The organism is Gilliamella sp. B3801, from assembly GCF_026536645.1.
Lineage (GTDB): Bacteria > Pseudomonadota > Gammaproteobacteria > Enterobacterales > Orbaceae > Gilliamella > Gilliamella apicola_I.
Genome location: NZ_JAFNNR010000001.1, coordinates 288,358 through 335,607, shown reverse-complemented (window position 1 = coordinate 335,607; position 47,250 = coordinate 288,358). Strand labels below are relative to the sequence as shown.

At 35.5% G+C, this 47,250-nt stretch carries 42 protein-coding genes, 1 CRISPR repeat array and 1 riboswitch (1 of these 44 only partly in view); of the genes, 12 read left to right on the top strand and 30 right to left on the bottom strand.

The annotated features are described in order from the left end of the window. Positions 1 to 106 precede the first annotated feature (106 nt). From J3U14_RS01385 to coaA, 11 genes are all read right to left on the bottom strand, one after another. A complete protein-coding gene (locus tag J3U14_RS01385) occupies positions 107 to 355 on the bottom strand; it encodes a hypothetical protein (protein WP_267369545.1) in 249 nt (82 codons plus the stop codon). Positions 356 to 1,225: 870 nt separating this feature from the next. After that, positions 1,226 to 1,930 (bottom strand): OB-fold protein, encoded by a 705-nt coding sequence (locus tag J3U14_RS01380; RefSeq protein ID WP_267351439.1) that lies wholly within the window; start codon positions 1,928 to 1,930, stop codon positions 1,226 to 1,228. 214 nt (positions 1,931 to 2,144) lie between these two features. Further along, positions 2,145 to 2,723: direct repeats of the CRISPR family, unit length 29 nt; unit sequence CGGTTTATCCCTGTGTATACAGGGAACAC. Between the two features lie 588 nt (positions 2,724 to 3,311). Then, positions 3,312 to 3,956 (bottom strand): hypothetical protein, encoded by a 645-nt coding sequence (locus J3U14_RS01375; RefSeq protein ID WP_267351437.1) that lies wholly within the window; start codon positions 3,954 to 3,956, stop codon positions 3,312 to 3,314. 40 nt (positions 3,957 to 3,996) lie between these two features. Next, positions 3,997 to 4,449 carry a nucleoside-diphosphate kinase gene (gene ndk, locus J3U14_RS01370; RefSeq protein ID WP_267351435.1) on the bottom strand — a complete coding sequence of 151 codons (453 nt, stop codon included), beginning with the start codon at positions 4,447 to 4,449 and terminating at the stop codon, positions 3,997 to 3,999. A 15-nt stretch (positions 4,450 to 4,464) separates the two neighbouring features. Beyond that, a complete protein-coding gene (gene pbpC / locus J3U14_RS01365; RefSeq protein ID WP_416380423.1) occupies positions 4,465 to 6,765 on the bottom strand; it encodes a penicillin-binding protein 1C in 2,301 nt (766 codons plus the stop codon). 105 nt (positions 6,766 to 6,870) lie between these two features. After that, entirely contained in the window at positions 6,871 to 11,970 is a 5,100-nt protein-coding gene (locus J3U14_RS01360; protein ID WP_267351432.1) for an alpha-2-macroglobulin family protein, read from the bottom strand. Positions 11,971 to 12,239: 269 nt separating this feature from the next. After that, positions 12,240 to 12,923 (bottom strand): 7-cyano-7-deazaguanine/7-aminomethyl-7-deazaguanine transporter, encoded by a 684-nt coding sequence (locus tag J3U14_RS01355; RefSeq protein WP_267351431.1) that lies wholly within the window; start codon positions 12,921 to 12,923, stop codon positions 12,240 to 12,242. Between the two features lie 197 nt (positions 12,924 to 13,120). Then, a complete protein-coding gene (gene queC, locus J3U14_RS01350) occupies positions 13,121 to 13,780 on the bottom strand; it encodes a 7-cyano-7-deazaguanine synthase QueC (protein WP_267351430.1) in 660 nt (219 codons plus the stop codon). 27 nt (positions 13,781 to 13,807) lie between these two features. Further along, positions 13,808 to 14,281 carry a preQ(1) synthase gene (gene queF, locus J3U14_RS01345; protein ID WP_267351428.1) on the bottom strand — a complete coding sequence of 158 codons (474 nt, stop codon included), beginning with the start codon at positions 14,279 to 14,281 and terminating at the stop codon, positions 13,808 to 13,810. 2 nt (positions 14,282 to 14,283) lie between these two features. Continuing rightward, positions 14,284 to 14,328, bottom strand: a riboswitch (PreQ1 riboswitch). A 239-nt stretch (positions 14,329 to 14,567) separates the two neighbouring features. Beyond that, positions 14,568 to 15,005: a DUF1090 domain-containing protein gene (locus tag J3U14_RS01340; RefSeq protein WP_267351426.1), complete on the bottom strand. Its 438-nt coding sequence runs from the start codon at positions 15,003 to 15,005 to the stop codon at positions 14,568 to 14,570. 17 nt (positions 15,006 to 15,022) lie between these two features. Next, positions 15,023 to 15,961, bottom strand: coding sequence for a type I pantothenate kinase (coaA, locus tag J3U14_RS01335; protein ID WP_267351425.1), 939 nt, complete (start codon positions 15,959 to 15,961; stop codon positions 15,023 to 15,025). A 167-nt stretch (positions 15,962 to 16,128) separates the two neighbouring features. On the opposite strand from coaA, the gene yihI reads away from it, so the two are divergent. Next, complete coding sequence (gene yihI, locus J3U14_RS01330; RefSeq protein WP_267351423.1) at positions 16,129 to 16,617, top strand: Der GTPase-activating protein YihI; 489 nt, start codon at positions 16,129 to 16,131, stop codon at positions 16,615 to 16,617. Positions 16,618 to 16,897: 280 nt separating this feature from the next. Continuing rightward, positions 16,898 to 18,301 carry an oxygen-independent coproporphyrinogen III oxidase gene (gene hemN / locus J3U14_RS01325; RefSeq protein ID WP_267351422.1) on the top strand — a complete coding sequence of 468 codons (1,404 nt, stop codon included), beginning with the start codon at positions 16,898 to 16,900 and terminating at the stop codon, positions 18,299 to 18,301. 89 nt (positions 18,302 to 18,390) lie between these two features. On the opposite strand, the gene rsmC is transcribed toward hemN, so the two are convergent. Then, on the bottom strand, positions 18,391 to 19,431 hold the full coding sequence (rsmC, locus tag J3U14_RS01320; RefSeq protein ID WP_267351420.1) for a 16S rRNA (guanine(1207)-N(2))-methyltransferase RsmC: 1,041 nt from the start codon (positions 19,429 to 19,431) through the stop codon (positions 18,391 to 18,393). 78 nt (positions 19,432 to 19,509) lie between these two features. On the opposite strand from rsmC, the gene J3U14_RS01315 reads away from it, so the two are divergent. The 6 genes from J3U14_RS01315 (at position 19,510) to cyaY (ending at position 22,804) form a co-directional block, all read left to right on the top strand. Beyond that, entirely contained in the window at positions 19,510 to 19,926 is a 417-nt protein-coding gene (locus J3U14_RS01315; RefSeq protein WP_267351418.1) for a DNA polymerase III subunit psi, read from the top strand. Next, positions 19,895 to 20,359 carry a ribosomal protein S18-alanine N-acetyltransferase gene (gene rimI, locus J3U14_RS01310; protein WP_267351416.1) on the top strand — a complete coding sequence of 155 codons (465 nt, stop codon included), beginning with the start codon at positions 19,895 to 19,897 and terminating at the stop codon, positions 20,357 to 20,359. The genes J3U14_RS01315 and rimI overlap by 32 nt, the downstream gene beginning before the upstream one ends. A gap of 25 nt (positions 20,360 to 20,384) precedes the next feature. Next, positions 20,385 to 21,020 carry a thiamine diphosphokinase gene (locus tag J3U14_RS01305; RefSeq protein ID WP_267351415.1) on the top strand — a complete coding sequence of 212 codons (636 nt, stop codon included), beginning with the start codon at positions 20,385 to 20,387 and terminating at the stop codon, positions 21,018 to 21,020. 71 nt (positions 21,021 to 21,091) lie between these two features. Continuing rightward, positions 21,092 to 21,862 carry a hypothetical protein gene (locus tag J3U14_RS01300; protein ID WP_267351413.1) on the top strand — a complete coding sequence of 257 codons (771 nt, stop codon included), beginning with the start codon at positions 21,092 to 21,094 and terminating at the stop codon, positions 21,860 to 21,862. Between the two features lie 19 nt (positions 21,863 to 21,881). Continuing rightward, positions 21,882 to 22,397, top strand: a complete 516-nt coding sequence (locus J3U14_RS01295) for a surface-adhesin E family protein (protein ID WP_267351411.1) — start codon at positions 21,882 to 21,884, stop codon at positions 22,395 to 22,397. 98 nt (positions 22,398 to 22,495) lie between these two features. After that, positions 22,496 to 22,804: an iron donor protein CyaY gene (cyaY, locus tag J3U14_RS01290; protein WP_267351409.1), complete on the top strand. Its 309-nt coding sequence runs from the start codon at positions 22,496 to 22,498 to the stop codon at positions 22,802 to 22,804. Positions 22,805 to 22,893: 89 nt separating this feature from the next. Here the strand turns inward: cyaY and uvrD are convergent, their stop codons facing one another. The 7 genes from uvrD to lptM all read right to left on the bottom strand — a co-directional run bounded on the left by uvrD (position 22,894) and on the right by lptM (position 30,215). Beyond that, positions 22,894 to 25,122 (bottom strand): DNA helicase II, encoded by a 2,229-nt coding sequence (gene uvrD, locus J3U14_RS01285; protein ID WP_267351407.1) that lies wholly within the window; start codon positions 25,120 to 25,122, stop codon positions 22,894 to 22,896. A gap of 190 nt (positions 25,123 to 25,312) precedes the next feature. Then, positions 25,313 to 26,026, bottom strand: coding sequence for a 5-amino-6-(5-phospho-D-ribitylamino)uracil phosphatase YigB (yigB, locus tag J3U14_RS01280; protein ID WP_267351405.1), 714 nt, complete (start codon positions 26,024 to 26,026; stop codon positions 25,313 to 25,315). Further along, positions 26,026 to 26,949, bottom strand: a complete 924-nt coding sequence (gene xerC, locus J3U14_RS01275) for a tyrosine recombinase XerC (RefSeq protein ID WP_065559259.1) — start codon at positions 26,947 to 26,949, stop codon at positions 26,026 to 26,028. Before xerC ends, yigB begins: the two co-directional genes overlap by 1 nt. Positions 26,950 to 26,958: 9 nt before the next feature. Continuing rightward, positions 26,959 to 27,693, bottom strand: a complete 735-nt coding sequence (locus tag J3U14_RS01270) for a DUF484 domain-containing protein (protein ID WP_267351403.1) — start codon at positions 27,691 to 27,693, stop codon at positions 26,959 to 26,961. A 118-nt stretch (positions 27,694 to 27,811) separates the two neighbouring features. Then, a complete protein-coding gene (gene dapF / locus J3U14_RS01265; protein WP_267351401.1) occupies positions 27,812 to 28,636 on the bottom strand; it encodes a diaminopimelate epimerase in 825 nt (274 codons plus the stop codon). A gap of 142 nt (positions 28,637 to 28,778) precedes the next feature. Then, positions 28,779 to 30,032 carry a diaminopimelate decarboxylase gene (gene lysA, locus J3U14_RS01260; protein WP_267351399.1) on the bottom strand — a complete coding sequence of 418 codons (1,254 nt, stop codon included), beginning with the start codon at positions 30,030 to 30,032 and terminating at the stop codon, positions 28,779 to 28,781. A 15-nt stretch (positions 30,033 to 30,047) separates the two neighbouring features. After that, complete coding sequence (gene lptM, locus J3U14_RS01255) at positions 30,048 to 30,215, bottom strand: LPS translocon maturation chaperone LptM (protein WP_267351398.1); 168 nt, start codon at positions 30,213 to 30,215, stop codon at positions 30,048 to 30,050. 170 nt (positions 30,216 to 30,385) lie between these two features. On the opposite strand from lptM, the gene J3U14_RS01250 reads away from it, so the two are divergent. After that, a complete protein-coding gene (locus J3U14_RS01250) occupies positions 30,386 to 30,721 on the top strand; it encodes a zinc ribbon domain-containing protein YjdM (RefSeq protein ID WP_220216805.1) in 336 nt (111 codons plus the stop codon). A 66-nt stretch (positions 30,722 to 30,787) separates the two neighbouring features. Here J3U14_RS01250 and J3U14_RS01245 read toward each other — a convergent pair whose 3' ends face one another. The 5 genes from J3U14_RS01245 to J3U14_RS01225 form a co-directional block, all read right to left on the bottom strand. Continuing rightward, the gene (locus tag J3U14_RS01245; protein WP_267351395.1) at positions 30,788 to 31,684 is read right to left on the bottom strand and encodes an L-ribulose-5-phosphate 3-epimerase; all 897 of its coding nucleotides are present in this window, start codon (positions 31,682 to 31,684) and stop codon (positions 30,788 to 30,790) included. A gap of 67 nt (positions 31,685 to 31,751) precedes the next feature. Beyond that, the gene (locus J3U14_RS01240) at positions 31,752 to 32,396 is read right to left on the bottom strand and encodes a 3-keto-L-gulonate-6-phosphate decarboxylase UlaD (RefSeq protein WP_267351393.1); all 645 of its coding nucleotides are present in this window, start codon (positions 32,394 to 32,396) and stop codon (positions 31,752 to 31,754) included. Between the two features lie 19 nt (positions 32,397 to 32,415). Next, positions 32,416 to 33,108 carry an L-ribulose-5-phosphate 4-epimerase gene (locus J3U14_RS01235; protein WP_220216802.1) on the bottom strand — a complete coding sequence of 231 codons (693 nt, stop codon included), beginning with the start codon at positions 33,106 to 33,108 and terminating at the stop codon, positions 32,416 to 32,418. Positions 33,109 to 33,111: 3 nt separating this feature from the next. Next, positions 33,112 to 33,585: a PTS sugar transporter subunit IIA gene (locus tag J3U14_RS01230; protein ID WP_267351391.1), complete on the bottom strand. Its 474-nt coding sequence runs from the start codon at positions 33,583 to 33,585 to the stop codon at positions 33,112 to 33,114. 25 nt (positions 33,586 to 33,610) lie between these two features. After that, on the bottom strand, positions 33,611 to 35,380 hold the full coding sequence (locus tag J3U14_RS01225; RefSeq protein WP_267351390.1) for a PTS ascorbate-specific subunit IIBC: 1,770 nt from the start codon (positions 35,378 to 35,380) through the stop codon (positions 33,611 to 33,613). Between the two features lie 426 nt (positions 35,381 to 35,806). Here J3U14_RS01225 and ulaR point away from each other — a divergent pair, with 426 nt between their 5' ends. Beyond that, positions 35,807 to 36,568 carry an HTH-type transcriptional regulator UlaR gene (ulaR, locus tag J3U14_RS01220; RefSeq protein ID WP_267351388.1) on the top strand — a complete coding sequence of 254 codons (762 nt, stop codon included), beginning with the start codon at positions 35,807 to 35,809 and terminating at the stop codon, positions 36,566 to 36,568. 26 nt (positions 36,569 to 36,594) lie between these two features. Then, on the top strand, positions 36,595 to 37,662 hold the full coding sequence (ulaG, locus tag J3U14_RS01215) for an L-ascorbate 6-phosphate lactonase (protein WP_267351386.1): 1,068 nt from the start codon (positions 36,595 to 36,597) through the stop codon (positions 37,660 to 37,662). Between the two features lie 151 nt (positions 37,663 to 37,813). Here ulaG and recG read toward each other — a convergent pair whose 3' ends face one another. From recG to pmbA, 6 genes are all read right to left on the bottom strand, one after another. Then, complete coding sequence (gene recG, locus J3U14_RS01210) at positions 37,814 to 39,907, bottom strand: ATP-dependent DNA helicase RecG (RefSeq protein WP_267351384.1); 2,094 nt, start codon at positions 39,905 to 39,907, stop codon at positions 37,814 to 37,816. Further along, positions 39,907 to 42,021: a bifunctional GTP diphosphokinase/guanosine-3',5'-bis pyrophosphate 3'-pyrophosphohydrolase gene (spoT, locus tag J3U14_RS01205; protein WP_267351382.1), complete on the bottom strand. Its 2,115-nt coding sequence runs from the start codon at positions 42,019 to 42,021 to the stop codon at positions 39,907 to 39,909. Before spoT ends, recG begins: the two co-directional genes overlap by 1 nt. 18 nt (positions 42,022 to 42,039) lie before the next feature. After that, positions 42,040 to 42,330 carry a DNA-directed RNA polymerase subunit omega gene (gene rpoZ / locus J3U14_RS01200; protein WP_220216796.1) on the bottom strand — a complete coding sequence of 97 codons (291 nt, stop codon included), beginning with the start codon at positions 42,328 to 42,330 and terminating at the stop codon, positions 42,040 to 42,042. Positions 42,331 to 42,484: 154 nt separating this feature from the next. Continuing rightward, positions 42,485 to 43,708 (bottom strand): CinA family nicotinamide mononucleotide deamidase-related protein, encoded by a 1,224-nt coding sequence (locus tag J3U14_RS01195; RefSeq protein ID WP_267351379.1) that lies wholly within the window; start codon positions 43,706 to 43,708, stop codon positions 42,485 to 42,487. A 49-nt stretch (positions 43,709 to 43,757) separates the two neighbouring features. Next, positions 43,758 to 45,494: a SulP family inorganic anion transporter gene (locus tag J3U14_RS01190; protein ID WP_267351377.1), complete on the bottom strand. Its 1,737-nt coding sequence runs from the start codon at positions 45,492 to 45,494 to the stop codon at positions 43,758 to 43,760. A gap of 8 nt (positions 45,495 to 45,502) precedes the next feature. Then, positions 45,503 to 46,855, bottom strand: coding sequence for a metalloprotease PmbA (gene pmbA, locus J3U14_RS01185; protein WP_267351375.1), 1,353 nt, complete (start codon positions 46,853 to 46,855; stop codon positions 45,503 to 45,505). An 84-nt stretch (positions 46,856 to 46,939) separates the two neighbouring features. On the opposite strand from pmbA, the gene yjgA reads away from it, so the two are divergent. Beyond that, positions 46,940 to 47,250 carry the 5' portion of a ribosome biogenesis factor YjgA gene (gene yjgA, locus J3U14_RS01180; RefSeq protein ID WP_267351374.1) on the top strand. It continues 223 nt past the right edge of the window, so only the first 311 of its 534 coding nucleotides appear in the window; its start codon is at positions 46,940 to 46,942; its stop codon lies off the right edge, out of view.

Below are 47,250 nucleotides of genomic sequence, written 5' to 3'. Positions count from 1 at the left end.
TATCAACCGTTAAGGTGTAGCGGTTGTGGCTGACCTCGCCCGTTAATTCATTCAGTAAACCTTCACCGACTTGATTGATAAGGGTGGTTATTTTGTTCGCCATGGGTTACTCCTTTCCTGATGTATCAAACTGATTAATCAGCTTTCCAACGTTATTTGGGTAATAATGATTTTGGTTGATTAAGTTGGAATAATTGGGGGCATCGATAATCAGAAGAGAATCAAGAAATTGATGAGATAATGATTGTAAATTAAGATACCAATCATCATGAAAATGACAAAAATTACCGTAAATGGGTAATCGGTTATTTGATTGCACGTTGAAACAATCCGAAAACAGCTGCCTTATATCCATATCATTCCTAGAAATTATAGTTTTGTTTTTAGTTATTTTTGAATTTTAATTTTGATAAAAATTTTAAAGTTCTAAATTACATTGTTTTACAATTAAATGCAATTTTTTTTAGCATAATTTAGAATTAAATTAAATGTATAGCTGTGTTAAGTGTTTAAGATTAAGCTTGGCATTCACCACTATTTATTAATATAAAATAGTGTAAATTTTAGGTAGATCAATTATTGAAGCTTTAGAAGAAACCTGAAAAATGATTTGTCGTTAATGTGGTTTATCCCTATGTGTATAGGGAACACCCCGTGATTGGCTTTCAATGTTACGATTGCCTCGGTTTATCCCTATGTGTATAGGGAACACAATTTTTACGCAAATTCGCTACGCATGGAGTGCGGTTTATCCCTATGTGTATAGGGAACACTTATTATAACTTATTGTTTATTAATTAAAATAGGGAGGTGTAAAATTCTACCGATTTTTTTGATTCTTTTTTGAGCAATTAAGAATTGAGCAATAACAGCTTAAATTTATAATTTAATCAAACTGTTAAATATGATTTATAAGGGGCTTTTTACAATACACGTTCTTGTAATTTTTTTGTCTACCAACCAATTTGCAATCATCATATGTCTGTTATCGATTGGTTAAAAGTTAATGACAAATTACCGTGCATTATACCTCTTTGTATTATTTAATCTTATTGCTCTTTCCATACATATTTGATACCAATTCATTTGTTTATATCATTTAAGTGAAAATATCGTTTAGTTTTGTTTAATATTTTATTATTCTACATAATATTGGTGTAACGTTTATTATTGAATTGCGTAAAACATGTAACTAGCATAGAAAAAAAGCCCTAAAAGGGCTTTTTTATGGTTTTGGTAATGTAAATTTTTTGACCCCATCTTTCGCTTTAGTCTGTGCTAATGTCATAATTTCGATGAAATCTGCTTGATTTTTTTCAAAATCCTCAGCTGTTTTAAATTTCTCTAATGTATTTGGTTTTTGCTTATCGAATTCCCACATTGCTAAATAAACAGCCTCAAGTTTATTTGATGGTTTATCATTTATATTTAATTTATTTAGATCGCTCATTACTGAGTTGAGGAATTTATCGAAATAACTATCAGCGGTTACGCAACTTTTCAACGAAGGAAAAATGACATTATTTTTAGAGCCAAGACAAATCATATCAAGCTTAGTTCCTTTATTGATATTCATGGCATCATCTTTATTTTTTAATTCAAGCGAAACATATTCAAATTGATTTTTTCCATTTGCTACTACATAGGGATCGCCTGTCAAACTGGTTTTTACTCCTGATGCAACTGTTTTAATATTAACCAAATTTTTATCATATTTTTTTTCATAAACATATTGATTATCACCATATTCTTTAATTAGCTGTCCGGCATTAACCGTTGGGATTGCATCCATAAAACCTGATTTTCCATTCGCTCTGAACACAGCTATATCATCTTCTATTAAAAATTCAATGATCCTTTTTGCATTTTCATTTGCTGAGACATTAAAACCAATACAAGCAAGGATGGCGCTAAAAACTACTTTTTTCATGTGATATTTCCTGTAACTTAAAATTTATAAAAAGCATAACTTAACAAATTAAATACAACTTTTCAAATTTTTTCAATAATATAATTTGTATTTACCATGTCAGTTAACATCACACAAGTCATCGTAATGGTCTGTTGATCCAATTGTTTGGTCACCGTTTTATTGGTTTGGTTTGGTTTGGTTTGGGTTAGGTTGGATAGATAACTATATTAGGCGGTTTATCCCTGTTTGTACAGGGAACACGGGCAGGTGAACACTGATAGTATTGTAAATAACGGTTTATCCCTGTGTATACAGGGAACACGAACGGCGCGGGCTCGATGTGAACCTCGGTATCGGTTTATCCCTGTGTATACAGGGAACACGACGATTTTGTTTTCAACGAGCCCGTCAATAACGGTTTATCCCTGTGTATACAGGGAACACCCTGTTATTAGCCCAAATGCGTCGGAAACCACCGGTTTATCCCTGTGTATACAGGGAACACCTCTTGATGTTGGTTTTACGAATTTTAGTTTGCGGTTTATCCCTGTGTATACAGGGAACACGATATAGCTTTGGTTAAACATCTCATCGTCGCCTGGTTTATCCCTGTGTATACAGGGAACACAAACCGATTCCAGTGATTGAGATAAAATCCTCCGGTTTATCCCTGTGTATACAGGGAACACATTAATTCATCACCACTAAAAAAACGAGTGCCCGGTTTATCCCTGTGTATACAGGGAACACTCTTGGGGGAGCAATGTATAATAAATCCCCAGCGGTTTATCCCTGTGTATACAGGGAACACCCTTATTATAACCCATTGTTTATTAATTAAAATAGCAAGGTGAAAAAATCCACCAAATTTTTTGATGATTTTTTGAGCAATTAATAGTTAAGCATTATCGGCTTAAATTTATAATATTATCATCATGTTAAGCTTAATTTGTAAGGAATTTTGTACGACATTCTTTTCTGTAATTTTTGTTTGCACCACGCAATTGTGAGTTGATCTAGCTTTTGTGATGCAAAAACTTTTTTTATAATTGGCATGACCTGAACCAAAATTTTCTTGAGGTACAAAAAAATCAAACTTTCCAAGATGATTTTCAAAAGACAAAAATCCTTTATTTTTTAAATGAAATGTAGTTATGTCCCACTTAAAATATGCGTTTTCTCATCTAGATTATTATTATTTATAGAAGGATATTCCTTGTGGTAACAGTTACACTATTGTAACGAGTTTTTTTGATTACGATACTCTATGACCCTTTTGTATATTTAGTCACATGCCCTAAATTTTAAGGTCAATCTATATTATTCTTTGACCTTTAATAGAAGGTGTTATGCTTTTAGAAGTAACAATAAGATAGCTTTTACTGTTTTCATTGGGGTGTTAATTAAGTTTCTCAATAATTAATTTTTTATATTTATAATCAGTACTAAAAGAACCTTTTTCGTTCCATATAGTATCTGTGACTTTTATGTATAGAATATTGTCATTCCAAACCAAATCCCAAATAATCCATTTTTCTGTTTCGAAACAAAAATTATGCTCTATATGATCATGTTTAATCTTATATAAGTCTATAATTGATTTTGATCCTTCATAATCTAAATAAAAGGTAGTAAAATGCGTTTTTGCCTTATTTATATAGGGTATTCCTTGTAAAGTAATGGTATTATTTTTGTTATCCTGAATTTTAACCTCGCTATCTTCGTAAGATGAAACTGTAATAATATCCTTATTCAAGGGCTTCCAATAACCATAATAGTCATGAATTTTCATGGATTCGTTATCGTTCAAATTATTTATATAGGTTTTATTGTTCACATTTAGGTATGATTCTGTTTTTATGAATCTTTTATCATTTTTTTCAATCATTGGGTCATAAATTTTTTTCATATGACGGAATTCTTCTGCGCTGCTTTTTTCTTCTATAAAGTTTATTGAAAACTTTTTTAGATTATTAGCTTCACTATTTGTTGTATAACTACCTACCAGAAATAAAAAAATAGATAAGAAAAGGTGTTTTATCATTTTTGTTTTAACGCTATGTAATTTGGGTTATATCGGTGATTTATCTTTGTGTATGCGGGGAAACATGGTCGCTGCCGACGATTTCACTGTCCACAAAAAAATAGGCAATTTCTTTTTCAGCTGATGATAATGAGTCAGAACCATGAACGGCATTTTCAGTTACGTTGTCAGCAAAATCTGCACGTAATGTGCCTTTAGGGGCTTTTGATAAATCCGTTGGGCCCATAAGATCACGATAACGTTTGATAGCATTTTCACCCTCTAATACTTGTACTATAATCGGACCAGAAATCATAAATTTAATTAAGTTATTGAAAAACGGTTTTCCTTGATGTTCGGCATAGAAACCTTCTGCTTGTGTTTGGGTCAATTTAAGCATTTTTATTGCAATGATATTAAGATTTGCTTGAGTTATTCGAGTTTCTATTTCGCCCATTAAATGTTTTTTTATGGCATTGGGTTTAATAATTGATAAAGTACGTTCAATAGCCATTGTGCGTTATCCTTGTTAATCTGAAGTAAATTGGATTCGTGTTATTTGTCCACTTTCATCGAGTAATAATAATCGATGTTGTCCTTTTTTCACGATTGTTAATGCGATTTTATCATTATCATTTGATTGGGCAACAAGTTCTCCATCTAGAAACCACCATTTTTCGCCCACTCCACCTTCGGCAAACAGTTCGATATTTATTTGATTTTGTCCCGGTAGCGATTTAACAAATTGCTGGTTTTTCAATCCGATAATCGTTAATGTAGAAAAAATATTTTTTTCCATTATAGGACAATCTTTATCGATTGGTGGAATAAGTGAATTTCTTCGCTCTTTCGGTAATAACCAGTTTTCCAGTGCTATAGGCCAAAGTGCTATTGTTTTTTTCTGAGCACCAGCACAATCAGGCGCAACACGTTTTCCTTGATCATTAATCCATACATTTATCCAACCAGTACGATAAATAGTTTTAAGTTCATTTAATGAATTTTGCGTTGGTGGAATCATGTTATTTAATACCCAAGCCGTTTTTTGACGGTGACAATTATCATCTGTTACAGGTAATATTTGTCCAGTAGGCCAACATATTTTTTCTGATGTGACCGAGTCCGGTTTAACCGAAATTGGTAACGGTCGATTAATTCGATTTTCTTTATTTAATAATATTGAGTTTACTTGTTGCAAAATTGGGGTAGCGGAAATTGAACCATATTGACCTATTACTGGTGTTCCGTCAGGACGACCAACCCATACTCCAATTAAGTAACGAGGATTGATGCCGACAGCCCATGCGTCTCGATATCCATAGCTGGTTCCTGTTTTATAATAAACGCGATTATTATTAATAAGCATTTGTTTTGTGATCCATGCACTACCCTCAGAAATTAACGGTTGATTAATGATAGGTTCATTTTGAGTAAATCTTAAAGGGCTAACTTCACCTTGTCGAGCAAAGGCACTGTAAGCACTCACTAAATTATCCATTCTTAACGAAGCCCCACCTAAAATATAAGCGATATTAGGATTGTTGCCTTGTGAAATCAATGGCAACCCCACGCTAAAAAGTTTAGCTGCAAATCGTTTTGGACCATAGAGTTCAATAAGTTGTACTGCCGGAAGATTAAGGGATTTTCGCAGTGCATTTGAGGCGCTGACGGGTCCGTTAAAATCTTCGTCAAAATTAGTGGGTCGATAATCAGTACTTATACGCGGCACATCTTGCAGTAAAGATTCAGAATGAATCATTCCATCATCAATCGCAAAAGCATAGATAAAGGGTTTTAATGTTGAGCCTGGTGATCGTAGTGCTTTAATCATATCAATCTGTCCAAAGCGTTCTTTATCATTAAAATCCGCTGATCCTAAATATGCTTTCACCGTCATATCAGTATGATCGACAACTAATATCGCAAGCGATGTTTTAGGGGGTAACTGTTTTTTGCGGTTTAATACCATATCTTCAAGATGATATTGAAGTGAAGGATCAATAGTTGAATGAATAATTTCATCATTAGGATATTGCTGCTTTAAACGATAAGATAGCAATGGGGCAAGTTGTGGGGATTTGCGAGGATGTACCCACACTTCATCTTGCTTAACTTGCTCAATAATTGCTGGTGTCCAGACTTGATATGTTGCTAGGCGATCCAAGACTTTGTCGCGTGCTTGTTTGGCTCGCTCTGGGTATTTATCCGGTCTTAATCGGCTTGGCGCTTGGGGTAAAACCGCTAATAAAGCAGCTTCGCTACGAGTTAACGCACTGGGTTTTTTACCAAAATATGACCAGCTCGCAGCACCAATACCTTCTATTGTTCCCCCATAAGGAGCATGGTTAATATATAGCGTGAGTATTTCTTTTTTACTGTAATGCAGTTCAAGTTGTAAAGTTCGAAATATTTGCTTTAATTTACCTGAAAGCGTTCGTTCATGAGGATAGAGTAATCTGGCAACTTGCATTGATATTGTACTACCACCAGATATAATTCTATCATTATTGATATTTTGCCAAGCAGCACGAAGCAAAGAAAAAGGGTTTATCCCAACATGTTCATAAAAATAGCGATCTTCGTAATTTAATAAAACATCCAGATAATAATCAGGGACTTCATCGAGTTTTACGGAATAACGCCAAATACCATTTTCATCAGCAAATCGCCACAAAGGTGTTCCGTCTTGTGCAACTATTGTTTGAGTAGGTTTATTTTTTGAAATTGATATGGGAAAAAGGTAATCAGCGATGAGAAACATAATTAACCCAAAAAATCCGAAAATGAATAGCCAAATAAGAAGTTTAAAAAGGCGTTTTATTATCTTCATTGTCATTATCTAATTTCAGGAGTTAACAGAGATTTTTACACAAAAACACCGCCAATTTTATTTGGCGGATGTTTTGATGATAATTAATTTAATGAGTTTATACTGCTAATCATTTTTAATTTTAGGTTGAAATATTGTCATCATATCTAGTGTTTGACCAATCGCAAATCTTTCCGGACGATACATTGATTCAACAAATGGAGAAGGCACCATATAGCTACCTGGCGTCACTGCTCTAACTAAATAAGCCATACGTTCACCGTACAAATTTCTGCCGATATAATTTTGGATATCAACAGCCGCTACGTATCTATCATCACGATATTGCTGATAACGAATATGACTACTATCTTGATTATTGAGTAAATTGGCTAACCCAGGAATAGAATCTAAACTGACATTACTGCCTATAAGATTTTGATTTTCCAATTCTAATCCAGCAGGTAAGAAATCAACAATTAACGCATCTTGAATTCTTTCTCGCGATTTTACATCTAAGATGACAAGCATCATTGTACCCACTTTTACATCTGTAGGAATAATAGGGTTGCCTTTCATATCATAATAACTTCGACTGATTCTTAAGATGTTCCCATTTGATGTTGGTGCAGGCGCTGTTTTAGCATAACCTGATACGGTTAATTTAATATATAGCGGTTTATCATTTTGTGGGTTACTGATAGTTAATCCATGATTTATATCGTTAAAATTAAAATTACGTTTAAATGACCCACTAGCCAAAGTGACTTCATTATTCACTGCTACTTTAAACTTCTGTGTGCTTTTGCGTTGTTCTAACGACCAACCCGCAATAAACAGTGAATTTAATTCTTGCGTTGATAGATAACGTTTATCACTTAATAAATCAGATAATTTAAATAGATATTCAGTTTGTAAATTCGTACCAATTTTATTTTCAACAAGAATCGCTAATACTAAAGCGTCATCACGAAGTTCACTACCGTAATCACCATAATAATTAATGTCGTTTTCGTAATTTGTATTTTTCACTTCTTCCATCAAAGCTCGATATAATTCTTCATAACCGGTAAGTTTTGCCGTTAATGCTAACTGCATTATAGGTAGTGGAGATAACGCTATGTTGTTGTCTATAATTTTTCGAGATAGATTTTTAATTTCATTACGCATTATCGAAGTAATTTTATCTTGTTTTGCCATTAACATTAACGCATAAGCTTTTATCGAAAGCTCTGTATGATCATATCTATCTGAATTTTGATAATAATATCTCATGTTATCAAGAACTGAAGCGGAATAGATATACTCTCCAATTCGTGTCATCGCTGAATTGAGTGCTTTATCATTCACTTGATAACCTCGTTCTTTAGCTTGAAGTAGAAAATCAGTGGCATAGACAGTAAGCCAATATTCCTCATTACTTTCACTACTCCAAAGACCAAAACTACCATTGCTTCTTTGCATTGATAAAATACGAGAAATTCCTAATTGAACATTTTGACGACGTTCTTCATCCGAGTCGGTTTTGATGCCTAATGCAGCTAGCTGTTCACTATTAGCATATAAAGATGGAAATAAGCCACTTGTAGTTTGTTCCAGACATCCATAAGGATACGCAAACAATTCTTTGATATATTGGGCAACATTTAACGGTGGCTGATTAGAAACAATTAATTGAGCGCTAACAGTATTATCAATTAAATTATCTAAATTAGACGGAGATAGCATCCAACTTTCACCTGCATCAATTGCTTCAACATAACTTTTGTAGGTTGCAGAATAGGCAGGCCTGACTCCTAATTTCCATGAACGGTTGATTTTATAATCCGATCCATCATTCAATTTAATTCCTGTTACGGTGACTGTTATGGTTCCTTGACCATAGCCGTAATCAGCAACAATAGGGATTTGAATAATATTTTTCTGCTTTGTATCAAGCTTAAGATTGATAGATTTCGATTCCGTTTGATAAACCAGTCCTGAGGTTGCGACATCAATTTTCATGGTTTGAGTTGTATCAGTCAAATTATGGATATCTAATGCTAATTCAGCACGATCTCCACCTGATATGAATCGAGGAATAGACAATTCAGCAATCACAGGAGAAGCAACAATCATCGCTTGCTCAGCTTTACCAAAGCGGTTGTCATCCCATGCTTGCGCCATTAAACGTAATTCTCCATTAAAATTTGGTAATGCTAACTCAACAATTCCTTCACCATTTTCATTTAATTGGATCGTTTTGAGTTGTTGAGCAACGATGTTTACTTCAGTTAATGGTCTTTTACCGCCTGCGGCTACCGCATCACCACCAAAACTCATTTTAATGTTTCGTCCTTTTGCCTCAATTAACTTGCCGTATACGTCATACTGATCAACATCATATCGTTTACGTCCTAAAAATGAGGTATAAGGATCGGGCGTTGCGAAATTAGTTATATTCAACACGCCTGCATCTACCGCAGAAACTAAAACTGTTACGGTCTGATCTTTATTAATTGCTTGTTTATCCATTCTTATTTTAATTGGAATGGTTTTTTCTGGCTCGGTTTTATTCGGTGCGTCAATCGTGATATTTAATTGACGATTTGACGTGTCTAACGGTAAATAAAGTAGACCAACCGCCCGTTTAACCGTTTGTACTTCAGCATTCGTCGATGGTCGGATAATCATTGCATTTATATAAATATCGTGACGTTTCCAATCATTAATTGGGATTTCAACTTCAAGACCTTCATCACCAACGGTAATTTCTTTTTTCCATAATGTTCCATCGTTGGTTTCAAGTGATATGTAACCTGAACCGGCAGCTGGCGCTTGTACGTGTACTTTTGCTGTATCACCAACTGAATAAAATGCTTTGTCTATACTCAATTTTACCTGATCTGGACGCAAATTATTTGTACCTTGAGTATTATCTTCCCAGTCATAGCCAGCCCAAAAACGAATGTTACTTACTACATTGGTATTTGGATCCACAATTTCCATTCGATATGCCCCATAATCATCAGGTTGATAGCTGACTTTAGCTGTAGCGTTTTCATCAATGGAAATCCTATTTTCTGAAACAACAAACTCTTTTAAAGTTGAATGTTGCTCCCAACCACTACCATCAGACCAAGACCAATAATAATTTCGACGCTCACGCACTACACGGGCTATTAAATTATTAGTAGCGAGTTTTTCACCTTGCTTATTCACGTAAGCAACTTCAAACTCAGCTAATGCGCCAATGTCAACAGTTGGACGCTCACTATAAGTATCCATCTGCCAATTGTAATAAGGTTCGTCGCTAAATAAAGTACGTAAAGCGGGAAGTTGATTTGCTGGCCAAATATCTTGAGTTGCATAACGAGTAACTGGTCTTCCACCCGAATCCAATAAACTTATATTTGTCACGATTCTAATAGGTTTTTTTACACGAGCCCACTGATCTGCACTAAGCTTGATTTCTGTTTTACCATTATTATCCAAAGTTTCATCAATTTCGGACAACTCAGTATAATCTGTCTCACCTTGAACATTTCCGATTTTAAAATCATTTAATCCCTGAACAGTTCTTAAATTTTTATAATAGTTCCTACCATTCAATTTATTCCCAGAAGCTGGTGCACCATAGAGATACCAACCTTTTATACTAAATTCCACGTCTTGATCAAATGATATAGGTTCATTAGAAGGCGCTTTGATTTCCATTGCCATTCTTTCTGGCAGGAACTCTTCTACTTTAAAATAAGAAAAACGATAGTTGTCATCACCGACATTAATACGAAGTGACCATTTACCTGTTGGCGCATCATTTGGTATCGTGAACTCAACTTGATATAAACCATGCGTGTCTGGTTCTTTTTTTACGTAACCACTTGCTATAACATTATCGTCAGAAGAGAGCACCTCAACCATGATTGGTTGATCAGGTAATTGTTGTCCGTCAGCATCACGTAATAATGCGTTAAAATAAACCGTTTCACCTGGACGATATAAATCGCGAGGCCCAAAAATAAATAATTGTTTTGAATAAAAAGTTGAACCAGATAGATTAAAGTCCGTTAAATTTAGGGCATTACGATTAATGGTGACAAATGAAGTCTGGCTTCCATCATCGGCTGTTAATAAAGAATAATTAGATCCTTCTGGTAATGTGATCTCAGCAAAACCTTCATTATTCGTTTGGAATGAAAGGGTATTACAATTATTATTGTTGTCATTTGAGGAGTTAACACAAAGTAGCGATAAATTTATGTTTGGTAACGGTTTGCCATTATCTAATCCATGAGTCATCACCAATAATTTACCATTGTTGTAAGCATGAATAGCTATCCCAATATTACTGATTGAAAATAATGTGGCAGGCAATTCATCATTATAAGATCCAGCTTTATCCATTATTGCAAGATAAATGCCTTCTTTATTTATTTCTGAAAACTTAGATAAATCCAGTAATAGTGTTTCTTGAGTATTTGGTGTAGGATTGAGATCAAACCTTGAAGAAAAAGATAAATCCATATATTCTTCAAAATTTTGTGAACGCCAAGTATAATAACGGTTTATAAATCCGTAATTCGTAATAAATTTAGCTAACTTTTCTGGTTTGATTCGATAAAAATTTATATCGACTTTATCAATATTCAGTGTCGTAACCGGTAAACCATTCATGGATTTGCTGGGTAATAATACTCCACTACTTGAAAAAGCAATAAAAGGCTCACGATTTTGGGTATTAATTTCAATTTGATATACTGAGGATAAACTCTTATCATTGATAGCAGATAGCATTTTATCAATGGTCAAGGTTAACTGACGATTCGGTTCAAGGAATCGATGCCTTAATTCCAAACCGTTATTTGAAAGCTCCCATGCGCCATCAACCGTTCCTTTTTCCTTATCGACAAGTCTTAGAAGATTGGAAAAATTGAGTTTAGGGTTTACCGGAACAGAAAACGTAACAACTAAAGTACTCGAACCATCAAGTATCATTTCTGAGGTATCAAGGACAGTAAAAGGGTTATTTTTATATTTTTCTTTTAACTCAGGAGTAACAGTAAATATACTTTGAGTTTGATTATTTTGATTCGAATTAATCTTTGAAGTATTGTCATTGACAGATTGAGTTGTTGTCTGACTATCTTTGTTTTCATTAGCTATCGATGAAGATTTATTATTATTATCACAACCGATTAAAACCAAAATTAAGCTCAACACGCTTAACCCTTTAATAAAGCTCATTATTTTTCACCTATTTTCTATTCCAAATATTACATTATCAACATTTTTTGATTATCTATATTATGCACTGCCTAAAAACGTTTGGCAAAAGTTGTTTTTAAAGACAATGCCACTCCTTCGAGTATGTCTAATAAAAAAATTATTTTTTATTAAAACATATTGTTAATAGAAATCATTGCCATTAGATGAAGAGACAAAACTCATTTATTCATGAAAATAAATGAGTTTTGTAAATAGTGGAAGGCGCTTCGTTACAAAAGCGAACAAAATTATGAATTGGCGCTAGCTAACGTCATTAATCTTTTCATTAAAAAATTTAAAATAACACCATAAAGGGGTAAGAAGAATAATCCACAAATTAAAATTTTAAAGCTATAGTCAATCGAGGCTATTTCGATCCAATGATTCGCCATAAATTCGTCGTTACTTTGATAAAAGGCAATAGCAAAAAAGACAATAGTATCAATACCATTACCTAATACCGCTGACGCCGAAGGCGCAACCCACCACGCTTTATTTTTTCGTAAATAATTAAACACGGTAATATCCATCAGTTGCCCAACCAAATAAGCAGCAAAACTGGCTAATGCAATACGAAAGACAAAACTGTTAAAATCACACAACGCTGAAAATCCCATCCAATGCCCTTCGAAAAATACAACCGAAATAGAATAAGAAAACAGTAAGGCCGGTATCATGACAACAAAGATAATTTTTCTGGCAAGGCTGGCACCAAATACCCGAATGGTTAAATCGGTGGTTAAAAAGATAAATGGAAAGGTAAATGCTCCCCATGTGGTATGAAAACCGAAGATATCAAACGGGATTTGTACCAAATAATTGCTTGATGCAATAACTAAGATATGAAAAAAAGAGAGCCAACAAAGTGCTTTACGCTGCTGAGCTGGAGTAAATTTTTTCTGTAATGAGTCTGAGTGAATATTCAAATACATATTCGTTTCCTTTTTTGAATGGGGTGAGAGAACCCATGATGTTTAACATAAAAATAATGTAATTAAGGTTAAAAATGTCGGATTACCTGAATTTAATTACATCGATATTTAATATTGTTAACTTGTTATACAAAAATACTTTTTATACAAAATAATCGTTGATGATTTGCCTGCATTCATTTAACCGTCAGACACGACTATGTTGTGACATCGGTTAAATATTGATTTAACCCTTTTTCACGCAGCTCACAACTTGGGCACTGACCACATCCGCCGTCAACCCCGTAATAACAAGTGTGAGTGTGTTGTCGAATATAATCAAGATAACCGAGTTTATCAGCCATTTCCCATGTTTGCGCTTTAGTCAGATACATTAAAGGGGTGATGATGTTAAACGTGTAATCCAAGGCTAAATTCATCGATACATTCATGGATTTAATAAAGATATCTCGACAATCCGGATAACCACTAAAATCAGTTTCACATACGCCAATAATAATATCTTGAATAGCGTGTTGTTTGGCATAACACCCCGCTAACAATAAAAATAGCATATTACGCCCGTCAACAAAGGTATTCGGATAATTCCCTTCTTGAGCGGCTTTGATTTCTTGTGAGTCATCAATCAAGGCATTATTGGTCGTTTGTTTGATCACTGAAGTATCAATAAGGGTTTGCTTTACACCAAGGTCGTCAGCAATCCATTTGGCTTTTTCAAGCTCAATGGCATGTCGTTGACCGTATTGAAAGCTGATTGTTTCAACGTTTTCACGTCCATAATCAGCAATGGCTTGCAGTAGGCAAGTGGTCGAATCTTGCCCACCTGAAAATATCACAAGTGCTTTACGATGTTGCATTAAAAAATTCCTGTTAGGATGATGAGATTAGCGATTATCGACTTTTTCAGGATAAAGATCGTGATTAGCTAAACGATTAAGCGCAATTTGTTCCCAGTGAGTACCGTTTTTACCGTAATTAGCATAAGGATCAATAGAAATACCACCACGTGGCGTAAACTTACCCCAGACTTCGATATATTTGGGATCCATTAATTTGATCAGATCTTTCATGATGATATTAATGCAATCTTCATGATAATCACCATGATTACGGAAGCTGAACATATAAAGCTTAAGTGATTTACTTTCGACCATTTTAATATTCGGTACATACGAAATGTAGATCGTTGCAAAATCAGGTTGACCGGTGATAGGACAAAGACTGGTAAATTCTGGACAATTGAATTTTACAAAATAGTCATTACCAGGATGTTTATTATCAAAGGTTTCCAGAATTTCTGGACAATAAGTTGTAGGATAGCGAACAGACTGATCGCCTAGTAGTGTAACGTTACTCATAATTTTCCTTAGTTTTTTTGCGTGGGAGGTTTACGAACCACGTGATAAGGCGCACACCTTACCTTTTTTTGTGATAAAAGTCTAGCCTATTGCTTAATCACTCCGCATAACGGCGTTAAACGCAAAGTTAACTTAATTTGCTTGAAAATTGGGTCATTTTGGTTAAACAATAGCAATGCGTGTTGAATAAGAAAGTTGTCATCATCAACGGGATAACTCACAACGTTATCACTATTTTGATGATGACATTTGGAGGATAATGTTAATAAAAGCTAAAAACTAAGATTTACTTCGATTTCACTGCTTTGTAGAAGTTGTCCAATTTATCTTTAGCTTCCGCAAGTTCTTTTTCAGCATCATTTAATTTTGCGGTTTTTTCGGCAATTTTTTGGTTATCACCTTTGAGTTTTGCCTCCGCTAAATCTTTTTGTCTTTCTGCCACTTTTTCAGTCTTATCAGTAATATTCTTTTTGTATTCGGCTTCTAAATTATTATCTTTACAATGCATTTTGACATTTAACAATGCTTTTTCTAATCCTTGAACACGTTCAACATTATCTGTTTTTTGAGCTTCAGTAATTTGTGCTTCAATTGCCTCTTTTTTGCCGGCACAGGTTTGCCCTTCATGATCATCAACGTTTGCGGCACAAACACCTAATGTAAGGGTTGTTAAAAAAGAAAGCAGTGTTAATTTACTTACAGACGACTTAATTGTTGATTTCATAATAATTCCTCTTAAGTTTATTTTCTTAATTGAACACAATCGACTTTATGGTTTTTGCCTTTCGTTAATATTAAACTTGCTCGCTCTCTTGTCGGTAAAATGTTTTCGATCAAATTTAATTCATTGATTTCTCGCCAAAGACGATTAGCGATATTTATCGCTTCTTGCTCTGGAAGCTGTGAATAGTGATTAAAATATGAGTTAGGATCACTAAAGGCGCCAGCTCGAAATTTTAAAAAACGATTCACATACCAATCATGTAGAAGCGACAAATCCGCATCAACATAGATTGAAAAATCAACATAATCCGAAACAAAGACTCGGTTGGTATTTTGTGTAAAATTTAAGGTTCCTTGTAATACGTTTAATCCTTCTAAAATGAGAATATCAGGACTATCTATAACGATTTCTTCATTATCAACAATATCATAAACCAGATGTGAATAGACGGGTGCTTTAACTTGAGATTGACCTGATTTTACATCAGCAACAAAATTGATCAACCTTTTAATATCATAAGATTGTGGAAAGCCTTTTTTGTTCATTATGCCACGCTCTTCAAGATATTTATTAGGATATAAAAAACCATCCGTTGTGACTAATGCAACTTTTCGATGTTCAGGCCAACGACTTAATAGTGCTTGTAAAACGCGTGCAGTTGTACTTTTACCTACTGCTACACTCCCTGCTATACCGATAACATAAGGGATTTTTTGGGTTTTACCTAAAAATTTGGCAAGAACAGCCTGACGGCTAAAACTATTATTAATATAATAGTTGAGCAATCGGGATAAGGGTAAGTAAATTTCGCTGACTTCATCTATGGACAAATCTTCATTAATCCCTTGCAATGAGGTGAGTTCCTCAGGGGTTAATGTCATGGGTTCAGCATTACGCAAACTAGCCCATTCTTGGCGGCTAAACTGCATATAAGGACTAAGATGATTTTTCATCATGTCGTGTTCTCAAATTCCATCTATTTAAATTCATTGGGTTAAGATTATACATAAATCTTAACTTTTACAATCATAAATTAGCATTAATGCATGATCGTAGCTATATTGAAGACTTACTGATAAAATAGCCTAAATAAATATTTGTCCTAATATTAAACAGAGATTATATGTTAAAAACCAAATCGAAACAAAAACCGAAAAAAACCCGTCAAGAGATTAATGAAGAATCTTGGGCACTCAAGCGAAAACGCAAACATAAAGGCTTACCAAGTGGTTCTCGTTTCAATAATGAAACCCAAAAAAATAAACCAACTGCTAAAACTGTTAAAGATCCACGCATTGGTAGTAAAAAACCGATTTCGTTAATTGCTGATGAATCAGTGAAATCGACCAATAAAATCAAACAACCGAAAACGCAAAAATTAGTTTTATCACCCGAGCAAGAATTGGAACAACTGGAAAACGATCCTAAATTAGAGCAATTACTTGATTTAGTCGAAAGTGGAAGCCAATTAACAAAAGAGCAACAAACATATCTCGATACTAAATTAAATCGTATCGATGAATTGATGCAGCAACTCGGTTATAGTGTTGATGATTTTGAAGATGAAGAAGAGAAACAAGAAGATATTGTAAGTTTATTGAAACGTAATTGACGTCATATCTGAACAAATTTACATTAATTTATTGTGATATATAATGCAATGAATTTGTGATAGTTTGGCTGTTAAAATATCAACATCAATCTGTTCCGTCGACTGAATGTACAATCAAATATTTAATAATGAGAGCCAATCATTATGCCTATGTTAATCATGCTTAGTTTATATATTGGACTATTTATTTGTACTTTACTCTATCTTCGAAAAACGAATCGGATTAAATTTCGTGTTAAGGCAAAACAGAAAACGATTTTAAAAGGTCATGGAAAAAGTCATGTCAAAGACAAAATTAGACGAAAATAATAGCTTAGCAGAAGCACAATTGTGGGATCAAAGTTTAATTGAAAAATACAATTATTCAGGCCCACGCTATACTTCTTATCCTACTGCGTTAGAGTTTAATGAAAATTTTAGCCAACAAGACTTTATCTTGTCCGCCACCCGCTTTGCGGATAGACCTTTATCGCTTTATGTTCATATCCCATTTTGCCATAAACTTTGTTATTTTTGTGGGTGTAATAAACTGGTTACCCGACAAACCCAAAAAGTCACCCAATACTTAGATATACTGGAACGGGAAATAGCTTCACGTTCTCAGTTATTTAAAGATCGCACCGTCACTCAAATGCATTGGGGAGGCGGTACACCGACTTTTTTAACGCATGACGAGATTACTCGACTTATTACCTCGTTAAAAAAGCACTTCAATTTTGATACCCACGCTGAACTTTCAATCGAAATCGATCCAAGGGAAATTACCCCACAAACTATCGATCATCTAGCCAATTTGGGCTTTAATCGATTAAGTATGGGGATTCAGGATTTTAATCATGAAATACAGAATTTAATCAATCGTGAACAAGATGAACAACTCATTCGATCCTTGATCCTTCAAGCAAGAAAAAACCGTTTTCATTCTATCAGTTTAGATCTTATTTATGGATTACCTAAACAAACGGTTGACAGTTTTACCGAAACATTGGATAAAGTGATTGATATCTCACCCGATCGTTTAAGTGTCTTTAACTATGCCCATTTACCTAGCCGATTTGCAGCACAACGTAAAATTAAAGACCACGATTTACCTAATGCTCATGCAAAATTACAGATTTTACAGACCAGTATTCAAAAGTTAACCCAAGCAGGGTATCGCTTTATTGGTATGGATCATTTTGCAAAACCGACTGACGAACTGGCAATTGCCCAGCAGCAAAATAAATTACATCGAAATTTCCAAGGTTATACCACCCAAGGAGAGGCAGATTTATTAGGGCTTGGCGTATCAGCAATTAGTATGCTGGGTGATAGTTATGCACAAAATCAAAAAGATCTTAAACTTTATCAACAACAAGTTGAATTAAGTGGTAATGGTTTATGGAAAGGGTTTTGCTTAAAGGAAGATGATAAAATTCGTCGTGATGTGATAAAACAGCTTATTTGTCATTTCTATTTAGATAAACAAGCGATTGAACAGCGGTATCAAATCCGATTTGATCACTATTTTGCCGAAGATTTAACCTTGCTTGACCCATTAGTCAAAGATGGATTAGTCACAGTAACAGACGATGCCATTATCGTTAATCCTAAAGGTCATTTGCTTATCCGTAATATTTGCATGTGTTTTGATAGCTATATGAGACAACAAGCACGGCAACAGCAGTTTTCAAGGGTGATTTAGTCACTAGTCAAACCGCCCTCTTTCGATGATGTATTAAAGGCAAAGTTACGGTAAAAACCGTAACTTTTTTTCTTGTGTGGAATTATCAGTTAATGACAAGCTAAATAAACTCTAAATTTTGTTGTTTGTGCAATGACTTCAACACTTTTGAAGGTTTCGTCTAAAATAGCTTGATAAGGTAAAAATGAGTTTGCCACAATACAAAGGTAACCATTTAGTTTCAAGTGTTTTTTCGCTTCTTTAATCAGTGTGTTTACTGCCGTATAACTGGTTTCTTTACCGTCATGAAAAGGGGGATTAGACACAATAAGATGATATTTATCATTAATATTTGAAAATACATCGCTGGCAACAACCGTTGCATCAATATGATTAGCAATTAACGTTGCTTTACTTGATTCAATGGCAGCAACGCTAACATCAGACAAAGTAAGATTGATTTCAGGATACAATTTACCCAACACGGTTGATAACACCCCTGCTCCGCATCCTACATCTAACACATTACCTTTAATAATATCAGCATGATCAACTAACGCATTTAATAGCAGTTCACTTCCGGCATCTAATCCTTTTTGACTAAACACGCCCGGTAAACTCTTAATCTCAATATCTTGATCTTCAATGGATAAATGATAATTTAACCACCATTCACTAAGATCAAATGCCAAACGACTTTCAGCTTGAAAATGATACAAACCACAACGCCTTGCGCTGTCAATTTTTTGGATGACACCAAAATCAGCGAGAAGCGACTCAACACTTTTCACCCCCGTTCGATTTTCACCAACAATAAAGATATCACTATCTTTTGGCATATTATTTAATAGATAAGAGAGCTGAAATTGGGCTTCGCTTTTTGTTTTTGGCCAATAATAGATTAACGTATTCATGCCGTTATAAAAATCTTTATCAGGCAGAAGAGAAAAATCGATTTCAGTGCCCTTGCGACTATTTTTTAGACGCAAATAGGTATGAAATTGTGAACAATGAATTTTAACTTGATTAGCCGCAATAACAATAGGATAACTATCTTGAATATCACCAGCAATAATAACTTTTTTATCGCTAAAAAATGTTTGATGACGTTCAAGTACTTGACTTGCAGGAGTAAAAGCGGATGTTGCCATAATGCCTCAATGAAAAACCTTTATAAATTGATGCGATGATTATACAATTAACCATCTTTAATCTCTAATAAAAACCGAATGTCGATAATGTCACAACGTGATTGGTACTTACAACAATGCAATATTACGCAATATGTGTTGCGTAAAGCAAATGTTTTTAAAGGTGAAGTGGTAAACCATATTGACGATGAAATTCGTTTAATTGTTGTCGCTGAGCATAAACCCACGCAAAAAATTTATTTTGATATTTTAAATGCCATTCGCCTTAATCAAGAGCAGGTACTTTTTTTAACGCCTTCACAATTAATCATCCCCTCCGATGATATTGATAAGGTTATATGGTTTATTGACATAAATCCTGATGAATCTTGGAAACGTGCATTAACGATTCAAACAACGGATTTAATTTCTTTAGCTAAAGCTCCACAACAAAAACGCCAACTTTGGCAACAATTATGCGAATATGAAAACTATTTCCACCCTGACCGACAATGATTTACCCGATGCTTTTGAGTTAGAACAACAATGCCACTTGATTCCTTGGTCAAAGCAGACGTTCTATTCAAATCAAGGCGATCATTATTACAATCTTAAATTGACTATCGATAACCGTATAGTTGGTTTTTGTATTTGTCAAATGGTTGCAGACGAAGCTAATTTGTTCAATATCGCTATTCATCCAAAATACCGACAACAAGGGCTTGCTAAGGCGTTACTGAATCATTTAATTGATCACCTGACTAGCATCGATCACCCGATTGCGATTTCCACATTGTGGTTAGAAGTAAGAAGATCAAATACACCCGCAATCGAACTTTATCATTCTCTTGGTTTTAACCAAATTACCGTTAGGAAAAACTATTATCCAACAACCAATGGCAAACACGAAGATGCAATTATTATGGCTTACACATTAACCTTATCATAACGATAAATTACAGAAGGAATAATCAATGATAGCTCATCGGGCTCTACTTTTTGTCAATGGTGAACCGCCACATCACTTTCCAAGTGATTTAACCGGCTATCATTATGTTGCTTGTACTGACGGCGCTTATCATAATTACTTAGCCTCAACCGCTATCATACCGGATTTTATTATTGGCGATTTAGACAGTTACCATCACACTATGGCTGTGCCAGACAAAATCCAAATAATACAAACACCCGATCAAAATAAAACTGACTTTGAGAAAGCTATCATTTTTTTAGCAGATAAAGGGATTCAACACTTTGATATTTATGGGGCAACTGGACATGCTAGCGACCATTTTTTAGGTAATTTATCGGTAGCGTTGCAGTATCATTCACAATATCAAATCACTTTTTATGATAATTACGGCCACTTCTTTTTTGCCAAAAAGTATCAAGAAATCGTTAATATCAACAATCATATAGTCTCTTTTATGCCATTTTGTGAAGTGACGGACTTGACCATTACAGGCGTGCAGTATCCTTTAGTCAATCAAACGCTCACTTTTGGGAAATTTATTAGCGTACGCAATAAAGCCATATCAGATTTAGTTAAAATTACTTTTCAACAAGGTAATTTAATCATTTTCATTGAAGATTTTAGTAGTAAACATTGACGGCGTGATTTACAATAATTTACAATATCATTATACTTTTTTAATAAAAAGATTACCAAAAGGACATCACCATGCTTTTAAAAAAACTTTCTGTGCTTGTGAGTACATTATTGATATCTTGCATGGCTTTTTCTGCTCAAAATCAACAAGATATCAATAAAACTGACAAAGTAATGAAAGCTTTTTTAGCATGTGATAATCAATTTTTTAAGCAACTTGCTTTATACAAAGATGATTTTAATCAATATGTTGACTTAGCCACCGCCGATAATGTGACCTATATTCCTGTCGAATCTATCGAAAATCATGATAAAAACAAAGTGATGTTTAAAAAACCGTTTCAATATCGTGGGTTAACCATTTCGGGTTATCAAAATGTCTACCTTACCACCACCGCATCAGGCCAATTTTATTACTGGGGATTTATTGTTGATAATGCCATTGACGATGTAAAAAACGCATTAGATACTCTCCATTGGTCTAAATTCAATGCACAAATTTATACTGCAAATACTAAAATTTTTGATACCCAATCTCATTCTCCTAATTGGCAGGATAATCCTTATTCTATAGACGGTGTGCTTCCTAAAATTGGCACTATTGAAAAATCACTTTATTTAGAACCAATTTCTGACAAACAAAGCTTGGTGTCGTGCTCGATTCAAGGTGATGTAGACAAACAGATTCTTTATGTTACAAGACCAGATATAAAACCAATTTTGAAAAAAATGGAACTTGAACGTAAACAGAAGTTAAAACTAGATAATAAACAGAAAGAAATAGAACAAAAAAGACAATTTCAACCTCAAGTTAAGCCTAACCAAAGCTTAAAAAATAATTAAAAAATGGAGATGAAATTTAATGAAAAAATTAGGAATACTGTTATTTCTTTTTTCTTTTTCTGTATTAAGCCTTCAGGGAGTAACAAAAAATAAAACGGAGGTGAATAAAGTTGACTTTAATAAAGAGTATCAAAAATTAAAAGACGCCAGTATTGGAGAGCAATTTATTTCAATCAATAAAAGTTATGAAAGAGATTCGGTCGGTTACACTTTTATAGATAAAAATTCGGTCAGATTGCATCCGTATAATAAAAACATTCGTCAATTTAATAAAGTAACTAATTATATACCTTCTCTTAACTATGAACAGATTAATGGGAATAAAGTACCTTATCATTCAATGGTTATCCAAGAATTTGCGAATTGCGATAAAATGGAAATTGCCGAAGGCAAGATACAAATTTATGCAAACTATTTTGGTGACGGTAAATTGATTTCTGAAAATCAGTTAGTAAACCGTTGGGTTGCAACCAATCCAGGAACTGATATGCGGGTGTTACTGGTTATTGCCTGCTCGTTACCCCTTGTGAATTAGTCACAAACTTTGTGCATTGCATTTAGGCGTACGGTAGCGAAGAATAGGCGTTTATGCTATTATTCTGGCATTATTTTTAACGAATTGATGACAATGAAATGAATATTACGCAATTTCACATTCTAACAGAACAATTATTTAATAGTGTTGAAGTTTTTTTAGATAGTTACGCTCAAGAACATGATGTCGATATTGATTATGAAACTAATGGTAATGTGATTACAATCAGCTTTCCAAATGGCAGCAAAATCATTGTCAATACTCAAGAGCCGCTTTATCAAGTTTGGTTAGCAACCTCAAAACAGGGTTATCATTTTGATTATCATGATCAGCAGTGGATATGTAACCGAAGTGATCAAACCTTTGACACGATTTTTTCTGAAGCAGTAAAAGAACAAGCAAGCTAATCATATAAACAGTTAAAAAAGGGATCCTACAATACTTTATTAAGATCCCTTTTCAGGTTCAAACAATATTCATTTTTTTGCAGGTATAATCAAAGTAGGGTTAAATTGGCTAATTTAATCACTAACCATTTGATTCCTTCGTTAACAAATGCGATTTGAACGCGTCGATGATCCCCTTCACCATCAAGATTGATTATTGTGCCTTCACCAAAACGATGATGTTTAACTTTTCTGCCTAATGTATAACCATCACTTTCACGACTTTTATCCAGATAAGATTGTCTACGATTTTGCTGAAATTGCTTTTCTTGACTTAGATTATCTAATTTGCCTTCAGGAGGCGCAAAGAATCCCCGATAGCTAATTTCGTTTAACCTGTCGACTGGCAATTCAGCTAAAAAGCGAGAAGGTAAATTACGCTCTTCACGACCATAAAGGCGTCTTAACTCGCATAGCGATAAGGTTAAATGCTTGCGTGCTCGTGTTATACCAACATAAGCAAGGCGTCTTTCTTCTTCCATTCTGTCGATTTCTAGTGCTGAACGTTGCGCCGGAAACAGTCCTTCTTCAAGACCGACAATGAAAACATTATCAAATTCAAGTCCTTTTGCGGCATGTAATGTCATCAATTGGACTGAATCTTGTTCTTTTAGCACGTCTCGGCTTTCTAACGAAGTATAAGCTAAAAATGATTCAAGCACGGTTAAGGTCTGACCGGTTTCACTATCTTCAATCACGGTATTTTCATTATTACGATAAAACTGTTCAGCCGCCGACACTAACTCTTCAAGATTTTCAAGTCGAGATTGTCCTTTAATGCCTGGCTCTTGCTCATACATTTGTTGAATTCCAGACGATTTTATCAGGATATCGAGTTGTTGATAAAACGGCATTTGCGCAACTTCATCATAAATTGATCCCATAAGTTCAAGAAAACGACTTACTCCAGATCGCTGCCGTTCGGTTAATCCATTCATTTGAATTAACATTAAACACGCATTCCATAATGAAATATTATTTTGTTTGGCTGTTAATCTGATTTTATCAAGGGTCACATTACCAATACCCCGCGTTGGCGTATTCACCGTTGCTTCAAATGCCATATCGTTATCGTGATCATGCAAAAGCCGTAAATACGCAAGTGCTAATTTGACTTCTTGCCGCTCATAAAACCGGATCGAACCATAGATCTGGTAAGGTAACCCAGCTTGTAATAACGTGTCTTCAAACAGTCGGGACTGCACATTATTGCGATATAAAATGGCACAACTGGAATATTTTTCACCAGCATCATGATATTTTTTTATCTGCCCAATAACAAATCTGGCTTCATCAATATCATTGAAACCAACATAAAGAGAAATCTTTTCGCCTTCATTGCGATCTGTCCACAAATTCTTACCTAATCGATTCTGATTTTTAGCAATAAGTTGATTAGCGGCATCTAAAATCGTACTGGTTGAACGATAATTTTGCTCTAATCGAATAATTTCGGTTTCGGGAAAATCATGAATAAAGAGTTGTAAATTATCGGCATTTGCACCACGCCAACTATAGATTGATTGGTCATCATCGCCAACAATCATGACATTAGCCGTCGTGCCCGCTAATTTTTTTACTAAAGAATATTGTATATGATTCGTATCTTGGAATTCATCAATTAAAATATTTGAAAAACGATGTTGGCAGTAACTTAATACATCTTTATCACTGCACAATAATTCATAAGCACGTAAAATAAGCTCCGAAAAATCAACATAGCCTACTCTGTCACAAATCGCTTGATAGTCATTGTAGATAGTCTGCCACATTATCTGTTTAGGATCTTCAGGTATCAAATCTTTAGCGCGTAAGCCTTTCTCTTTTTGATTAGAGATAAAACTTGCACACTCTTTTGCCGACCACTGTTTTTCGTCAATTTTTAATTCACGAAAAATCCGTTTGATCAGACGAATCTGATCTTCCGTATCGATCAATTGAAAATTGGATGGGAGTTTAGCTTGCTGAGAGAACATGCGTAATAAACGATGCGTTAACCCATGAAATGTTCCAACCCACATACCATTAAAATAACCTTCCCCAATCAGATGCTGTATACGCTCTTGCATTTCAGCCGCAGCTTTATTGGTGAAAGTGACGGCAAATATGGAATGAGGCGAATAATGTTTTTCCATACAGAGCCATGCAATACGGTGAACTAATACCCGTGTTTTACCACTGCCAGCCCCTGCAAGAACAATAGTGTATTGATTATCAGTGGTCACCGCATCTTTCTGCTCGGTATTAAGGTCGTTTAATAATGATTGTCTGTTTTCCATTATGTTAAAACCTGTTGTCATCATAGCAATTATTGATAGGTTTTGAATTTAAACCTAGTATCAATCAATTCTTTTCAGTTAATCTGTCGTGTTTAGGTTGTCATCAAAAAGGATGTAAAGATAGGCGTTTTTTAAAGCAATTGATGATGATCGTGTAGCTTACTGTCTATTTATACATATTTAAAATAAATTATAGCAGATTATCCAGTTCTGATAAATGATTGATTTCAATATGTGGCAAACATTTGGCATCAGCAAGGTGATAAATATCTTGACCATAAATATTTATCCAACAAGCTAATAAACCATTATTTACTGCACCGTTAACATCTGTTAATAGATTATCACCGATATGTAAAACGTGCTTTGCTGGTACGGCTAACTTGTTAACTGCTAAATCGAATATCTCAGGAAAAGGTTTAGAACGACCATCCGCCCCACCTCGCAGCGAAAATTGAAAGTAATCTCCTAATCCTATTTTATGAATATCAACATTGCCATTGGTGATCACCGCTAAGGGTATTTTACTGGCCAGTGTTGCCAATAATTGATGAGTCGATTCAGTGATTTGCATTTTATGACGCCAAAAGTTAAAGCACGCCATAGATTCCTGAACGATATCATCAATGTTAAATGTGGATACACCCATTTTAAGGAGTAGAGATTTAATCGTTTCGATTCGCCAAATAACCACATCGTGATAGATTTCGGGATTTAGGGCTAATACCTGTTGTTTTTCAGTATGAAGATCTGACAAGGTGATATTTTTTAGCTGTTCATGTTGTCTTAAAGACTTGATGATTTCATCTTCAGCTTTTTCAACAATCATGCTGTTGTCATATAACGTATCATCAAGATCAAATGTCATTGCTTGAATGCGGTTAATTGATCGGTAAAAACGCATTACTTTCTTCCTCTTTTTGCTCTTGGATGCGTCGAATCATAAACATCAGATAAGTGTGAAAAATCAAGGTGGGTATAAACTTGAGTTGTAGACAAATCAGCATGCCCGAGTAACTCTTGCACCGCACGCAAATCTCGACTGGATTCTAACATATGCGTTGCAAAAGAGTGACGCAATTTATGCGGATGAACATGTGAACTTAATCCCTGTTTGATCCCCCACTCAGCAAATCTTTTTTCAACATTTCGTGGGGAGATTCGACGACCTAATTTTGATATAAATAAGGCATCATCTTGAGGTTCTAATAAGTTACGCATGGATAACCAGTGTTGGATCCATTTAATCGATTCTCTACCTAATGGTAATTTTCGTTCCTTATTTCCTTTCCCCATTACCCGAATTTCCCCCTCTTTTAGGTTTAATTCACGGCAATTTAGATTCACTAATTCTGACAAACGTAATCCGGATCCATACATAACTTCAAGCATTGCCCGATCACGCACAGATAATGGATCGTTATATTCAATATCCAGTAATTGATTTATCTCGTCAATATCAATATTTTTAGGCAGATGTTGACCGATCTTAGGATTTAAAACGCCACGAGCAGGATTTGCGCTGATCAATTGATTCTTGACCATCCAATCACAAAAGCTCCGCAATGCCGATAACCTTAATGACAAGCTTCTTGCTTGTAACCCTGCTTGTTTACTTCTACCAATTAATAAGCGCACCGCGGATGAATCGAGATCTTGCCAGTTAGCAATTTCGACTGTTTTTGCTAATTCAATAATGGCATAGAGTTGTCGACGATAATTAATTTGCGTGTTTAAACTGAGTTGTCTTTCGGATTTTAAGTAGTTTAAAAATTGCTCAACGGGTTGGGTTAATAATGATAGTTGTTCTTGATTAGACTGAATCATCATTAGTCCTTATTTTGTTCGCATAATCCACTTTTCAATCAAGATCGGTAATAACTCACTTATTTTTTCCAACAAGAGTGTCCCTTGACCTGCTTGATAATGATGTGGATTTGCACTGGTAAAAATCAAGATGCCCAAATCACCAAATTTTCCTAATAGCGATAAAGCAACTGATCCAACATAGTTATGTTCCGGTAATAAAAAATCTAATTCCGTCGAATTTAATGTACCTAAATACTGATGGCTATACTGCAAATGACGAACACGAATAAAATCAAATTGTGAAGAATTCAGCGCCAAATAGTGATAATTTGATGGCGCATTAAGTAGCCATTTATCGTCAAAAAGGTAGAGATAAGCGCCGTTCAGTCCCAATGATTTTGCCCATGAATTAAGTGACTGAATTAATTCATTGAGGTCTGAGGTTTGAATCAATTTCAGTTGAAGATCCATCAATTGGCTAAACAACTGCTCATTCGCTGTGGCATGTTCCATTAATAACGTTATTTCAGACTCAAGTTGCTTTATTTTATTTCGTTGCCTTGCCATGTGCCATTCGGGTAATGAGATGACGCCACGCACGGGATGAGGAATTTGCAAACTTTCAATCTGGTTGGCATTGCGAATAAAAAAATCAGGGTTATTGATAATATACTGACTGACCACTTCATCATTTAATTTGAGTGGTTTAGTTTGAGTTTGACTGTTTTTAGTTTTTAAATTCCGCGTGTTTTTTACAACCATAGTTAAATTCTTTATTCATTTGTTAACATTTTAAAGATAGACTCATTTAATATTCAAATATGCGAACTCGGATTTTTATTGACCCACGCTACAAATTAATTGCCAAATAAGCACTATTTTAAAAAGAGATAAAACCGTCATAAACATGTGTTGCCGGCCCCGTCATAAAAAGTGGTTGATTTTCGCCTTTCCACTCAATCAGCAACTTGCCACCGGGTAAATTGACATTCACAGTCGAATTTAACAAGCCTTGATTAATTCCTACCGCGACCGCTGCACACGCACCAGTCCCACAGGCTTGGGTTTCACCCACTCCACGTTCGAATACGCGCAAATTGATGTTATTACGATCAATAATATGCATAAATCCAATATTAGCCCGTTCAGGAAAACGTTCATGTTGCTCTAATAATGGCCCTAGCGTGCTCACTTGAGCAGTTAAGATATTATCGACTTGTATTACACAGTGTGGATTGCCCATTGAGGCAACTCCACATAAAATGGTTTGTTCTTGTGCTCTGATAATATAGGTCTTTTCTTCTTTAATCGCTTTAAAAGGTACTTTATTTGGCTCAAAAACAGGTACCCCCATGTTCACTCGAACGGTTTCATCATCGTTAACGGTTAAGACAATGTTCCCTTTCATGGTACTGACTTTTAACACGCGCTTTTTGGTCAAACCTTTCAAACGAACAAAACGCGCAAAACAACGTGCACCATTACCACATTGCTGAACTTCTGTCCCGTCCGAATTAAAAATACGATAGTGAAAATCGCTATCAGGTGAATAAGGGGGTTCAACAATCAGTAGCTGATCAAACCCTATACCGGTATATCTATTAGCCAGACGCTTAATTAAATCCGGAGACAGATGAACATTTTGCGTTACCGCATCAATAACCATAAAGTCATTTCCCAGTCCATGCATTTTTGAAAAGTTCATCATCATCTACCTTTTATCATCAAAGATTACTATATCTTGAATAATTGTTTATTGATTCGTTTGAACTAAAGAACGTCATAAACAACTTATTAAGATTCATCATTCTTGTTTAACCAGTTATAACTTATACATCAATGGATAGCTAGAAGACGTGTTCTCCACGCCATAAGTCGTCAAACGTTTCGCGTTGACGAATTAACTTATGCTGTTGTTGGTCAATCAGCATCACTTCTGCCGGGCGTGGATGGCTGTTGTAATTTGAAGCCATGCTAAACCCATAAGCACCTGCGCTACATATCACGACTAAATCATCTTGTTTGACAGATAGCTCACGTTGATAAGCAAGTACATCACTTGATTCACAAATCGGCCCAACAACATTGTATATAAAGGTTTTATCTTCCGCTTGTTGCTCTTTTTCGGGTAATATACGCATCCAAGCTTTATAAAGCGCTGGACGAATTAAATCATTCATTCCCGCATCAACTATTGCAAAATGGTTATCATCTTGATGTTTAGTGTATTCCACTTTCGTAATGAGTAAACCTGCATTAGCCACTATTGAACGCCCCGGTTCAAATATTACTTCGAGATCTGGATAATGCGCTAATTTTTTCAATAATTCAGTCACCAGTAGCGATGCCGTTGGTGGTTGCTCATGATCATAACAAACGCCTAACCCGCCACCTAGATCAATATGTTGTATCTGAATATTTTCTGATTTTAATTTATCAACTAATAAAAGTATACGTTCAGCGGCATCTAAAAACGGCGATAACTCGGTGAGTTGTGAGCCGATATGACAATCAATGCCAACAATGTTAATATTGGATAACGCTTTTGCTTGGCGGTACACCTCAATCGCTAATTGATAACTAATACCAAATTTGTTTTCTCGTAAACCGGTTGAAATATACGGATGCGTTTTTGCATCAACATCGGGATTAATTCTTAAAGATATAGCAGCGACTTTACCAAGACGTTTTGCAATATCATTGATTCGATATAATTCTGCTTCTGATTCAACATTGAAGCATTTTATACCTACTTGTAAGGCTCGTTCAATTTCGACAATGGATTTCGCCACGCCCGAAAAGACAACTTTTTTAGGGTCTGCGCCCGCTTTAAGTACTCGTTCTAACTCACCTTGTGAAACAATATCAAACCCTGAGCCTAACTTAACTAATAATTGTAATACCGCTAAGTTACTATTCGCTTTAACCGCATAACAAATTAAGTGTTTACGATGAATAAGTGCATGCTTGTAAGCTAAAAACTGCTGAGTGATATAGTCAGCTGAATAAACATATAAAGGGGTACCATATTGTTTGGCTAAATCATCAATAGCAATCTGATCAGCCAATAAATGACCATTTTGATAATGCAAAAAATTCATTGTTTCTTTCCTAATTTAAGCAACTTTATGTATTATTTGTTCTTGATTCAAACTATTCATAGTTGATTGGTCTGTTTGATTATTGGATGCTTCTGTAGGATGATATAAAGGCCCTTTTAGCCCACAACCCACAATAGATAGAATGAACAAAAACATCGAAAGTAATTTTATTAATGATTTCATATAATATTCACAATATTCTAAATTTTTATGATAACGACTATATTACACGATAGCCCTAATCGTGCAAAGCGCTAATAATAGGTTTGCCAAAGAACAAGGCAAAATCTAAAGTCAGGAAATTTGACAATAATTATGCTATAATTAAACTTTTTAATACGACAGGAAACAAGATGGAATCAACAAATCACTGCCCTACCTGTGGATCAGAATATACTTATCCCGACGGTAATTTAATTGTCTGCTCAATGTGTGCTCATGAGTGGGATCCTAATCAAGCAACGACTGAATCATCTCAACGTGAAGTGAAAGACAGCAACGGTAATTTATTAGCGGATGGCGATGATGTGTTATTGATTAAAGACCTTAAATTAAAAGGTTCATCGACTGTGCTAAAAAAAGGGGCAAAAGCGAAAGGGATTCGTTTAGTCGACGGTGATCATGAAATTGATTGTAAAATCGATGGCATGAAAATTATGCTTAAAGCCTGTTTTGTCAAAAAAGCTTAATGCATTGAATGCTTCATCTTTTTTCATAAGATGAAGCGTTGATTCACAATCAAATCATGTTTGATTTTATATTGAATTAAATATAGGAAATCCTGCCTGTTCGCCGATTGCCTTTAATCTTTTTTGAGCTGTGATAATATTTTCTTTCCATTTATCATCTTTTGCCCACATCTCGATGACTAACGGTGCGGAATAGTTCATCATTTTAAGTGTTTTAAATATGGCCAGAAAATCAACCTCACCTTCACCAATGACAAGATCTCTAAATTGTCCTGAATAATTCTTTTTCACTTTTAAGGTGTCTTTCAGATGAATTTGGACGATATGATCACGACTTAACAATAATTCAGTACATGTATCGTAGTTCCAACCCGTGATATTTCCAACATCAGGATAAGCCATGAAGTAAGGGGAATTCACTTCCCGTTTTAAAATTTCAAATTTACTGAGTGAATTTAGGTAATTAGTATCCATAATTTCAACTGCCAACATTATCCCAACTTTTTCCGCTTGTTTAGCTGACCATCGCATACCTTCAATAAAACGTTGATGAGTCTTGTTATTGGCTGGTTCATAATAGACATCATACCCTGCTAACTGAATCACTCGTATTCCAAGCTTATAAGCCAAACGAAGCGCTTTATTCATGATGTCTTTAGCTTGGTTGCGGACTGTTTCATCTGCTGAGCCAAACGGATATTTACGATGTGCACTTAAACACATTGAATGTAGTGGTATTTGATTTTGCTCACATAATCGTTTTAAAGCATAGATTTCGTCATCAGACCAATCGAGCCTTGCTCGACGCTCATCAGATTCATCTATTGATATCTCAATAAAATTAAATCCTAATGATTTTGCTTCCTGCAATTTTTGTTGCCATGAAAGTTCATTAGGCAATGCTTTTTCATAAATACCAATATGATTGGTCTGTAGTGTGGGATCGATTGCAAATGTTGACATAGTTAAAACCTGCTCATATCTTTATTATTTTAAAAATGCAGTCGCCGTAACGACTGCAATCTATCACTTACCAATATTTTGCTATTTGCTCTCTTAATGCTTGAGCCGTTTTTTTACCATTTTCATTGGCAAGAGCTCGACCAGCAATGAAGGCTTTGGTTTTAATGCCAGCAAACAAGTGGATATCTTCCGGTACAATTCCCCCTGTGATTGAAAGCTCTAGTCCTAAATCTGAAAGCTGACGCATTTTAACCAAATCCTCCTCCCCCCAACCTACGCCAGCTAATTCCGCATCTCGAGAACGATGATAAATTGCCTGTTTTATCCCCAGTTTTCGCCATGCTTTCGCATCTTCTAATGTCCAATGCCCATACAATTCAATTTGGATTTCGCCTTTAAACTCATCGGCGATTTTCTTACATGCTTCAACGGTGGCTATGTGCGCAGCTGCCGATACGGTTAACCAATTAGCGCCAGCAGAAAAAGCCATTTTTGCTAATATTGCTCCGCCATCGGTGGTTTTTAAATCACAGACTAAAATATGATCGGGATAAAGTTGTCTTAATGTTTTTACACTTTCCATGCCTGCCCCAAACGCAAGAATAGTGCCGACTTCAATAATGTCGACAAATCCTGACACATTTTTAGCAACATCTAATGCCGGTTTTAATTCAGTTTGATCTAAGGCGATTTGTAATTTAGGTGCTGTCATTTTTATTTCCTTGTTCATTTTATTTTTGACCGTAATAAGCGTTTGCGCCATGTTTGCGAAAATAGTGCTTATCAGATAAAGTTTGTTGTATTTTAATGGTTTGATTGAGCTGACGAGTTGCAATTGCCATCATAGCGACTTCTTCCAGTACCACAGCATTATGTACGGCGTCGATAGCATTTTTTCCCCAACAAAATGGGGCATGTCCAGAAATCACAGCGCCAGGCATGGCTTTTGGATCGACGCCTCGACGCTTGAACTCCTCAATAATGACAAGTCCTGTATTTTTCTCATAATCAGTCGCAATTTCACTATCGGTTAACCGACGAGTACAAGGTACATCACCATAAAAGTAATCGGCATGCGTTGTACCTAAGGCTGGGATGTCTAATTCTGCTTGAGCCCAGATAGTGGCATACCGCGAGTGGGTATGGACAATGCCACCAATATTTTCAAATGCCTTATATAGTTCAAGATGAGTGGCTGTATCACTGGACGGATTGAGTTTACCTTCTACAATTTCCCCTGTTAATGAAAGCACAACAATGTCATCTACAGTCATCGCACCGTACTCAACACCTGAAGGCTTTATGGCAATAACGCCTTTTGTGCGATCAATTTCTGATACGTTGCCCCAAGTAAAAGTAACCAGATTATATTTAGGTAACAGTAAATTAGCGTGTAAAACCCTTTCTTTTAAAGCTTGATACATAAACTAACCTCCATTTAAAGCCCGATCAATGACTGCATAGACATCTTCTTTACTGTGACAACGTCTTAATTTATCGAGATCAACACCTGTTGCGCTATTTTCATCATCTAAAATTTGTGTCACTTCCATTAACCCTTCCATATGTTGATCAGACGTACTTCCGGCTAAGGTGACAAGCACATCAACCGGTTCATCTTCTCCGTCAAAATAAACCGGTTTTTTTAAGGTTACTAAGGCAAAAGCGGTACGATTGACACCATCTTCAGGTCTAGCATGCGGCATAGCCAGATTAGGCGCAATGATAATGTAAGGTCCCATGGATTTTACACAACGGATAATGGCATCGTGATAAGATGGTTCAATGGCTTTTGATGCTACTAACATATCGGTTCCAAGCTTGACCGCATCTTCCCAATTTGCCGCTTCTGCGCTGAGTAATATTGAGTTATTTTCAATTAAAGATTCTTTGAAAGCCATATTGCGCTCCTTTTTCATATTCTATCTATTTATTCGTATTAATTTGGTTAATTAGTTCGATAAGCTCATCGCCAAACGTATGTGGATTAAGCATATTTTGTACACCGAGTGCATGTTGACCTTCATTCACTTCAATTTCATGTATCAGATGCTTCGATGCTACGATGATATCAACATTCGGTAATCGGGATTTGTAGTCGGTAACAGCACAAGAATCCATAATGTTAGGGATCCCTTTCTTATCCAGAAAATTCGCAATTTTCATTTTCATCATCATTGATGACCCTTGACCACTACCGCATACCGCCAGAATACGAATTGGTTGGCCTTCACTTATTGCAACTTCATCCATTTTTTCAACTACTGCTTCATTTACATCCTGATGTATATCATTTTCGATAGGTTGATTTTTTTGTTGTGCTTCTTCAGCGCGTAGTGTTTTAGCGGCAAAGAACATATACACCAATGCTAACGCAATGATTAAATAGATAAACAAATGAGAAAATGATAACCCTTGTAAGATTGGTGGGAATAGAATTGACCAATCCGCCATCCCCATCCATGAGTCAATAGGCGTGCCGTTTTGCGCAAAAATATTGATCACCCAAGCAGAGCCCAGAACTTCAATTATTCCCATTGCAAAACAGATTTTCATAACTGCTTTCCAACCACCAAAATGGTTGGCAAATACGCCAATTGTCGCATTTGAGAAAAACATTGGAATAAATCCCGGAATAATCATTATTGGGGATTTAAAGATAAGCAATAATGCGATCGCTAAGAATTGCCCTAATGCGCCCCAAATAAAACCAAAAACCATGGCATTAGGCGAAAATGCATAAATGGCTGCACAATCAATAGCAAGCACAGCATTGGGAATTAATTTTTCAGAAATACCTTTAAATGCTTCGGATAATTCAGCAACAAACATTCGTACACCGCCCACAATAACTTGTATTGCAACGGCAAATTTAAGCCCTGTTTCGAAAATATAGATTGTCCAATGGGTTGAACCAGCCATTGTTTGAAGATTATCTAAACCAAATGAAAGAAGAATGATGCCAAAGAAGAATGTCATGACAATGGTTGTGGCAGCGATACTATCATGGAAAATATGTAACCATTTAGGTAATTTAAGATTATCAACCGAATCATTTTTATCACCCAGTTTTGGCGCTAATTTTACCGCTATCCATGAACCGAGTTGCTGTTGATGACCAATGGAAAAACCAGCCCCACCTGTTACCGCTTGGGTTGGTTTAAACATCATATTTGAGAATATCCCCCAATAGAGTGCAGTAATAATGGCGGAATAGATAATGGTTTCCCACATGCCATAACCAAATAAAAAGTAAAATAGTGCAATAAGACCGACTTGCTGAAACATAATATGACCTGTCAGCATGATCGTTCTGATACCGGTTAAACGGCGAAACAGTACAAGTGCAATGTTGATAGCAAGTGCCAATAATACTGCATAGCCAACCCAAGAATATTGATCGCCCATACCCTTTTCGACGGCCACCATCGAGGCATACGTATCAATAATCGATCCTTTAATACCATGATATTCTGATAGTTTTGCAATGACGGGTTTAAAAGTTGAAACTAACACTCCTGAACCGACTTGTAATAACATAAAACCAACAATGGTTTTAATGGTGCCTTTTAAAACGGTTGTTATGTCTTTACGTAAAAGGCAATAACCTAACATTGTCACTAAGCCAAGCAACAAAGGCGCTTTTGTCATAACTTGGCTATAAAAAATATAAAATATGTTGTAGATTACTTCCATATGTTCCTCTCATTGGTTTATCGACATCTTTAAATATCTAACGCTTTACTGTGGAGAACTAACTTCGTTTTTAAATTTTTCTATAATATTTATTGTTATATGAATAGATAAAATTTCTGATTACACTTCGTTATTCATAATTAAATAACACTTGTTATATTCTACAATCACAATTAACCATTCAATGATTATTTATGATTATTTTGATAAAGATCACTTTTCTAAATCTATCACACCCACATCTGTGATTATCATCACATTTTTAGGAAAAAACAGCGGTAAAAATTAGAAATATAATTATTATTATCAACATATTGAATCAACAATGAGTTAAATATTGGTTATAAATATTTGACAATATTATGAATGAAAATTATTATCATTTTTGATCAAAATTAATCACTTTAATTCAACAAAGAGGTAATAATGAACGAAATATCACGACATAATGAAATAGTGGCAATGGTTAACGACAAAGGGATGTTAAGAGTGACTGAGTTAGTTTCATATTTTTTTATCTCACCGGCTACAGCTCGTCGTGATATCACTAAGCTCGATCAGGAAGGAAGAGTAAAAAAAGTACGTAACGGTATTATGCGCATCGAAGAGAAAAAGCCAATATGGGCACCAATCGGCAATAATAATACCGATCATTATCATGAAAAGGCTCGCATCGCTATTCGTGCAGCTAAGTTATGTGGTGCTGATGAAAATATTGTCATTAACTGCGGTTCAACGGCGTTTTTATTGGGTCGAGAACTCTGTGGTAAAAATGTTTCAATCATTACTAACTATTTTCCGTTAGCGTGTTACTTGATTGAACATGATCATGAAAATGTCATCATTATGGGAGGATTATATAACAAAACACAAAATATTATTCTTAACCCCATTGCGAACATTACTGATTCTTATGCTGGCAAATGGATGTTTACCAGTGGCAAGACGTTAACACCCAATGGACTTTATAAGAATGAAATATTAGGTGCAGTGGCTGAACAACAGATACTTGAAAAAATTGAAAAATTAGTTGTTGTTGTGGATAGTTCAAAAATTGAAACCAAAGCCAATTCTGGCATGCTTTTTTGTCCTGTGAATAAAATCGATATTTTAATTACCGGTAAACAAGCAAACAAGGAAGTCATTGAAAGCATTAAGGAGCAAGGTGTAGATGTTATTTTAGTTTAATTATTAAAATGTAAAAGGAACAAAGTATGAGTAAAGTGAACGAAATTACCCGAGAATCGTGGATATTAAATACCTTTCCTGAATGGGGTACTTGGCTAAATGAAGAGATTGAAGCAACAGAGGTTAAACCCAATACGTTTACCATGTGGTGGCTTGCTTGTACTGGCATTTGGTTAAAATCTGCCGGTAATACCAATATCTCCGTCGATTTTTGGTGTGGGACCGGTAAAAAAACACACGCTAATCCCTTGATGAACAAACAACATCAAATGATGCGTATGGGGGGAGTACGCGAATTACAACCTAATTTAAGAACCAGTCCATTTGTATTAGATCCTTTTGCTATTAAAGAGATTGATGCGGTAATGGCAACCCACGATCATGCCGATCATATTGATGTCAATGTGGCTGCTGCGGTCATTCAAAACTGTTCACCAAAAGTGAAATTTATTGGCCCTAAAGCTTGTGTCGAATTATGGAAAAGTTGGGGTGTACCTGAAGATCGTTGCATTGTTGCCAAAGTAGGCGAAACCATTAAAGTGGGCGATATTACCATTCGGGTGCTAGATTCTTTTGACAGAACTTCGTTAGTGACACTACCTAAAGGGGTTTCCTCAACTGATAAAGCGATTTTAGATGGCATGGATGACAGAGCCGTTAACTATCTGTTTGAAACTTCGGGCGGTTCACTATATCACTCGGGAGATTCTCATTACTCTAACTATTATGCCAAACATGGTAATGACTATAAAATCGATGTTGCGTTACTTTCTTATGGTGAAAATCCGCGTGGGGTCACCGATAAAATGACCTCTTCAGATATTTTGCGTGCTGCGGAATCACTGAAAACCCAAGTTGTGATTCCTTTTCATCATGATATTTGGGCAAATTTCCAAAGTGATCCTCGTGAAATTGAAGTGCTTTGGCAAATGAAGAAAGATCGTTTGGAATATCAATTTACGCCTTTCTTCTGGCAAGTTGGCGGTAAATATACTTATCCAACAGATAAAAACAAAATGCACTATCAGCATTATCGTGGATTTAGAGACATCTTTACCGATGAGCCTGAATTACCTTATCGATCTTTCTTGTAATTTGTTTCGAAATTAAGATCAATAATTTTTGTGGACAGTGATTAAGATTCAATGTCCACTTTTTATATTCTCTGCCATGAATAAATGTGGAATCAATTCACTTAAATTATCTATCTGTTTTTATGAATAAACTAATAAGAAAATGAAAATACTAGGCATTAATATATTTTTGTCTATCCGGAAGCCAACAGTCAATCAGCTCTTTCACACTTTCGGGGTGTTGTTGTTGTAAAAAATAAGAGGCTTTTTGAACTTGACTTATCAAATGTTGATCACGGATTAAATCCACAACTTTGAAGTTAGCTATCCCCATTTGACGCGTGCCCAAAATCTCCCCACTACCACGTATTTCTAAATCTTTTTGCGCAATCACGAAACCATCATTACTGTCACGCATGACTTTCATTCTTGCTTGTGCAACTTTGCTTAATGGGGCTTGATACATTAATACACAATAAGATACCGCCGTTCCTCGACCTACACGACCACGTAATTGATGCAATTGCGCCAGACCTAATCTTTCCGCATTTTCAATAATCATCAAGCTTGCATTTGGCACATCGACACCCACTTCAATAACCGTTGTGGCGACGAGCAATTGGATGACACCTTGTTTAAAATTCTGCATTACCGATTGTTTTTCGTCCGACTTCATTTTGCCATGAACCAGCCCAATCGTTAAATGTGGCATTTTTTCTTTGAGCTCTTCAACCAGTATTTCAGCGGCTTGGGCATCTAATGTTTCCGACTCTTCGACTAATGTACAAACCCAATAGACTTGACGATTTTCCAGGCAAGCTTGATTAACGCGTTCAATAATTTCATCACGCCGAGAATTTGGAATCACAACAGTTGTGACAGGTGTGCGCCCCGGGGGTAACTCATCAATGATAGAGACATCTAAGTCAGCATATACCGTCATGGCTAATGTTCTGGGAATCGGAGTAGCTGTCATAATTAGCTGATGAGGATAGTCATTATCTTTGATTCCCTTTTCCCACAAACTCAGTCTTTGATTCACACCAAAACGATGCTGTTCATCGATAATCACCAGACCTAACGAAGCAAATTCAACTTTATCAACAAATACGGCATGTGTGCCAATTAACAATCTAATATTTCCACTTTTTACTTGTTCGTAACGCAATCTTTTATTTTTAGCAGTCAAACGCCCTGATAACCAATCAACGGTAATACCCAAAGGATCAAACCATTGTTTAAAGTTATTATAATGTTGCTCAGCTAATATCTCGGTCGGTGCCATTAAGACAACCTGCGCACCATTTTCAATCGCATTTAATGCCGCTAAAGCCGCGACTAATGTTTTGCCAGATCCCACATCCCCTTGAATTAATCGCATCATTGGGACAGGTTTTGCCATATCGTGATAGATATCGTGTACAACACGTTGTTGTGCGTTAGTGGGTTTAAAGGGTAACGAGGCTAAAAAAGGCTCAATAAATTGTTGCGTTGGGCGATAAATACGGGCTTGCTGTTTTTGGTTATCGACTTTTAGCATTAACATACTCAGATGATAAGCAAGTAACTCTTCAAAAATAAAACGTTTGATAGCAGGATGTTCCCCTGCAGATAATTGAGTGATATTGGTACCAATTGGAGGATTGTGAATGATATTTAACGATTCCAATACCGGTAAAAAATGAGTTGCTAATGACTCAGGCAGAATTTCTTTGGGTGGATTACGTTTTAACAGTAATAACGCAGAAGCAATTAATTTACGAATGACATTTTGAGTTAATCCATAGGTGGTTGGATAGACTGGGGTATATTTTTCTTGATCATCTAATAATTTTTTAGATTTGTCTGCTGGATTAGCAATAATTTTATATTGTGGATGAATAATTTCAGCGCCTAATTTTCCTTTTTTTATCTCACCATAAGCACTAACCCAATTGCCAAGTGCTAAACTTGCTTTTATGCCTGCATTGAAATGCATGAATCTTAATATTGCTATGCTCGAATCATCTTGAATATGACAAATTAACATTTGTCGACGTCTAAGCACCACTTCACACTTGATGATTCGACCTTCTATGGTAGTGTGCTCACCAATAGCAACCTCACTTATAGGACAAGATGAGGTGCGATCTTCGTAACGTAACGGAAAGTGTAATAAAAGATCTTGAACAGTATAGATACCTAATGCATTGAATTTTTTTTCAAGGTTAGAGCCAATTCCGCTCAATTTTATTATCGGAACCTGACTTAAAAATCGATTTGCCATCATCGCTTATTAATATTACGTGAGACACTTACAACATCTTGCTGCAATGAAATTTTCCGCATTAACTCATTGAGCTGCTGACGATTTTTAACTTCAACTTGCAAAATGACTGTATAAATTTGTCGATCTTTCTGTTCGGTATTAAGCCATTGCAAATGCGCTTTTTCATCATTAATAATTGAAAGAATATGCCCAAGTGCTCCTTGGTTGTTGGAAATGTCTACCCATATTTCAGCAACAAATTGTTGAGTGATATCAGTCGCCCATTTTAAAGAGATGTATTTTTCAGGATTGTTTTGGTATCCCGTGACATTTCGACATGATTCATGATGAACAATTAATCCTTTTTCAGGACTCACTTGACCGACAATCGGATCATCGGGAATTGGGTGACAACATTTCGAAAATGTGACTAAAACCCCTTCACTACCAGTAATAACTAAGGTTTTATTTGTATCGTTGTTATTTTGAAACAATTCTTTGTGTTCTAACCCTTTGACAATAAAATGGCTCATTATATTACCAAGACCAATCTCGGCTAAGACATCATCAAAAGATTGTAACTGCGTTATCTCAACAATTTTCGCAATTTGTTTAGCTTTAAGTGAATTGATGCCACCTGTTTTTAATAAGGACAGATTCAATAATCTTCTACCTAATTCAATTGCATCATCACGTTTTAACATTTTTAACGCTTGTCTGATACGTGATCTGGCTTTAGCACTCACAACAAAATTAAGCCAGTTTGCATTCGGACGACCTTCAGGCGAAGTGATAATTTCAACGGTTTGACCATTACTTAATGGCTGTGAAAGTGGATAAGGTTTTCGGTCAACAATTGCGCCGATACATTGATAGCCAATATCAGAATGGACAGCGTAAGCAAGATCTACGGCGGTTGAACCTTCCGGTAACTGTACTATTCTTCCTTTAGGGGTAAAAACATAAATTTCTTTCGGAAACAGGTCAGATTTCACATTTTCAATAAATTCAAAAGAGTTACCCACACTTTGTTGCAACTCTAATAGACTTTGCATCCAACGCTGTGCTTTGATTTGCGCCGTTGTATTATTCAGCTCATCATTGGCATTATAAACCCAATGTGCGGCAACACCCATTTCAGCCATTTGATCCATATCTTCAGTACGTATTTGCACTTCAACTGGCGTACCATGTGGTCCAATTAATGAAGAATGCAATGACTGATAACCGTTAGCTTTAGGAATTGCAATATAGTCTTTGAAGCGATTAAGGCGAGGTTTATACAGATTGTGAACAAGACCAAGTGCACGATAACAGGCATCAACATCTTTCACAACGATCCGAAAAATATAAATATCCATGATAGAATGAAAATGCTGTTCACGCATTTGCATTTTTTGATAAATCACGTAGATATTTTTTTCTAATCCTTCAACTTCCGCCTCGATATTTGCTTCAGCTAAACGACCACGTATTTCCGATAAAATCTGTTGAATTAATTCTTTACGTGTACCTCGAGCTGCTTTTATCACATTTTCAATTACTTTGGCTCGATTAGGATGCATCGCCGTGAATCCTAAAATTTCGAGTTCAGTTTTAATATGGTGAATACCTAAACGGTGAGCTAATGGAGCATAAATTTCAAGCGTTTCTTTTGCAATACGACGGCGTTTGTCTGGTCTTAATGCCGCAAGTGTTCGCATATTATGCGTACGATCAGCCAGTTTAATTAAAATCACTCGCACATCTTCGGTCATGGCGAGCACCATTTTCCGAAAATTTTCAGCTTGAGCCTCTTGTCGATTACGAAATTTTAATTTATCAAGTTTGGATACACCTTCAACTAACACTGCAACATGTTTACCAAAATGATTTGTGATATCTTGGAAAGTAACTGGTGTATCTTCAATCGTATCATGTAATAGTGCAGCAATGATGGTTTCATAATCAAGCCGCATATCGGCTAAAATTGATGCCACAGCAACAGGATGCGTGACATAAGGTTCACCACTAGATCGAAATTGCCCTTCATGTGCTTTCTGAGCAAAAAGATAAGCATCTTTAATAAGTTCAACTTGTTTGGGTGGAAGATAAGATGCTACAACCTCTTTTAAGCTATCAAAATATTGCATAGGCAATTCCTATAGCGCTTATTCGTATGATGGCGTATTTTCGAGAAGGATCGATTCATGCAGTGTAGAACGCACTTCTGCTTCTTCTTCCTGACGAGCTTGAAAATCAGCTGTATCAAGAATTTGTTTATTAACAAGACCATCTTCAATTTCACGTAAAGCAACAACGGTTTCTTTATCGTTTTCTTCTGGAATTAATGGTGATTTGTTTTCAACTTGCAATTGACGTGCGCGTCTTGCTGCAACTAAAACTAGATCAAAGCGATTACCAATTTTTTCTACAGCATCTTGAACAGTTACTCGAGCCATTTTTACCTCTAATGTATTTACTAGTTTATGTAATTTGGAAGATCCGTTATTTTACTTAATTTTGTGGGGAATTGTCTATATTAATATCATACTATTGTTAAGATAGTTAAAATTAACCATTCCCAGTCTAAAAAACATCACATTATCGTTTAACTTAATCCAAAATATCGAGCCAAGCATTAGAAGCAATTATTGGTTTATTTAACAAATAACGACGTAAAGCATCTAACGCTATTGCTGAAAAAGTTTGTAACTCTTCATGCCGTGAAAGTTTTCGACCAATATATTTTAAATTAACTTGGATAGTTTGCTTTGCTGTGGTAATGATTAACGTAAATTGACTGTTCTTTTCTTTGAAATTAACCATACCTAATACAATATCAGCTCTATATTGGGTCATAATATGCCAAAGATAATCTTTGGGATCTTCAAATAATAATGGAATCACTTCTGATTTTGCGATGGGTGCATCGGTTTCAAATAATTGATAACTAATTATCCCTGCTGATTGTTGTTCGACCACTGCGATAGTTAAATCTTTTTCATGTAACAGCCCTGAAACAACTTTGGCTAAACCGAGTTCACTGTCTTTGCTAATCATGCCTTCGTAAAGCAAATTGTCATCAACAATAGATTTAGTTTTTCGCCATAAACTATCCAACGTGTCTTTTTTGTGTTGAGGACCACTCAATTTTAATTCAATAATAGGCATCGCAGCACGATAACCAATCACGATATCTTTTGGAATATCTAATTTAGATGTTAGCTCGGTGGCTAAATCACTTTCAGTGCGCCCGATAATAGTTAATCGATAGCAGAGCGTTTTTTCTAATTTTGGAAAGGATAATTTAATTTCTGGTAATACAAGAGTTTTGATCATCTCTTTAAATTCAGCAGGCACACCAGGCGTAAAAAACACAATACAACCGTTGATGTGCATTTTAAATCCGCAGGCTGTTCCTATTGGATTATCAATTAATACAGCACTTTGCGGCAATAAAGCTTGTTTAAGGTTGCTTGACGGCATCACGTTACCGCAACTGGCAAAATAACGTTCAATTTGTGTTAACCACTGCTGATTGAGTACCAGTGCTTCATGATTGGCTAAAGCTGCCGCTTGTGTTGTTAAATCGTCACTGGTTGGCCCAAGCCCCCCATTAACAATAATGATATCATTGATCAGACTACGTTCTTGTAATGTTTGGGTAAGCTGGTTAAGATTATCACCAACTGTGTGGCGAGTCGTGATTAAAATACCTTCTTGAAAAAATAGTTCAGAAAGCCAAGCTGCATTCGTATCGGTTATTTGACCATATAAAATTTCATCGCCGGTACTTATCATTTCGATCTTAACGTGATTATTGTTCCTACTCATCATGGTTCTGCACCTTTTGACATCATTAATTGAACAAAAAAGGGGGCGTTAATTAATCCGTATCCTCGTCTTCATTTTTATTGTCCATATGTTCCCTACTTTGAACTAACTTAACAGCAAAATAGAGATCGTAAGTAAATTCAATGTAATCATGATCAGGGGTAATATTCATTTGTTTAAACCAATTTTTAAGGGTTTTGCGTCTACCTGATAAGATTAAAACCACATTACGTACTTTTAATGCATTAACTAATTCGTTAATACCCGATAATACACTGACATCTTTATAAGTAAAGCAAGGAATCGCATCGACGATAACATAATTAACAGGTTGCTCTGATTCGTCAATATAACTAATGATTCTTCGTTTAAAATAAGCAATATTAAAATACGTTAAAGGTGAATTGAATCGATAAATTATCGTATTACTAACAGGTTTAACATCTTTGCCTAATGAATGAATTCGTCCGTCATCATCAACCCCTAATAACTGATCTTTAGGTCGAAAAACGCGACGTAGAAACAAAAAGATGCCTAATAATACCGCTAAAGCCATACCCGGTATAATACCGATAAGTAATACCGCAATAAATGTTGCTAAGCTTAAATAAAATGCATCACGGTCATATTTAAAAAAACGCAAAATTGTTTGTACATTAATTAGCGAGATCGAGGAATATATCAAAATCACGCCAAGGACACTTGTTGGAATATATTGTAACGGTGACAACAAAAAGAGTACCACAAATCCTATTAATGCCGCAGCGATTATCGATACAAGCTGAGTTTTTCCACCATTCGCATCGTTCACTGCCGTTCGTGACGAAGTCCCACTTACAACAAATCCTTGTGATAGGCCTGCTGCAATATTTGCCATGCCTAATGCCTTAAATTCAACATCGGCATTCGTTTCATAATTATTTTTTGTCGCAAAACTTCGTACGGTAATCATCATACTCACAAAACAGATAACAGCAATGTTCAATGAGGGAACAACTAAATCACGCATTAATCCTTTGTCAAAATCAATCCAAGCTTCCAATGGTATAAAATCACCAGTTACATTACCAATAATGTGGATATCAAAATGTTCAAAATTAAACAGCCATGAAAATAAAGTCATTATCACAACGGCAAAAAGTGGTGCTGGATAACGTGGTTTATATTTCTTAAAAGCAATGAGAATCAATAATGTTATGAAAGATATGAATGTCGTACCTAAATGTGATTGATAAAGCTTAACCGGTAGATAAACCACACGTTCAATAAGGTAAGAATAGTCATAATGAAAACCAAATGTTTTCGCTAATTGATCGACAATGATTGTAATAGAAATACCATTTAACAAACCAATCAAAATAGGTTGACTGAGTAAATCTGCTAAGGCGCCAAGATGAAATTTGCCGGCAATGATACACCAAATACCAATCATAATTGTCAGCAGCACCACCAGTTGCCAACGTAACATGGGATCATCTGCAGCTAAAGGAAAAACAACCGCAGCAACCACCGCACACGTTGCAGTATCGGGCCCTACAATCAACTGTTTAGACGATCCAAAAAGGGCATAGACAATAAGCGGTAAAATGGTTGAGTATAGCCCCGCAATGGCACCAACACCTGTTAGCTCAGCATAAGCAATCGATACCGGTAAGGATACCGCGGCTACGGATAATCCGGCTTTTATATCTGCGTTTAAATATTCACGTTTATAATGTAAGAAACTGATTAGTCCTGGCATCCATAATGTGATTTTTTGGAAAAACGTACTACTGACTAACTTTCCCATTTTTCATCCTATTTCCCTGCTATACTCATTTTATCTATTAATATTGAACCACATTGAATATTACTGCGTGTTTCAAGATCATTCCCTATTGCCACAATATTTTTATACATATCTTTTAGGTTATTAGCAACGGTTATTTCATTTATTGGATATTGAATTTCACCATTTTCAACCCAAAAACCTGTCGCACCACGTGAATAGTCGCCCGTTACATTATTCACACCTTGCCCCATAAGCGAAGTAATCACAACCCCTTTATCCAATTTTTTCAACATGGTTTTAAAATCAGCATCATGCTCACTTGGCGATACAAGCCAGTTATGAATTCCTCCCGCATGACCTGTTGATGTTAAACCAAGCTTTCTGGCTGAATAATGACTAAGCAAGTAGGTTTGCAATACACCGTTTTCAATGATATTTCGTTTAATTGTTTTGGTTCCTTCACTATCAAAAGGCGATGAACCAACACCTTTTAAAATATGTGGATCTTCAAAAATAGTTAGCCATGAAGGAAAAATCTGTTCACCCACGCTATCAAGTAAAAATGATGATTTGCGATAGATTGCACCGCCACTAATTGCACCCACTAAGTGCCTTATTAATCCAACTGCAACTTCTGCACTAAAAAGTACGGGTACTTGCATGGTAGAAATTTGTTTAGCTCCTAAATGCGCAATTGTTCTTTCTGCTGCTTGCTGCCCAACCCAACTAGGGGATTTGAGAGCCTTAATATCACGCGATGAAGTGTAAGCATAGTTTCGTTCCATTTTTCCCGCCTGTTCAGCAATCGCTGTACAAGACAACGAATGAGAACTTGCACTGTAGCCTTGTAACATACCAAGACTATTACCATATACATACACACCATATTTACTACTAAAATAACCGCCGTCACTACTCATAATGTCAGCATTGGCAAGGGCTGCTAGCTCAGCTTGTTTTGCCTGCTCAATAGCCTTATCCACGTCTAAATCACTGGGATAAAAAAGGTCTAAATCAGGAGGATTCAATGCCATCTGATCTAAGTTTCCTAAACCAGAACAAGGATCAGCAGAAGTATATTGCATAATATTAATTGCCATATCGATAGCTTGATTTATTGCATGTGGCGATAAATCATTAGTTGATGCATTTCCTTTGCGTTGTTCTTTATAAACGGTTATAGATAATGCACCATCACTATTAAATTCAACATTTTCACTTTCCCCTTGTCGAGTACTTACACCAATACCAGTTGCTTGGTTAATTGAAACTTCAACTGAATCAACACGAGGTTTAGCCAGTTCAATAGCTTGAGCAACAATATTTGATAACTTATCTTGTTGTCTTTGGGCATCTTTTTTAATCTGTTCAATACTCATTTTATTATTTTCTACAATTCTGCTAGTGATACGTTATAATAAGCCAGAATTCAATTTTAGTTAACTATTAACAAAAGAAATCCTATGAATAACCCTAAAGATTTAATCATTGACCAAGAATTTGATACTGATATGGATGAAGAAATTATTTATGTCAGTAAAAGTGAAATCAAACGAGATGCCGAAATTTTAAAAAAGATGGGCGTCGAATTGGTCAATTTAAGCAAAAATGAACTGACTAAAATCCCCCTTGATGAAGATTTACTTTATGCTATCGAACTTGCTCAAAAAATCAAAAAAGAGGGATATCGAAGACAAATACAATATATTGGCAAATTGCTTCGTAGCCGCAATATCGATCCTATCACGCAAGCTTTAGACAAGCTTAAAAACCG

Coding starts and splice junctions, on each gene's coding strand:
- xerC (WP_065559259.1), bottom strand. CDS start 26,949: ATGATTCAGTCTAATCAAGAACAACTATCATTATTAACCCAACCCGTT.
- rpoZ (WP_220216796.1), bottom strand. CDS start 42,330: ATGGCTCGAGTAACTGTTCAAGATGCTGTAGAAAAAATTGGTAATCGC.
- J3U14_RS01355 (WP_267351431.1), bottom strand. CDS start 12,923: ATGTATTTGAATATTCACTCAGACTCATTACAGAAAAAATTTACTCCA.
- hemN (WP_267351422.1), top strand. CDS start 16,898: ATGTCAAAGACAAAATTAGACGAAAATAATAGCTTAGCAGAAGCACAA.
- J3U14_RS01385 (WP_267369545.1), bottom strand. CDS start 355: ATGGATATAAGGCAGCTGTTTTCGGATTGTTTCAACGTGCAATCAAAT.
- rsmC (WP_267351420.1), bottom strand. CDS start 19,431: ATGGCAACATCCGCTTTTACTCCTGCAAGTCAAGTACTTGAACGTCAT.
- J3U14_RS01235 (WP_220216802.1), bottom strand. CDS start 33,108: ATGTATCAAGCTTTAAAAGAAAGGGTTTTACACGCTAATTTACTGTTA.
- dapF (WP_267351401.1), bottom strand. CDS start 28,636: ATGAACTTTTCAAAAATGCATGGACTGGGAAATGACTTTATGGTTATT.
- J3U14_RS01380 (WP_267351439.1), bottom strand. CDS start 1,930: ATGAAAAAAGTAGTTTTTAGCGCCATCCTTGCTTGTATTGGTTTTAAT.
- J3U14_RS01315 (WP_267351418.1), top strand. CDS start 19,510: ATGTCGATAATGTCACAACGTGATTGGTACTTACAACAATGCAATATT.
- J3U14_RS01305 (WP_267351415.1), top strand. CDS start 20,385: ATGATAGCTCATCGGGCTCTACTTTTTGTCAATGGTGAACCGCCACAT.
- coaA (WP_267351425.1), bottom strand. CDS start 15,961: ATGATGAAAAATCATCTTAGTCCTTATATGCAGTTTAGCCGCCAAGAA.
- J3U14_RS01360 (WP_267351432.1), bottom strand. CDS start 11,970: ATGAGCTTTATTAAAGGGTTAAGCGTGTTGAGCTTAATTTTGGTTTTA.
- J3U14_RS01250 (WP_220216805.1), top strand. CDS start 30,386: ATGGAATCAACAAATCACTGCCCTACCTGTGGATCAGAATATACTTAT.
- queF (WP_267351428.1), bottom strand. CDS start 14,281: ATGAGTAACGTTACACTACTAGGCGATCAGTCTGTTCGCTATCCTACA.
- lptM (WP_267351398.1), bottom strand. CDS start 30,215: ATGAAATCATTAATAAAATTACTTTCGATGTTTTTGTTCATTCTATCT.
- J3U14_RS01190 (WP_267351377.1), bottom strand. CDS start 45,494: ATGGGAAAGTTAGTCAGTAGTACGTTTTTCCAAAAAATCACATTATGG.
- J3U14_RS01225 (WP_267351390.1), bottom strand. CDS start 35,380: ATGGAAGTAATCTACAACATATTTTATATTTTTTATAGCCAAGTTATG.
- yigB (WP_267351405.1), bottom strand. CDS start 26,026: ATGCGTTTTTACCGATCAATTAACCGCATTCAAGCAATGACATTTGAT.
- J3U14_RS01240 (WP_267351393.1), bottom strand. CDS start 32,396: ATGACAGCACCTAAATTACAAATCGCCTTAGATCAAACTGAATTAAAA.
- pbpC (WP_416380423.1), bottom strand. CDS start 6,765: ATGAAGATAATAAAACGCCTTTTTAAACTTCTTATTTGGCTATTCATT.
- J3U14_RS01270 (WP_267351403.1), bottom strand. CDS start 27,693: ATGGTTGTAAAAAACACGCGGAATTTAAAAACTAAAAACAGTCAAACT.
- yihI (WP_267351423.1), top strand. CDS start 16,129: ATGTTAAAAACCAAATCGAAACAAAAACCGAAAAAAACCCGTCAAGAG.
- J3U14_RS01300 (WP_267351413.1), top strand. CDS start 21,092: ATGCTTTTAAAAAAACTTTCTGTGCTTGTGAGTACATTATTGATATCT.
- queC (WP_267351430.1), bottom strand. CDS start 13,780: ATGCAACATCGTAAAGCACTTGTGATATTTTCAGGTGGGCAAGATTCG.
- cyaY (WP_267351409.1), top strand. CDS start 22,496: ATGAATATTACGCAATTTCACATTCTAACAGAACAATTATTTAATAGT.
- lysA (WP_267351399.1), bottom strand. CDS start 30,032: ATGAATTTTTTGCATTATCAAAATGGTCATTTATTGGCTGATCAGATT.
- ulaG (WP_267351386.1), top strand. CDS start 36,595: ATGAGTAAAGTGAACGAAATTACCCGAGAATCGTGGATATTAAATACC.
- recG (WP_267351384.1), bottom strand. CDS start 39,907: ATGGCAAATCGATTTTTAAGTCAGGTTCCGATAATAAAATTGAGCGGA.
- uvrD (WP_267351407.1), bottom strand. CDS start 25,122: ATGGAAAACAGACAATCATTATTAAACGACCTTAATACCGAGCAGAAA.
- J3U14_RS01375 (WP_267351437.1), bottom strand. CDS start 3,956: ATGATAAAACACCTTTTCTTATCTATTTTTTTATTTCTGGTAGGTAGT.
- pmbA (WP_267351375.1), bottom strand. CDS start 46,855: ATGAGTATTGAACAGATTAAAAAAGATGCCCAAAGACAACAAGATAAG.
- spoT (WP_267351382.1), bottom strand. CDS start 42,021: ATGCAATATTTTGATAGCTTAAAAGAGGTTGTAGCATCTTATCTTCCA.
- J3U14_RS01195 (WP_267351379.1), bottom strand. CDS start 43,708: ATGATGAGTAGGAACAATAATCACGTTAAGATCGAAATGATAAGTACC.
- ulaR (WP_267351388.1), top strand. CDS start 35,807: ATGAACGAAATATCACGACATAATGAAATAGTGGCAATGGTTAACGAC.
- rimI (WP_267351416.1), top strand. CDS start 19,895: ATGAAAACTATTTCCACCCTGACCGACAATGATTTACCCGATGCTTTT.
- J3U14_RS01340 (WP_267351426.1), bottom strand. CDS start 15,005: ATGAAATCAACAATTAAGTCGTCTGTAAGTAAATTAACACTGCTTTCT.
- J3U14_RS01230 (WP_267351391.1), bottom strand. CDS start 33,585: ATGGCTTTCAAAGAATCTTTAATTGAAAATAACTCAATATTACTCAGC.
- J3U14_RS01245 (WP_267351395.1), bottom strand. CDS start 31,684: ATGTCAACATTTGCAATCGATCCCACACTACAGACCAATCATATTGGT.
- J3U14_RS01295 (WP_267351411.1), top strand. CDS start 21,882: ATGAAAAAATTAGGAATACTGTTATTTCTTTTTTCTTTTTCTGTATTA.
- ndk (WP_267351435.1), bottom strand. CDS start 4,449: ATGGCTATTGAACGTACTTTATCAATTATTAAACCCAATGCCATAAAA.